The 56,805-nt window shown below is 69.3% G+C and carries 56 protein-coding genes (1 of these 56 only partly in view); 23 read left to right on the top strand and 33 right to left on the bottom strand.

What is annotated here, in order from left to right; genetic code table 11:
• Positions 1–1,967, top strand: the 3' portion of a protein-coding gene (locus tag E1181_RS11845) for a thioredoxin domain-containing protein (RefSeq protein WP_132674024.1). 46 nt of this gene lie to the left of the window's left edge; only the last 1,967 of its 2,013 coding nucleotides appear in the window; its start codon lies beyond the left edge, outside the window; it ends in the stop codon at positions 1,965–1,967.
• On the opposite strand, the gene trhA is transcribed toward E1181_RS11845, so the two are convergent.
• Positions 1,958–2,635, bottom strand: a complete 678-nt coding sequence (gene trhA, locus E1181_RS11840) for a PAQR family membrane homeostasis protein TrhA (protein WP_328590878.1) — start codon at positions 2,633–2,635, stop codon at positions 1,958–1,960. The two genes, E1181_RS11845 and trhA, sit on opposite strands and share 10 nt — an antisense overlap.
• A 186-nt stretch (positions 2,636–2,821) precedes the next feature.
• On the opposite strand from trhA, the gene E1181_RS11835 reads away from it, so the two are divergent.
• Complete coding sequence (locus E1181_RS11835; RefSeq protein ID WP_132674022.1) at positions 2,822–3,598, top strand: isoprenyl transferase; 777 nt, start codon at positions 2,822–2,824, stop codon at positions 3,596–3,598.
• A gap of 62 nt (positions 3,599–3,660) precedes the next feature.
• On the opposite strand, the gene E1181_RS11830 is transcribed toward E1181_RS11835, so the two are convergent.
• Positions 3,661–3,906, bottom strand: coding sequence for a hypothetical protein (locus tag E1181_RS11830; protein ID WP_235876696.1), 246 nt, complete (start codon positions 3,904–3,906; stop codon positions 3,661–3,663).
• A 250-nt stretch (positions 3,907–4,156) separates the two neighbouring features.
• Complete coding sequence (locus E1181_RS11825) at positions 4,157–4,402, bottom strand: hypothetical protein (RefSeq protein ID WP_207922112.1); 246 nt, start codon at positions 4,400–4,402, stop codon at positions 4,157–4,159.
• A 254-nt stretch (positions 4,403–4,656) separates the two neighbouring features.
• On the opposite strand from E1181_RS11825, the gene E1181_RS11820 reads away from it, so the two are divergent.
• Complete coding sequence (locus tag E1181_RS11820; RefSeq protein ID WP_132674020.1) at positions 4,657–5,871, top strand: DUF885 family protein; 1,215 nt, start codon at positions 4,657–4,659, stop codon at positions 5,869–5,871.
• Between the two features lie 452 nt (positions 5,872–6,323).
• Entirely contained in the window at positions 6,324–7,700 is a 1,377-nt protein-coding gene (locus E1181_RS11815) for a PhoH family protein (RefSeq protein ID WP_132674018.1), read from the top strand.
• Between the two features lie 209 nt (positions 7,701–7,909).
• Here E1181_RS11815 and E1181_RS11810 read toward each other — a convergent pair whose 3' ends face one another.
• The 5 genes from E1181_RS11810 to E1181_RS11790 form a co-directional block, all read right to left on the bottom strand.
• Entirely contained in the window at positions 7,910–9,349 is a 1,440-nt protein-coding gene (locus tag E1181_RS11810) for a GuaB1 family IMP dehydrogenase-related protein (protein ID WP_132674016.1), read from the bottom strand.
• Positions 9,350–9,399: 50 nt separating this feature from the next.
• Positions 9,400–9,819: a DUF4288 domain-containing protein gene (locus E1181_RS11805; RefSeq protein WP_132674015.1), complete on the bottom strand. Its 420-nt coding sequence runs from the start codon at positions 9,817–9,819 to the stop codon at positions 9,400–9,402.
• Positions 9,820–9,831: 12 nt separating this feature from the next.
• Positions 9,832–11,346 (bottom strand): ATP-dependent DNA ligase, encoded by a 1,515-nt coding sequence (locus tag E1181_RS11800; protein ID WP_132674014.1) that lies wholly within the window; start codon positions 11,344–11,346, stop codon positions 9,832–9,834.
• A 43-nt stretch (positions 11,347–11,389) separates the two neighbouring features.
• A complete protein-coding gene (locus E1181_RS11795) occupies positions 11,390–12,784 on the bottom strand; it encodes a class II fumarate hydratase (RefSeq protein WP_132674013.1) in 1,395 nt (464 codons plus the stop codon).
• A 154-nt stretch (positions 12,785–12,938) separates the two neighbouring features.
• Positions 12,939–13,712 (bottom strand): S1 family peptidase, encoded by a 774-nt coding sequence (locus E1181_RS11790; RefSeq protein ID WP_132674012.1) that lies wholly within the window; start codon positions 13,710–13,712, stop codon positions 12,939–12,941.
• Between the two features lie 183 nt (positions 13,713–13,895).
• Between E1181_RS11790 and E1181_RS11785 the strand changes: the two genes are divergently transcribed.
• Positions 13,896–14,867 (top strand): NAD(P)/FAD-dependent oxidoreductase, encoded by a 972-nt coding sequence (locus E1181_RS11785; RefSeq protein ID WP_132674011.1) that lies wholly within the window; start codon positions 13,896–13,898, stop codon positions 14,865–14,867.
• 70 nt (positions 14,868–14,937) lie between these two features.
• Here the strand turns inward: E1181_RS11785 and E1181_RS11780 are convergent, their stop codons facing one another.
• Positions 14,938–15,684, bottom strand: coding sequence for a S1 family peptidase (locus tag E1181_RS11780; RefSeq protein WP_132674010.1), 747 nt, complete (start codon positions 15,682–15,684; stop codon positions 14,938–14,940).
• A gap of 195 nt (positions 15,685–15,879) precedes the next feature.
• On the bottom strand, positions 15,880–16,890 hold the full coding sequence (glpX, locus tag E1181_RS11775) for a class II fructose-bisphosphatase (RefSeq protein ID WP_132674009.1): 1,011 nt from the start codon (positions 16,888–16,890) through the stop codon (positions 15,880–15,882).
• Between the two features lie 177 nt (positions 16,891–17,067).
• Between glpX and E1181_RS11770 the strand changes: the two genes are divergently transcribed.
• On the top strand, positions 17,068–17,661 hold the full coding sequence (locus E1181_RS11770; protein ID WP_132674008.1) for a DUF4245 domain-containing protein: 594 nt from the start codon (positions 17,068–17,070) through the stop codon (positions 17,659–17,661).
• Positions 17,662–17,777: 116 nt separating this feature from the next.
• Here E1181_RS11770 and E1181_RS11765 read toward each other — a convergent pair whose 3' ends face one another.
• The 4 genes from E1181_RS11765 to E1181_RS11750 form a co-directional block, all read right to left on the bottom strand.
• Positions 17,778–18,032, bottom strand: a complete 255-nt coding sequence (locus E1181_RS11765; RefSeq protein ID WP_132674007.1) for an exodeoxyribonuclease VII small subunit — start codon at positions 18,030–18,032, stop codon at positions 17,778–17,780.
• Entirely contained in the window at positions 18,029–18,424 is a 396-nt protein-coding gene (locus tag E1181_RS11760) for a hypothetical protein (RefSeq protein ID WP_132674006.1), read from the bottom strand. The genes E1181_RS11765 and E1181_RS11760 overlap by 4 nt, the downstream gene beginning before the upstream one ends.
• A gap of 14 nt (positions 18,425–18,438) precedes the next feature.
• Complete coding sequence (xseA, locus tag E1181_RS11755; protein ID WP_408009669.1) at positions 18,439–19,626, bottom strand: exodeoxyribonuclease VII large subunit; 1,188 nt, start codon at positions 19,624–19,626, stop codon at positions 18,439–18,441.
• 238 nt (positions 19,627–19,864) lie between these two features.
• Positions 19,865–20,323 (bottom strand): lipid droplet-associated protein, encoded by a 459-nt coding sequence (locus E1181_RS11750; RefSeq protein ID WP_132674004.1) that lies wholly within the window; start codon positions 20,321–20,323, stop codon positions 19,865–19,867.
• Between the two features lie 162 nt (positions 20,324–20,485).
• On the opposite strand from E1181_RS11750, the gene E1181_RS11745 reads away from it, so the two are divergent.
• Complete coding sequence (locus E1181_RS11745; protein ID WP_132674003.1) at positions 20,486–21,514, top strand: 4-hydroxy-3-methylbut-2-enyl diphosphate reductase; 1,029 nt, start codon at positions 20,486–20,488, stop codon at positions 21,512–21,514.
• A gap of 66 nt (positions 21,515–21,580) precedes the next feature.
• Here E1181_RS11745 and E1181_RS11740 read toward each other — a convergent pair whose 3' ends face one another.
• Positions 21,581–22,441 (bottom strand): DUF6542 domain-containing protein, encoded by an 861-nt coding sequence (locus E1181_RS11740; protein ID WP_132674002.1) that lies wholly within the window; start codon positions 22,439–22,441, stop codon positions 21,581–21,583.
• 241 nt (positions 22,442–22,682) lie between these two features.
• On the opposite strand from E1181_RS11740, the gene E1181_RS11735 reads away from it, so the two are divergent.
• The 4 genes from E1181_RS11735 to E1181_RS32555 all read left to right on the top strand — a co-directional run bounded on the left by E1181_RS11735 (position 22,683) and on the right by E1181_RS32555 (position 29,117).
• Positions 22,683–24,269 (top strand): sugar ABC transporter ATP-binding protein, encoded by a 1,587-nt coding sequence (locus E1181_RS11735; RefSeq protein WP_132674103.1) that lies wholly within the window; start codon positions 22,683–22,685, stop codon positions 24,267–24,269.
• The gene (locus tag E1181_RS11730; protein WP_408009666.1) at positions 24,266–25,306 is read left to right on the top strand and encodes an ABC transporter permease; all 1,041 of its coding nucleotides are present in this window, start codon (positions 24,266–24,268) and stop codon (positions 25,304–25,306) included. The genes E1181_RS11735 and E1181_RS11730 overlap by 4 nt, the downstream gene beginning before the upstream one ends.
• 24 nt (positions 25,307–25,330) lie before the next feature.
• On the top strand, positions 25,331–26,338 hold the full coding sequence (locus tag E1181_RS11725) for a substrate-binding domain-containing protein (RefSeq protein ID WP_132674001.1): 1,008 nt from the start codon (positions 25,331–25,333) through the stop codon (positions 26,336–26,338).
• Positions 26,339–26,780: 442 nt separating this feature from the next.
• A complete protein-coding gene (locus E1181_RS32555) occupies positions 26,781–29,117 on the top strand; it encodes a glycoside hydrolase family 172 protein (RefSeq protein ID WP_268952455.1) in 2,337 nt (778 codons plus the stop codon).
• Positions 29,118–29,234: 117 nt separating this feature from the next.
• Here E1181_RS32555 and E1181_RS11715 read toward each other — a convergent pair whose 3' ends face one another.
• Entirely contained in the window at positions 29,235–30,227 is a 993-nt protein-coding gene (locus E1181_RS11715) for a LacI family DNA-binding transcriptional regulator (RefSeq protein WP_132674000.1), read from the bottom strand.
• A gap of 193 nt (positions 30,228–30,420) precedes the next feature.
• On the opposite strand from E1181_RS11715, the gene E1181_RS11710 reads away from it, so the two are divergent.
• From E1181_RS11710 to E1181_RS11700, 3 genes are all read left to right on the top strand, one after another.
• Entirely contained in the window at positions 30,421–31,845 is a 1,425-nt protein-coding gene (locus E1181_RS11710) for an L-fucose/L-arabinose isomerase family protein (protein ID WP_132673999.1), read from the top strand.
• Entirely contained in the window at positions 31,842–33,374 is a 1,533-nt protein-coding gene (locus E1181_RS11705) for an FGGY-family carbohydrate kinase (RefSeq protein ID WP_235876695.1), read from the top strand. The genes E1181_RS11710 and E1181_RS11705 overlap by 4 nt, the downstream gene beginning before the upstream one ends.
• A gap of 351 nt (positions 33,375–33,725) precedes the next feature.
• A complete protein-coding gene (locus E1181_RS11700) occupies positions 33,726–34,649 on the top strand; it encodes an alpha/beta hydrolase (RefSeq protein WP_132673998.1) in 924 nt (307 codons plus the stop codon).
• Positions 34,650–34,709: 60 nt separating this feature from the next.
• Here E1181_RS11700 and E1181_RS11695 read toward each other — a convergent pair whose 3' ends face one another.
• On the bottom strand, positions 34,710–35,645 hold the full coding sequence (locus E1181_RS11695; protein WP_132673997.1) for a DNA recombination protein RmuC: 936 nt from the start codon (positions 35,643–35,645) through the stop codon (positions 34,710–34,712).
• A 263-nt stretch (positions 35,646–35,908) separates the two neighbouring features.
• Between E1181_RS11695 and E1181_RS11690 the strand changes: the two genes are divergently transcribed.
• Together E1181_RS11690 and E1181_RS11685 are read left to right on the top strand one after the other, a co-directional pair.
• Positions 35,909–37,093 carry an exonuclease SbcCD subunit D gene (locus tag E1181_RS11690; protein ID WP_132673996.1) on the top strand — a complete coding sequence of 395 codons (1,185 nt, stop codon included), beginning with the start codon at positions 35,909–35,911 and terminating at the stop codon, positions 37,091–37,093.
• Positions 37,090–40,044 carry an AAA family ATPase gene (locus tag E1181_RS11685; protein ID WP_132673995.1) on the top strand — a complete coding sequence of 985 codons (2,955 nt, stop codon included), beginning with the start codon at positions 37,090–37,092 and terminating at the stop codon, positions 40,042–40,044. The genes E1181_RS11690 and E1181_RS11685 overlap by 4 nt, the downstream gene beginning before the upstream one ends.
• Positions 40,045–40,244: 200 nt before the next feature.
• Here the strand turns inward: E1181_RS11685 and E1181_RS11680 are convergent, their stop codons facing one another.
• Complete coding sequence (locus E1181_RS11680) at positions 40,245–40,748, bottom strand: methylated-DNA--[protein]-cysteine S-methyltransferase (RefSeq protein WP_132674097.1); 504 nt, start codon at positions 40,746–40,748, stop codon at positions 40,245–40,247.
• The gene (locus E1181_RS11675) at positions 40,742–42,199 is read right to left on the bottom strand and encodes a DNA-3-methyladenine glycosylase 2 (RefSeq protein WP_235876694.1); all 1,458 of its coding nucleotides are present in this window, start codon (positions 42,197–42,199) and stop codon (positions 40,742–40,744) included. The genes E1181_RS11680 and E1181_RS11675 overlap by 7 nt, the downstream gene beginning before the upstream one ends.
• 139 nt (positions 42,200–42,338) lie before the next feature.
• Here E1181_RS11675 and ychF point away from each other — a divergent pair, with 139 nt between their 5' ends.
• Positions 42,339–43,418: a redox-regulated ATPase YchF gene (gene ychF, locus E1181_RS11670; protein WP_132673993.1), complete on the top strand. Its 1,080-nt coding sequence runs from the start codon at positions 42,339–42,341 to the stop codon at positions 43,416–43,418.
• Between the two features lie 162 nt (positions 43,419–43,580).
• Here ychF and E1181_RS31775 read toward each other — a convergent pair whose 3' ends face one another.
• The 12 genes from E1181_RS31775 to E1181_RS11610 form a co-directional block, all read right to left on the bottom strand.
• The gene (locus E1181_RS31775) at positions 43,581–43,964 is read right to left on the bottom strand and encodes a tyrosine-type recombinase/integrase (RefSeq protein ID WP_268952454.1); all 384 of its coding nucleotides are present in this window, start codon (positions 43,962–43,964) and stop codon (positions 43,581–43,583) included.
• 35 nt (positions 43,965–43,999) lie between these two features.
• Complete coding sequence (locus E1181_RS11660; RefSeq protein WP_132673992.1) at positions 44,000–44,173, bottom strand: helix-turn-helix domain-containing protein; 174 nt, start codon at positions 44,171–44,173, stop codon at positions 44,000–44,002.
• A gap of 2 nt (positions 44,174–44,175) precedes the next feature.
• Complete coding sequence (locus E1181_RS11655; protein WP_132673991.1) at positions 44,176–45,702, bottom strand: replication initiator; 1,527 nt, start codon at positions 45,700–45,702, stop codon at positions 44,176–44,178.
• A gap of 113 nt (positions 45,703–45,815) precedes the next feature.
• Positions 45,816–46,685, bottom strand: coding sequence for a DUF2637 domain-containing protein (locus E1181_RS31770; RefSeq protein WP_207922111.1), 870 nt, complete (start codon positions 46,683–46,685; stop codon positions 45,816–45,818).
• 13 nt (positions 46,686–46,698) lie between these two features.
• On the bottom strand, positions 46,699–46,890 hold the full coding sequence (locus tag E1181_RS11645) for a hypothetical protein (RefSeq protein ID WP_132673990.1): 192 nt from the start codon (positions 46,888–46,890) through the stop codon (positions 46,699–46,701).
• Positions 46,887–47,138, bottom strand: coding sequence for a hypothetical protein (locus tag E1181_RS11640; protein ID WP_132673989.1), 252 nt, complete (start codon positions 47,136–47,138; stop codon positions 46,887–46,889). Before E1181_RS11640 ends, E1181_RS11645 begins: the two co-directional genes overlap by 4 nt.
• Before the next feature lie 16 nt (positions 47,139–47,154).
• Positions 47,155–48,543: an FtsK/SpoIIIE domain-containing protein gene (locus tag E1181_RS11635; RefSeq protein WP_132673988.1), complete on the bottom strand. Its 1,389-nt coding sequence runs from the start codon at positions 48,541–48,543 to the stop codon at positions 47,155–47,157.
• Positions 48,544–48,632: 89 nt separating this feature from the next.
• Entirely contained in the window at positions 48,633–48,821 is a 189-nt protein-coding gene (locus tag E1181_RS11630; RefSeq protein WP_132673987.1) for a hypothetical protein, read from the bottom strand.
• Between the two features lie 2 nt (positions 48,822–48,823).
• Positions 48,824–49,054: a hypothetical protein gene (locus E1181_RS11625; RefSeq protein ID WP_132673986.1), complete on the bottom strand. Its 231-nt coding sequence runs from the start codon at positions 49,052–49,054 to the stop codon at positions 48,824–48,826.
• A gap of 205 nt (positions 49,055–49,259) precedes the next feature.
• Positions 49,260–49,661, bottom strand: a complete 402-nt coding sequence (locus tag E1181_RS11620) for a hypothetical protein (protein ID WP_132673985.1) — start codon at positions 49,659–49,661, stop codon at positions 49,260–49,262.
• 497 nt (positions 49,662–50,158) lie between these two features.
• A complete protein-coding gene (locus E1181_RS11615; protein ID WP_132673984.1) occupies positions 50,159–50,518 on the bottom strand; it encodes a hypothetical protein in 360 nt (119 codons plus the stop codon).
• 134 nt (positions 50,519–50,652) lie between these two features.
• On the bottom strand, positions 50,653–51,429 hold the full coding sequence (locus E1181_RS11610; RefSeq protein ID WP_132673983.1) for a GntR family transcriptional regulator: 777 nt from the start codon (positions 51,427–51,429) through the stop codon (positions 50,653–50,655).
• Between the two features lie 72 nt (positions 51,430–51,501).
• Here E1181_RS11610 and E1181_RS11605 point away from each other — a divergent pair, with 72 nt between their 5' ends.
• Genes E1181_RS11605 through E1181_RS11595 form a run of 3 tightly spaced genes read left to right on the top strand, consistent with a single transcriptional unit; the run spans position 51,502 to position 52,603 of the window.
• A complete protein-coding gene (locus E1181_RS11605; protein ID WP_132673982.1) occupies positions 51,502–51,921 on the top strand; it encodes an NUDIX hydrolase in 420 nt (139 codons plus the stop codon).
• Positions 51,922–51,944: 23 nt separating this feature from the next.
• The gene (locus tag E1181_RS11600) at positions 51,945–52,451 is read left to right on the top strand and encodes an HAD family hydrolase (RefSeq protein WP_132673981.1); all 507 of its coding nucleotides are present in this window, start codon (positions 51,945–51,947) and stop codon (positions 52,449–52,451) included.
• A complete protein-coding gene (locus E1181_RS11595) occupies positions 52,448–52,603 on the top strand; it encodes an HAD family hydrolase (protein ID WP_235876691.1) in 156 nt (51 codons plus the stop codon). Before E1181_RS11600 ends, E1181_RS11595 begins: the two co-directional genes overlap by 4 nt.
• Before the next feature lie 468 nt (positions 52,604–53,071).
• Here the strand turns inward: E1181_RS11595 and E1181_RS11590 are convergent, their stop codons facing one another.
• Complete coding sequence (locus E1181_RS11590; RefSeq protein ID WP_132673979.1) at positions 53,072–53,806, bottom strand: hypothetical protein; 735 nt, start codon at positions 53,804–53,806, stop codon at positions 53,072–53,074.
• A gap of 419 nt (positions 53,807–54,225) precedes the next feature.
• On the opposite strand from E1181_RS11590, the gene E1181_RS11585 reads away from it, so the two are divergent.
• The 3 genes from E1181_RS11585 (at position 54,226) to E1181_RS11575 (ending at position 55,901) form a co-directional block, all read left to right on the top strand.
• A complete protein-coding gene (locus E1181_RS11585) occupies positions 54,226–54,477 on the top strand; it encodes a type II toxin-antitoxin system prevent-host-death family antitoxin (protein ID WP_207922110.1) in 252 nt (83 codons plus the stop codon).
• Positions 54,474–54,893 (top strand): type II toxin-antitoxin system VapC family toxin, encoded by a 420-nt coding sequence (locus tag E1181_RS11580; protein WP_132673978.1) that lies wholly within the window; start codon positions 54,474–54,476, stop codon positions 54,891–54,893. The genes E1181_RS11585 and E1181_RS11580 overlap by 4 nt, the downstream gene beginning before the upstream one ends.
• 183 nt (positions 54,894–55,076) lie before the next feature.
• Positions 55,077–55,901, top strand: coding sequence for a hypothetical protein (locus E1181_RS11575; RefSeq protein ID WP_132673977.1), 825 nt, complete (start codon positions 55,077–55,079; stop codon positions 55,899–55,901).
• A gap of 115 nt (positions 55,902–56,016) precedes the next feature.
• On the opposite strand, the gene E1181_RS11570 is transcribed toward E1181_RS11575, so the two are convergent.
• Positions 56,017–56,637, bottom strand: a complete 621-nt coding sequence (locus tag E1181_RS11570; protein WP_132673976.1) for a TMEM175 family protein — start codon at positions 56,635–56,637, stop codon at positions 56,017–56,019.
• Between the last annotated feature and the right edge of the window lie 168 nt (positions 56,638–56,805).

Below are 56,805 nucleotides of genomic sequence, written 5' to 3'. Positions count from 1 at the left end.
ACGCTGACAACCCGGTCGACTGGTGGCCGTGGTGTCCGGAGGCGTTCGCCGAGGCCCGCCGCCGGGACGTCCCGGTGCTGCTGTCGGTCGGGTACGCGGCCTGCCACTGGTGCCACGTCATGGCGCACGAGTCGTTCGAGGACGACGAGACCGCGCGGCTGATGAACGAGCGCTTCGTCAACGTCAAGGTGGACCGCGAGGAACGCCCCGACATCGACGCCGTCTACATGGAGGCCACCCAGGCCATGACCGGCCAGGGCGGGTGGCCGATGACCTGCTTCCTCACCCCCGACGGCGAACCGTTCCACTGCGGCACCTACTACCCGGCATCGCCGATGCCCGGGATGCCGTCGTTCCCGCAGCTGCTCTCGGCGGTCGCGGAGGCGTGGGAGGGACGCGGCGAGGAGGTCCGCCAGGCCGCGAGCCGCATCGTCGAGCAGCTCAACGCGCAGCGCTCACCGCTGCCGGAGTCGATCTTGGACGAGGAGGTGCTGACCGGCGCCGTCGGCCGGTTGCGCAGCGAATCCGATCGCGAGCACGGCGGCTTCGGCGACGCGCCGAAGTTCCCGCCGTCGATGGTGCTGGAGTTCCTGCTGCGCCACCACGAGCGCACCGGCTCCGAGCAGGCGCTGGAGCTCGCCCGCGACTGCTGCGCGGCGATGGCGCGCGGAGGCATCCACGACCAGCTGGCCGGCGGTTTCGCCCGCTACAGCGTCGACGCGGCCTGGGTGGTGCCGCACTTCGAGAAGATGCTCTACGACAACGCCCTGCTGCTGCGCGCCTACGCCCACCTGGGAAGGCTCGGCGACGCCCTGGCGGCCCGCGTGGCCAGGGAGACCGCCGGGTTCCTGCTGCGCGACCTGCGCACGCCGGAGGGCGGTTTCGCCGCGTCGCTGGACGCCGACACCGAGGGCGTCGAGGGCCTGACCTACGTGTGGACGCCGGAGCAGCTGCGCGAGGTGCTCGGCGAGTCCGACGGTGACTGGGCCGCGTCGCTGTTCCTGGTGACCCCGGAGGGCACCTTCGAGGAGGGGACGTCGACGCTCCAGCTACCGCGCGACCCCGACGACCAGGCCCGCTGGGCGCGTGTCCGGCAGAGCCTGCTGGCAGCGAGGGAGCAGCGCCCTCAGCCGGGCGAGGACGACAAGGTCGTCACCGCTTGGAACGGACTGGCGATCACCGCGCTGGTGGAGGCCGCGACCGCGCTGGAAGAACCGTCCTGGATCGAGGCCGCCGCCGGGGCCGCCGAGCTGCTGCTGTCGACGCACCTGGTCGACGGCAGGTTGCTGCGCACCTCCCGGCACGGCGTCGCGGGCACGGCCGCCGGGGTGCTGGAGGACTACGCCTGCTTCGCAGACGGGCTGCTGTCGCTGCACCAGGCCACCGCCGATCCGCGCTGGCTGACCACCGCGTGCGAGCTCCTCGACGTCGCGCTGGAGCAGTTCGCCGACGCCGACCACCCGGGCACCTTCCACGACACCGCCGCCGATGCGGAGGCGCTGGTGCGCAGGCCCTCGGATCCGACCGACAACGCCAGCCCGTCCGGTGCCGCAGCGCTGACCTCGGCGCTGCTGACGGCATCGGCCCTGGTCGGACCGGAGTCCACCGGTCGCTACCGCACCGCCGCCGAGCAGGCCCTGTCGCGGGCGGGCCTGCTGGCCCAGCGCGCGCCGCGCTTCGCGGGCCACTGGCTGGCGGTCGCCGAGGCGCGCGCCCAGGGCCCGATGCAGGTCGCCGTCGTGGGACCGGACGAGTCCTCGCGGGCTGAACTGCTCGCGACGGCCCACCGCCGGGGTCCGGGCGGCACGGTCGTGGTCGCCTCGACGCCGGAAGCTGCCGGAGTTCCCCTCCTGGCCGACCGGCCCCTGGTCGACGGTGGCGCGGCCGCCTACGTCTGCCACGGCTACGTGTGCGACCGCCCCGTCACGACCTCCGACGAACTGGCGGACAAGCTCGCTCAGGCGTAGAGCGCGAGCCAGATGGCGACGTGGTGGCAGATGGCCGCCGCGGTGACCGTCGAGTGGAAGAACTCGTGGTAGCCGAAGGTCTTCGGCCACGGGTCCGGCCAGCGGGTGGCGTAGAAGACCGCACCGACCGTGTAGAGCGCGCCGCCGACGATGAGCAGCACCAGCACCGCCGCGCCCGCGTTCTCCAGCAGGTCCGGCAGCACGAACACGGCCACCCAGCCCAGCGCGATGTAGACCGGGACGCCGACCCAGCGCGGCGCGTTCGGCCAGGCGAGCTTGAGGATCACGCCGCCGAGCGCGCCCGCCCACACCACGGCGAGCACGATGGCGCCGGTGGTCGGCTGCAGCGCGATCATCGCCAGGGGCGTGTAGGTGCCCGCGATGAACAGGAAGATCATCGAGTGGTCGAGCCGTCGCATCCAGGTGCGGGCGCCGACCGAGTTCCAGGTCTTGCGGTGGTAGAGCGCGCTCACGCCGAACAGGCCGAGCACCGTTGCCGAGTAGATCGAGGTGCCCAGCGCTGCCTCAGCCGACACGGTCGAGGCGGCCAGCGAGATGAGCGTCGCGCCGGCGGCGAAGAACGCCAGCAGCGACCAGAAGTGGATCCAGCCGCGCATGCGCGGCTTGACGATCGCGTGCGGGACTCGGGAAGACACGGCGTTGGTCACGCCACAAAGGTTACGGGACCGTAGGTTTGGTCCGCTGTGACGTCTGTTGCAAACCGGGCTTTCGCGACCCGATCGAGGCCTCAGAACCAGCAGCCGTGCGGGTTCTCAAGTGGTGGGAGGAGAAAGCGGCTGCGCCGCTTGGGCTCGGCGCTGAGGGTCATCCGCATCCGCGTAGTCTCATCTGGCGTGGCGCTCAAGGTTCGGTTGAAAGAACTCATGTACTCGGTCTACGAGCGACGGCTCAGCCGGAAGCTCGATGGCCTGCAGCATCCCAGGCACGTCGGCGTCATCCTGGACGGCAATCGCAGATGGGCCAAGGAAGCCGGTCTGGACGCGGCGCACGGCCACCGGGCGGGCGCGCGCAAGATCGCGGAGATGCTCGGTTGGTGCGAGGAGGCGCAGGTCGAGGTGGCCACCCTGTGGCTGCTGTCCACCGACAACCTCAACCGCAGCGAAGCCGAGCTCAACGCCCTGATGGAGATCATCGCCGGGGTGGTCGACGAGCTCACCGGTCCGGGCAAGTCGTGGCGGGTGCGGATCGTGGGTGCGCTGGACGTGCTGCCCACCGAGACCGCCGCCAGGCTGACCGCCGGTGCGCTGCGGACCGAGGGCCGGACGGGGATGCAGGTCAACGTCGCGGTCGGCTACGGCGGCAGGCGGGAGATCGCCGACGCGGTCCGCAAGCTGCTGCAGCAGCACGCCGAGGCCGGGACCACGATCGAGGAGCTCGCCGAGGTGCTCACGGTCGATCACATCGCCGAGCACCTCTACACCTCCGGCCAGCCGGACCCGGACCTGCTGATCCGCACCTCGGGTGAGCAGCGGTTGTCGGGCTTCATGCTCTGGCAGTCGGCGCACTCGGAGTTCTGGTTCACCGAGGCCTACTGGCCGGAGTTCCGCCGGGTCGACTTCCTGCGAGCGCTACGCGACTACGCGGTGCGCCACCGCCGCTTGGGCCGCTGACCTCGAACAGCGGAAGGGCCAGGTCGGTGACGACCTGGCCCTTCCGAATGCGATCAGCTCGCTCAGTCGGCGGACGGGTGGTCCATGATCGGCGCGTTGACGCACTCGCTGCTCTGCGGCGACAGGATCGGCACGACCGCGCCGAGCACGGCGACGTTGTTGCCGCAGGCCTGAATCGGCAGGACGCTGAGGTTGTTGTCGTTGAGGACGTTCACGCCGTCGTTGTCCGAGCTGTCGGCGTTGGCGACGGGGGCCAGGGCCAGCAGACCGGCGGCCGCACCGGCGACAATCACTGCCTTCTTCAGCACTTGGGTCACTCTCCTTTAGGAATTCCGCGGGATTCGGAGTTCACACCAACGGACTCGGTCCAAATCCCGGTTGGGAGATCGAGTGTGGTGTGTTCCGGTCGCAAACTACAGCGAACATGCCCGTTGCCCAAATTCCGTAACACCATTGTGTGAATTCGGATCCATGAATCGCTGGTAGACGCGGAATGCGCGCGCGGACGAAAAAGGAGCGCCGGTTCGTTCCGGCGCCCCTTCCTCGTCGGCGAAGGCGTCAGCCCGCGCTCGGGTGGTCCAGGATCGGGGCGTTGACGCACTGGGTGTGGTTCGGCGAGGCGATCGGGATGACGGCGCCCACGACGGCAACGTTGTTGCCGCACAGCTGAACCGGCAGAACGCTGACGTTGTTGTCGTTGAGGACGTTCACGCCGTCGTTGTCCGAGCTGTCGGCGTTGGCGACGGGGGCCAGGGCCAGCAGGCCGGCGACGGCACCGGCGACAATCACTGCTTTCTTCAGCACAGCTTTGCTCCTTGATGAGATGAGTTGAGCAAGTGCGTGCTTCTGCCCGGAAAGAGTGAATTCCGGAGCGAGTGAAGCACCTGGCTTGAAACGTAACCAGGGGTTGTGGATCGCGACACTCGAATACCACCATTGTGTGTACTATCGCCGCCAGCACTCAGGTACTCGCGAGTATTCGCCGAAAAGCCCCAGCACTTTGCGGGCCGATGAATTCGGTGAAATCGGGCTCGCGTCCGGCCGCGTACCGTCCAGACGTGGACTCAGCGCAGTTGGTGTCCGACTACGTCCGGCTCGGGCTGCGGTTCGACCGGCTCGAACCCGGCCTGGTCGACTCCTACGCGGGAGACCCGGGTCTGCGGCTCCGGGTGCGCCACGAGCCGCGCCCCGACCCGCTGCGGCTCGTCGCTCGGGCCCGCGAGCTGCGCGACGAGCTGGGCGGTTGCGGGCTGGCCGAACCCCGCCGGCGGTTTCTCGACGCCCAGCTCACCGCGTTGGAGGCGATCGGTCTCCGGATCGCCGGTCGGGAGATGTCGTTCACCGCGGAAGTGCGGGCGTGCTTCCAGGTCAGCCCGGAGCTCGGTGATCCCGACGAGTACCGGGAGGCCCACCGCGAACTCGACGCGCTGCTGCCGGGGACGGGGGCGCTGGCCGACCGGCTCGCCGCCATCCGGCGCCGCGACCGGCTGCCGCCCGAGCGCCTGGAGGTCTGCCTGGAAGCGGTGTCCGGTGCGCTGCGATCGCGGGTGCGGGCTCGCTTCGGACTGCCGGTGCAGGAGCGGGTCCGGTACCGGATCGTCAGCGATAGGCCGTGGAGCGGGTTCAACGAGTACCTCGGCGGATTCCGGTCGCGGGTGTCGGTCAACGCCGACGTCGATCACCGCGCGTCGACCCTGCCGCAGCTGATCGCCCACGAGTCCTACCCGGGCCACCACACCGAGCACTGCCGCAAGGCCGCCGGGATCGCGCGCACCCAGCCGGAGCAGGCGATCTTCCTGGTCAACACCCCGCAGTGCGTGCTCGCCGAAGGTCTCGCCGACCTCGGCCTGCACGCGGCGGTGGGGGAGGGATGGGGCTCGTGGGCGGCGGAGGTCTTCGCCGACCTGGGCATCGCGGTGGACGGCGAGCTCGCCGAGCGGCTGGAGGCGGTGCTGGTGCGGCTGCTGCCGGTGCGCCAGGACGCGATGCTGATGCTGCACTCGCGGGCGAGGTCGGAGCAGGACGCCGTCGATCACCTGCGCCGCTGGCTGCTGATGCCGGAAGGTCGCGCGCGGCACCTGGTGGACTTCATGCGCGATCCGCTGTGGCGGGCCTACACGACGACCTATGTCGAGGGGTTCCGCCTGCTGCGGCGGTGGCTGTCGGACGACCCGGACCGCACATCGAGCGCCGATCGTTACCGACGATTGCTTGACGAGGCGCTTGTACCAGAGGTCCTCCGCGCTGAGATCGCGGCACGCTCGCGGTCCTGAATTTCACCCGAAAAGAGCAGCAGGGCTCACCGGGAGTGTTGAATTGAGTTCGTTCTCGTCGTGCTCCGGCGACGCGTCCTGACCTGCTGACGAATCTTCTGGAAACCTTTTATTTACCTTGTGACCTGCGATAACAGGCTAGTAGCGCGCGGTGAGCGCGGGAATGGTTCGAATCACCTAAGTGGCTGTCTGCCGAAGAGCGATCTCGAAGGTAGCGTTCGCTGGTGACGGGCCGTTCTTCTCTTGCACGTCCGAACGCGGCCCGTCCGGGAGGCCCTGATCGTGGCTGTTGGCTGGAGCGGACGTTCACACGTCCACCTTGGTCGCGGAGGGGGTCGGTGCCCGGCCCTCGCGTGGCGTCGGTGGACCGGACGGTCCAGTCCGAGCACGACGGGGTCAGGCCCGGCCCACCGACGAGCGGGCGTGTTCGGCACGTCCGCGAGGGAGTAGCCGTGACCGCACGACGTTCCCAGCCTCAGGCGCACGAAGCCGTCCGCAGCGACGCGCCCGCGCACACCGCACCTGGCGGTGACTCCGAGGTCCGCACCTACGTCCTGGACACTTCGGTCCTGCTGTCCGACCCGTGGGCGATGGCCCGGTTCGCCGAGCACGACGTGGTGCTCCCGGTGGTGGTCATCTCCGAGCTGGAGGGGAAACGCCACCACCCCGAACTCGGCTGGTTCGCCCGCGAGGCGCTGCGCGTGCTCGACGATCTCCGGATCAAGCACGGCAGACTGGACCACCCGGTGCTGGTCAACCCTGAGGGCGGCAACGTCCACGTGGAGTTGAACCACTCCGACCCGTCGGTGCTCCCGCCGGGATTCCGCACGGACTCCAACGACTCCCGCATCCTGGCCTGCTCGCTCAACCTCGCCGCCGAAGGCCGTGAGGTCGTGCTGGTCACCAAGGACATGCCACTGCGGGTCAAGGCCGCGTCGGTGAACCTGGCCGCCGAGGAGTACCGCGCGCAGGACGTGGTGTCGTCGGGCTGGAGCGGCATGGCGGACATCGACGTCGGCTCGGACTCGGTGGACTCGCTGTTCAAGGACGGTGTCGCCGACCTCGAGGAGGCGCGGGACCTGCCGCCGAACACCGGTGTGCGGATGCTCGCCGGGCAGCAGAGCGCGCTCGGCCGCATCACCGCGGACAAGCAGGTCCGGCTGGTGCGCGGCGACCGGGAGGTCTTCGGGCTGCACGGTCGTTCGGCGGAGCAGCGGATCGCGCTGGAGCTGCTGATGGATCCCGAGGTCGGGATCATCTCGCTCGGCGGCCGGGCCGGTACGGGCAAGTCGGCGCTGGCGCTGTGCGCGGGCCTGGAATCGGTCCTGGAACGCCAGCAGCACCGCAAGGTCGTGGTGTTCCGGCCGGTCTACGCCGTCGGTGGGCAGGAGCTCGGTTACCTGCCGGGCTCCGAGGGCGAGAAGATGGCGCCCTGGGCGCAGGCCGTCTTCGACACGCTCGGCGCTCACGCCAGCGAGAACGTGCTGGAAGAGATCATGGACCGCGGCATGCTCGAAGTGCTGCCGCTGACCCACATCCGCGGCCGTTCGCTGCACGACGCCTTCGTCATCGTCGACGAGGCCCAGTCGTTGGAGCGCAACGTGCTGCTGACGGTCCTGTCGCGGCTCGGCGCGAACTCGCGGGTGGTGCTCACCCACGACGTCGCGCAGCGGGACAACCTTCGGGTGGGCCGCCACGACGGCATCGCGGCGGTCATCGAGAAGCTCAAGGGCCACCCGCTGTTCGCCCACGTGACCCTGACCCGATCGGAGCGGAGCCCGATCGCGGCCCTGGTCACCGAGCTGCTGGAAGGGGACCACACGCCCTGACGCGCGGGGACCGGGGACGGCACCTGCACCGGAGGTGCCGTCCCCGCCTCCTCCGGATTCGAATTTCGCGCGAAATTCGTACACCACCCTCCTGAGGAGGCAAAGGAGACCTCAGCTTCCTCGGGTTGCTGGGCTCTGGCCGCAGGTGGGGGTGAATTTCGCGCAACATTGACTTCAGTCACGACTGAAGTCAATGTTGCGCGAGTTCGTCACCAGCCGGACGGCAGCGGTCGGCCTTCGGCGAAGCCGGCGGCCGACTGGATGCCGACCAGGGCGCGCTCGTGGAACTCCTCCAGGGTGTGCGCGCCCGCGTAGGTGCAGGACGAGCGGACGCCCGAGGTGATCTGGTCCAGGAGGTCCTCCACACCCGGGTTCTGCGGGTCGATGCGCATCCGGGAACTGGAGATGCCCTCCTCGAACAGGCCCTTGCGTGCCTGGTCGTAGGCGCTGTCGGTGCGGGTCCGGGCCGACACGGCGCGCTTGGAGGCCATGCCGAAGGACTCCTTGTACGCCCGGCCGTGCTCGTCGCGCTGCAGGTCACCGGGGGACTCGTAGGTCCCGGCGAACCACGATCCGACCATCACCGACGAGGCCCCGGCGGCCAGCGCCAGCGCCACGTCGCGCGGGTGGCGGACGCCGCCGTCGGCCCACACGTGCTTGCCGAGCCTGCGGGCTTCCGCGGCGCACTCGGCGACGGCGGAGAACTGCGGGCGGCCGACACCGGTCATCATCCGCGTGGTGCACATCGCGCCCGGCCCGACGCCGACCTTGATGACGTCGGCACCGGCCTCGACCAGGTCGCGCACGCCCTCGGCGGTGACGACGTTGCCGGCGACGATCGGGACGGTCGGGCTCGCGGAGCGGACGGCCTCGAGCGCGGCGATCATCTTCTCCTGGTGACCGTGCGCGGTGTCCACGACCAGCGTGTCCACCCCGGCCGCCAGCAGCGCCGACGCCTTGGCGGCGACGTCGCCGTTCACGCCGATCGCGGCGGCCACGCGCAAGCGGCCTTCTGCGTCGAGAGCGGGGGTGTAGATCGCGGCGCGCAGGGCGCCCTTCTTGGTCATGATCCCGGCGAGCCGACCTTCGGCGTCGACCGCGATCGCGACGTTGCGGCCCTGCTTGTGCAGCTGCTCGAAGACCTCGCGCGAGTCCGTCTCCAGCGGCAGCACCACGGGGTGGGCGTCGGCGACCTCGCCGACCCGCGCGAAGCGGTCCACGCCGGTGCAGGCGGCCTCGTCGACGACGCCGAGCGGCTTGTCCTCGTCGTCGACCACCACCAGGGCGCCGTGGGCGCGCTTGGGCAGCAGGTTCAGGGCGTCGGCGACCGCGTCGTCGGTGTGCAACGCCAGCGGCGTGTCCCACAGCGGGTGCCGGGTCTTGACCCAGGACACGATCTCGGAGACGGCGCTCGGGTCGACGTCCTGCGGGAGGATCACCAGGCCACCGCGTCGCGCGACGGTCTCGGCCATGCGCCTGCCGGCCACGGCGGTCATGTTCGCGACCACGATCGGCAACGTCGCGCCGGTGCCGTCACAGGTCGCCAGGTCGACGTCGAAGCGCGACTCGACTCCGGAGCGCCGGGGCGCCAGGAAGACGTCGTCGTAGGTCAGGTCGGTGGAGGGCTGTTGCCCGTTCAAGAACTGCACGTCTCACCACGATACGTGCCCCGAGCAGCCGCCGGGCGGTGCGGCGGTCCTCAGGCGTCCTCTTCGGTGAGGGGTTCGACGGACCTGTAGGCGTCGTAGTTGCGGAAGAAGCGGCTGTAGAGCTCGGAGCCGTCGTCGAAGGTGGCGTCTTCGAGGGGCTTGACCTCGACGATCTGCTTGAGCTTCCAGGTGACCGTTTCGTGGTTCTCGTTCTGGTAGCTGGTCTCCTGCTGCTTGCCGATCTCCTTGGCCTTCTCGGCGGCCTCGTCCTCGGACTCGGCGGTGAGCAGGACGAACGACTCCTCGTAGAGGGGCTCGTGGTCGGTCGCCTCGCTGGTGGCCTCCAGCAGGAGCACGGCGACGTAGTGGTCGAGCTCGACCGATGACGCGCGCTGCTGGAAGTCGCGCGGGTCGATGGTTCCCGGTCCGATGTCGATCGAACCGACGGCGTCGAAGTCCTCGCTGCTCATGCCACCAGGATCTCACCCGCCGCGGAGCATCCCGCGAACCGCCTCGATGGTGTCCGCCTCGGCCGCGTCCTTGTCCGGCCGGTAGCGCAGCACGCGGGCGAAGCGCAGCGCGACTCCACCGGGGTACCGGCTGCTGGTCTGCACCCCGTCGAGCTCGATCTCCACCACCAGCTCCGGGACGACGCGCACCACCCAGTCGTCGCCCCCGGTGGCCCGCCGCTGGAACTCGGCGGTCTGCCAGTCCAGCAGCTCGTCGGTGAGGCCCTTGAAGGTCTTGCCGACCATGATCGGCGGGCCGCCGTCGGGGTCGCGGGCACCCAGGTGCAGGTTGGACAGGTAGCCGCGGCGGCGGCCGTGGCCCCACTCCGCGGCCAGCACGACCAGGTCGAGGGTGTGCTCGGGCTTGACCTTGCGCCACGCCTTGCCGCGCCGGCCCGCCGCGTACGGCGAGTCGAGGTCCTTGACCACCACGCCCTCGTGGCCGTGCGCCAGCGCGTCGTCGAACAGCGCGGCGGCGTCCTCCGGGGTGGGGGACAGCACGCCCGGGATCCGGTGGTCGCCTGCGACCTGCTCCAACGCCTTCAGCCGGTCGGCCAGCGGCCGGTCGACCAGGTCGGTCCCGTCCAGGTGCAGGCAGTCGAAGAAGTACGGGTGCAGCAGCTCGTCCCGCTGCTCCTGGGCGCCGAAGCGGGCCATCGTCTCCTGGAACGGGCGGGGACGTCCGGCGTCGTCGAGGGCCAGCGTCTCGCCGTCGAGCACCACCGAGCGGCAGTCCAGGCCCCGCACCAGCTCCACCAGCTCGGCGACGTTGCGGGTGATCTCGCGCAGCGTGCGGGTGTAGACGTGCACCTCGTCGCCGTCGCGGTGCACCTGGATGCGGGCGCCGTCGAGCTTGTGCTCGACGCTGCACCCGCCGAGCTCGGCCAGCGCCGCGTCGAGGGTTTCCGCTGGTGAGGCCAGCATCGGGCGGATCGGCCGACCCAGCTCCAGGTGGAACTCGGCGAGCGCGGGCTCGCCGCCGCTCAACGCCGCCTCGGCGGTCGCGGGGAGCCTGCCGGAGAGCATGAACGCGCGCCGCACCGTCTCGGTGCGCACCTCGGCCGCCGCGGCGATGGCCTCGACCATCACGCCTTCCAGCGCGCCCTGCCGGAGCTCGCCGCCCAGCAGGCGCAGCAGGAACGACTGCTCCGCCTCGGTGGCCCGCCCGAGCAGCGCGCTCAGCGCGTCGGTCCGTCGTTGCCCGGACCCCGATCCGCTGATCGTGCGCACCTCACCGACCGCTGCTTCGACCTCGCCGATGGTCAGCCGGGGCTCGGTCGCGGGCGCGACCCGCAACGCGGACAGCGTCGACCAGCCGACCCCGGCCCGTCCGCCGGGGAGTTCGCCTGCCAGCAGCGCCGTGGCCGCGGTGACCTCCGCGGGCTCCAACCGCCGCAGCAGCGCGGCGATCGCCGACGTCTTCGCCTTGCGGGAGGACGTCGCCGCGACCTCGGCGGAGGCCGCGACGACGTCCGAGAGCAGCACCATGGCTCCATGGTGCGCAGACCCCCGACAATTCGCGGGAGTTCGGTCAGCCGCCGTTGGCCATGCGCAGGACGTCCAGGGCTTCGTCGAGCTGCTCGATCGTGAGCTTGCCGGACTCGACGTGACCCCGTTCCAGGACGACCTCGCGGATGGGCTTGCGCTCCTTGAGCGCCTGCTTGGCGACCGCGGCGGCCTCCTCGTAGCCGATGTAGCGGTTGAGGGGGGTGACGATCGACGGCGAGCCCTCGGCGTAGGCGCGGGCCTGCTCGGTGTTGACCTGCACGTCGGCGAAGACCTTGTCGGCCAGCTGACGCGACACCGCCGCCAGCAGCCGCGACGACTCCAGCACGTTGCGGGCGATGACCGGCAGCATCACGTTGAGCTGGAAGTTGCCCTGCGACCCGGCGAAGGCCACGGCCGCGTCGTTGCCGATGACCTGGGCGACGACCTGCAGCGTCGCCTCCGGGATCACCGGGTTGACCTTGCCCGGCATGATCGACGAACCCGGCTGCAGGTCCGGCAGGGCCAGCTCGCCGAGGCCGGTGCGCGGGCCGGAACCCAGCCAGCGCAGGTCGTTGGCGATCTTGGTGAGGCTGACCGCCACGGTGCGCAGGTGACCGGAGGTCTCCACCACGGAGTCCTGCGCGGCCTGCGCCTCGAAGTGGTCGCGGGCCTCGGTCAGCGGCAGACCGGTCACCCGGGCCAGCTCCTCGGCGACGGCCTGGCCGAAGCCCTCCGGCGCGTTGAGCCCGGAGCCCACGGCGGTGCCGCCGATGGGCAGCTCGCCCAGCCGGGGCAGACCGGTCCGCAGCCGCTCGACGCCGTAGCGGGCCTGCGACGCCCACGCGCCCGCCTCCTGGGCGAGGGTGATCGGCACGGCGTCCATCAGGTGCGTGCGGCCGGACTTGACGACCTCGGTCCAGCCCTTCGCCCGGTCCTCGATGGTGGTCGCGAGGTGCTCCAGGGCCGGGATGACGTCGGTGATCACGGCCTCGGTGGCGGCCACGTGGATCGTCGTCGGGAACGTGTCGTTGGACGACTGCGAGGCGTTGACGTGGTCGTTCGGGTGCACGTCGCGGCCGAGAGCGCGGGTGGCCAGGGTCGCGATGACCTCGTTGGCGTTCATGTTCGACGACGTGCCGGAGCCGGTCTGGAAGACGTCGATCGGGAAGTGCTCGTCGTGCGCGCCCTCGGCGACCTCGTCGGCGGCGCGGGCGATGGCCTCGGCGACGTCGGCGTCGAGCACCCCCAACCGGCCGTTGACCCGGGCGGTGGCGGCTTTGAGCAGGCCGAGCGCGCGGATCTGCGCGCGCTCCAGGCCGCGGCCGGAGATCGGGAAGTTCTCCACGGCCCGCTGCGTCTGCGCCCGGTAGAGGGCGTCGGCGGGCACCCGAACCTCGCCCATCGTGTCGTGTTCGATGCGGTACTGGGATTCAGCCATGTTCGAAGTGTCCCGCCGCTCAACCGGCCGGGTCAGCGTGGCGCGCCCCACCGGCCGGGCGTTCACCCAGGAAACGACCGTTCTGGAACGATCTAGGTGGCTGATCTGACAAAGCCCGCTCCCGGAGAGCGGGAGCGGGCTTCGCCGAGAAGGATCAGCCGATGGTGGAGGAGATCCAGTCCTTGTAGGCGGTGGCGTCGGTGTAGACCGAAGGAGCCGTGCCGCAGACCGGGACCGGGCTGCCGAGGCGGCTGGTCACGCCGGTGAGCTTCCAGTCGCCCGGGGTGCCCTCCAGCTGCGGGCCGCCGGAGTCGCCGAAGCAGGCGTTGGCCAGCAGCTCCTTGCTGGAGGTGCAGATCTCGGTGGGGCCGTCGATGGAGCTCAGCGTGCACCCCGCGTCAGGGGCGACCTGGGTCTCCAGCTCCTGCAGCTGCTCCGGCGGTTCGCCGCAGCCGCGCACCGGGCAGGTCACGCCCCAGCCGATGATCCGCGACGGCGTGCCGTCGGCGCCGGAGGCGTCGGCGATGTCGATCGGCGTCTCGGAGACCGCCTGGTCGAGCTTGAGCAGCGCGATGTCGCCGTTGGGGGTGTTGGTCTCGTAGTCCGGGTGCACGACGACCTCGGAAACACCGGCTTCGGTGCCGCCGCTGCTCCAGGTCGGGCTGCCGATGCGCAGGCCGAGGTCGGCCGGTGCCGCGTCGACGACGCAGTGCGCCGCGGTGAGCACCCACTGCTCGTCGATCAGCGAGGCGCCGCAGCTGTGCGCCCCCGATCGTTGCAGCGAGGCCATCCATTCGTAGGACTCGGTGGCGTCGTGGCCGCCGACGATCAGCGGACCCGGGTTGTCGATGGCCTGCGCCGCCGGCGCGAAGCCGGCGCTGAGCGCGAGCGCTGCGATGCCGCTGAGCAGCGCGGATGATTTATTCACAGAGATTCCCCTCCCCGACGTGATCCCCTTCCCCCGGAAGTTAGGGGTGGGGCGCGGGACCAGGTACCGCTGCACGCCGCAGCGAACTGCGCTGATCGGCCCAGCGTCGGAGAAGGGCGGACACAGCGGCCGGAGCCGACTAGCCTGAGATCCGTATCACAGGGCCTGCGACGGGATGCCGAGATGGCGCACGAGGTCGATCTGCTTGTGGTGGGAGCCGGTCCGACGGGGCTGTTCGCCGCTTATTACGCCGGGTTTCGCGGGATGTCGGTGGCGCTGGTGGACGCGCTGCCGGAGCCCGGTGGCCAGGTGACCGCGATGTACCCGGAGAAGATGATCTTCGATGTGGCGGGTTTCCCGGAGATCCGGGGACGCGACCTGATCGCCGCGCTGGTCGAGCAGGCCGAGCAGTACGGCCCGCGCTACCTGCTCGGGCGCCCTGCCGTCTCGCTGTCCGATGTGGACGGCGGCTTGCTGGTCGACGTCGGCGAGGGCGAGCAGGTCCGGGCCGGGGCGGTGCTGGTCACCGCCGGAATCGGCGAGTTCACCCCGAGACCGCTTCCCGCAGGTGGGGAGTGGGTCGGCAAGGGCGTCGTGCACTTCATCCCCGAGCTGTCCGCGCACGCCGGCCACGACGTGGTCGTCGTCGGCGGCGGCGACTCGGCGTTCGACTGGGCGCTGGCGCTGCAACCGGTGGCCCGCAGTGTGACCCTGGTGCACCGGCGCACCCGCTTCCGCGCGCACGAAGGCCTGGTCACCAAGGTCGAGCAGCTCGGCATCCCGCTGATCGTCCCGGCCGAGGTCGCCGAAATCCGCGGCGACTCGGGCGGACTCATCGAGGTGGCCATCGACGTCGACGGGCAACGACGCGTCCTGCCCGCCCAAACGGTCGTCGCCGCACTGGGTTTCACCGCCGATCTCGGCCCGATCGAATCCTGGGGCCTGGACCTGGAGAAGCGCTCGATCCTGGTCGACACGACGATGCGCACCAGCCGCGCCCGCGTCTACGCCGCAGGTGACGTCGCCTCCTACCCGGGGAAGGTCAAGCTCATCGCCACCGGCTTCGGCGAAGCCGCCACGGCCGTCAACAACATCGCCGTCGAGCTCAACCCGGAAGCCCACCTGTTCCCGGGCCACTCCTCGAACCTGTCCTGAAAGCCCCCCGAACGTGGAAACGGCACCCGGGAACGACGTCCCGGGTGCCGCGTCAGGGGTGCTGAACGGGTCAGCTGCCGGTGTTCTGGTTGATCCAGTCGGCGAAGGCGGTCACGTCGGTGTAGATCGACGGGCCGGTGGCGCAGGTGGAGTCGCCGTTGCCGGAGCGGCTCGTGGCGCCGATCAGCTCCCAACTGCCCTGGGCGCCCTTGATCTGCGGGCCGCCCGAGTCGCCGTAGCAGGCACCGGAGTTGCCGCCCGGGTTGTCGGTGCAGATCTCGCCCGCCGCGTCGATGCCGGTGCAGCCGGCGTCGTCGACGATGCTCGTGTCCAGCTCCTGCAGGTTCGTCGGAACCTCGCCGCAGCCGGTCTCCGGGCAGGTCTGGCCCCAGCCGATGATGCGGCTCGGGGTTCCGGCCTCACCGGACTCGGCGGCGATCGAGATCGGCGCGGCGGACAGCTGCTTGTCCAGCTGCAGCACCGCGAGGTCGGCGCTGTCGTGCACCTGGGTCTTGGTCACGGCGGCTTCCTCGCCACCCGTGGTGTTGTCGTTGCTGCCCACGCGGACCGTGAAGTCACCGCCGCTCTGAACGCAGTGCGCGGCGGTCACCACCCAGTCCGGCTTGATCAGTGCGCCGCCGCAGATGTGGCTGCCCTGCTGCTGCAGCGAAACCATGAACGAGTAGGTCTCGGTCGCGTCGTGACCACCGATGATCATCGGGTCGACGTCGTCACCGGCGGCGACGGCGGGCATGCTCAGCGCGCCCACTGCGCTGACCGCGGCGACCGCGGAGATGAGAACCGAACGAATGCGCATGTGTGTCGAATCCTCCGGGTACCCCGGCTCCGAAGGCCGGCTGGCCGCTGACGCTAACGGCGCCCCCGACCACGGCGTACCGACGAAGGTCGTAGGAGGCGAACCGGAAAGGCGGTGGCCCGCGGACAACCCGCAGGCCACCACCTTGATCAAGATCGGTCGAGCCGGTTTTTCCCGGTTTCCCGATAAGGGCGACTACTCGCCGCTCTCGCCCAGGTCCACGTCGGCGTACTCGCGCAGCTTGGTGAGCTTGTGCGAGGCGTCGACCACGCGCGTCGTCCCGGACTTCGACCGCATCACGATCGACTGCGTGGTGCACCGGTCGGCGCGGTAGTGGACACCGCGCAGCAGCGCGCCGTCGGTGATGCCGGTCGCCACGAAGAACATGTTGTCGCCGCGCACCAGGTCCGAAGTGGTCAGCACCTGGTTCGGGTCGTGCCCGGCCTCGCGCAGCTTCGCCCGCTCCTCGTCGTCGCGCGGCCACAACCGGCCCTGGATCTCACCGTCGAGGCACTTCAGCGCGCACGCGGTGATGATGCCCTCCGGGGTGCCGCCGATGCCCAGCAGCATGTCGACGCCGCTGTTCGGGCGGGCTGCCGCGATCGCGCCAGCCACGTCGCCGTCGGAGATGAACTGCACGCGGGCACCGGCCTCGCGGACCTCCTTGACCAGCTGCTCGTGCCGCGGCCGGTCCAGCACGCACACCGTCACGTCGGAGACGTCGACGTGCTTGGCCTTGGCGACCCGGCGGACGTTCTCCGCGATCGGGGCGCTGATGTCGATGACACCCGCTGCCTCCGGACCGACCGCCATCTTCTCCATGTAGAACACCGCGGACGGGTCGAACATGGTGCCGCGCTCGGACACCGCCAGCACCGCCAGCGCGTTCGGCATGCCCTTGCTGAGCAGCGTCGTGCCGTCGATGGGGTCCACGGCGACGTCGACCTCCGGGCCCTCCCCGTTGCCGACCTCCTCGCCGTTGTAGAGCATCGGCGCTTCGTCCTTCTCGCCCTCGCCGATGACCACCGTGCCGCGCATCGACACGGTGCCGATGAGCTTGCGCATGGCGTCCACGGCGGCTCCGTCACCCGCGTTCTTGTCGCCGCGGCCGACCCAGCGACCACCGGCCATCGCGGCGGCTTCGGTCACGCGGACGAGTTCCATCGCCAAGTTGCGATCGGGTGCTTCCGGGTGTCGTTGCGTCATCGCGCCCTCCGGAGTTGTGAGGCATCGTCGGTACCGCCCGAGTCCGGCGGGAAATGCCCCGCGCTCAGGCTTGTTGGCTGCGATCTTCCCAGATCATCGGGGTTCGGGGATCATTCGCGTGGGGCAGCCCACTCCCCCTGCCCCTGCCCGCTGAGCTGCGGTGCTGCCGGTGAGAGCATGGGTGTCGTGGCTGAACCCCGCAACCAGCGACCGGCTCCGTCCCGCCCGCCGCGGACCATGTCGGCGATGCTCTTCGCCATCCTGCCGTTGGTGCTGGTCTCGTTCGGCATCGCAGGCCTGTTCACGCAGTGCTCGTTCACTCCCACCGGCCCCACGGTCGACAACGGATCGGTGCCCACGGTGAACGTTCAGGCCGAGCTGCACGACGCCGCCGCCGGAGTGGACTTCCCGGTGGTCGATCCGAAGCTGCCCGCCAGCTGGCGGGCCAACTCCAGCACCAGCACCACGCTGCCCTCGCACACCGAGGTCGTCCGGGTCGGCTGGCTGACCGGCGAGGCGCAGTACCTGCGGCTGGCCCAGTCCAACGCCGCCGAGGAGGAACTGGTCGCCGGCGAGACGCGGCAGGCCCCGCAGGCGCTCGGCACCGTCGAGGCCGGTGGCCGCCAGTGGGTCCGCTACCAGGGCGTTCGCGATGAGCAGGCGTGGGTGTCCGAGCGCGACGGCGTCCGCCTGCTGATCACCGGCAACGCCGGCGAAGCGGAGTTCCGCACCCTCGCCGAAGCCGCCCTCACGGCCCCGCCGGTCGGCTGAACCCGCCGTCGCGAGTCACACCGCCGGGTGAGGAATTCGAATTTCGCGCGAAATTCGAGCCCGAACTTCGCGACTCGAATTTCGCGCGAAATTCGACGAGGGCTGGTGACGGTGGCTCAGGAGTCCTCTTCGACCGCGGCGAGAGCGCGTTCGACTCGCTCGCGGGCACCGGCCAGGTGGCGTTCGCAGACCGTCGCCAGCGCTTCGCCCTTCTCCCAGAGGGCCAGCGAGTCCTCCAGGGACAACCCGCCGGCCTCCAGCTGCTTGACGACCTCGGCCAGCTGATCGCGGGCGTCCTCGTAGCCGAGCTCGGCGACCTCCGGGTGCTCGGCGACCGGGTCGAAGTGCTCGTCCTGCTGGTTCTCGGTCACGGGGTGGGGCTCTCCACATTCGCTCGCACGGACACCACCGCGGTGGCGATCGCCTGGTCGTAGCCGACGAAGGCCTCGGCGAACTCAGCGCCGTCGCCTTCGCGCACCGCGTCGTTGATGCGCAGCTGGGCCTCCGCGACCCTACGTCGGTGGGCCGACGCCGCCCACCAGGTGGGTCCCACATACCCCGAGGTCGCGTCGATCAAGGCCCGCAGCCTGCCGGGCAGGTCCTTGCGCTCGGCCGAATCGCACCCGCCCAGGAGCGCGGCCCACGTCCCCTCCGCCGTGACCTCGGCGGCCTCGGCGCAGCGCCGGACCTCGCCCGCCCGCTCCGCGGTGCGCGCCGCGCCCACGGTGAGGGGGAGGAACGAGGGCTCCTGCTTCGGGTGCACGTTGACGTCCTTGATCAGTCCGGTACGACGGCGTGGACCGCGCCGTCGGCGACCCGCACCCGCAGCCGAGTGCCCGGAGGCGCGTCATCGACGGTGCGCAGCACCCCGTCGACCTCGTCGGTCTCCTCGATGCGCTGCACGATCGCGTATCCACGAGCCAGAGTGGCCGCAGGGCCGAGGGTCGTCAAGCGTGATCGAGTAGCGCTCAACGCGTGACCCTCCGTGGTGAGCACCGTGCTCATCGCCCGCCTGGAGCGTTCGCGCAGCATCGCGACCTGCTCGGAGCGCTGCTGCAGCGGGCGGTGCGGATCGGCCAGCGCGGGCCGGCTGCGCAGCTGGTCGAGCAGCCTGCGCTCACGATCCACCCATCCGTGCAGAGCCCGCCGAGCCCGGTCGCGCAACTGCCGGATGCGCTGGCCCTCCTCGGCCACGTCGGGCACCACGCGCTTGCCCGCACCCGTCGGTGTGGAACAGCGCACATCGGCCACGTGGTCGAGCAGCGGCGAGTCCGGTTCGTGCCCGATCGCGCTGATCACCGGGGTCTTGCAGGCCGACACCGCCCGGCACAGCGCCTCGTCGGAGAACGGGAGCAGGTCCTCGACGCTGCCGCCGCCGCGCGCCAGCACGATCACGTCGACCTCGGGCATCCGGTCGAGCGCCTCCAGCGCGGGCAGGATCTGCGGCACCGCGCTCGTGCCCTGCACGGCGACGTTGCGGATCTCGAACTGCACGGCCGGCCAGCGCAGCTGCGCGTTGGTCAGCACGTCGTGCTCGGCGGCCGAGGCGCGGCCGGTGATCAGGCCGACCCGGTTGGGCAGGAACGGCAACGGCCGCTTGCGCGCCGGGTCGAACAGACCTTCGGCCTTGAGCAGCTGGCGGAGCCGTTCGATGCGGGCCAGCAGCTCACCGATGCCGACGGCCCGGATCTCGTCGACCCGCAGGCTCAGCGTGCCGCGACCGACGAAGAACGTCGGCTTGCCGTGCACCACGACCCGGCTGCCATCGGTCAGCGGCGGGTCCATCTTGCGCAGCAGCGACGACGAGCAGGTCAGGGTCAGCGACACGTCCGCGGAGGGATCGCGGAGCGTCAGGAACGCCGTCTGCGCGCCGGACCGCATCGAGATCTGGGTGATCTGACCTTCGACCCAGATCTGCCCGAGCCGGTTGATCCAGTCGGCGATCTTGCGGGCCACCGTCCGCACCGGCCACGGTTCCTCAGCACTAGTAGGCGAACTCAGCGTTCCTCCTCTTTGATCGTTTCAAGGCTCATTCTGCTCGGCGGTGCAAGTAGCGGAACCTCAGCGGCCCTCTGGCTCCGGGATCCGCGACTTGAGTATGTCAATACGCGGCGCTGCGGCTGTCCTCCCCAGAGAACCGCTGAGAACCCGCGGCGGTGCGAGTTGCGAGGGTGGTGAAAGGAGAAAGCGACTTCGTCGCTTGCTACTGCTCTCTCAGGCGGGTGAGGCGATTGCGGAGCATTCGGAGGTAGTCCGGGCGCTGCTCGTTGCGCTCCTCGTGGGCGAGCAGTTCGGCGAGGTCGTCCTCGGTGTACGAGCGCAGGCGACCGCGCAGCTGGGGGAGGCTCAGCGCGTCGTAGTCGGCGAGCAGCGAGTTCTCCCCGGCCTCGGGCTCGGGGATCACCGCCGGTTCCGGGGCGATGTCCTCGTCGAAGGTCGCCCACGACGGTTCTTCCTCGGGCGTGCGCAGGACCGACAGCGCCTCGTCGCCCTTGATCGCGAGTTCGGTGATGTGCTGCTGCACCCGCATCGACGCCTGCAACGCCTGGCTGGCGACGGTCACGGGCATGCCGAGGAGGGTGGCCGGGAGCGCGCGGGCCTGCTCGACGGCGGTCGCCGCGAGCCCGGCCGCCACCCGCACCGGGAGGGGGAACTCTGACATGCGCCCAGCCTGCCGCAGATGTGGCCGCCAGACCATCGGTTCAACGCCGGAATGTGACCGAGGACCGACGTCCGGCGGAACCGCGATGGACCCCACGATGGAGTGACGGTGAGCACCGACCGGCGGCGGAGCGGGCAGGCGCGGATCCGTACCCTTGATGGCATGACGACCACGCCTGAGGCCCGCGACCTCGAACCCGACCCCGTTGACGACGCCGGCCGGACCAAGCGGGTCCTGCTGGCCAAGCCCCGCGGGTACTGCGCAGGTGTCGACCGCGCAGTCATCACCGTCGAGAAGGCGCTGGAGACCTACGGCCCACCGGTCTACGTCCGCAAGGAGATCGTGCACAACCGGCACGTCGTGGACACCCTGACCGAGCGCGGCGTGATCTTCGTGGACGAGACCGACGAGGTGCCCGAGGGCGCGCTCGTGGTCTTCTCCGCGCACGGCGTGTCCCCGGCCGTCCACCAGGAGGCCGAGGAGCGCAAGCTCCGCACGATCGACGCCACCTGCCCGCTGGTGACGAAGGTGCACAAGGAGGTCAACCGCTTCGCGCGCGACGACTACGACATCCTCCTGATCGGCCACGAGGGCCACGAGGAGGTCGAGGGCACCGCCGGTGAGGCGCCCGAGCGCGTGCAGCTGGTGGACAAGCCCGAGGACGTCGACAAGGTGCAGGTCCGCGACCCGAGCAAGGTCGTCTGGCTGTCGCAGACCACCCTCAGCGTCGACGAGACCATGGAGCGGGTGGACCAGCTCACCGAGAAGTTCCCGACGCTGCAGGCCCCGCCCAGCGACGACATCTGCTACGCCACCTCCAACCGCCAGCAGGCGGTCAAGGTGATGGCCCCGCAGTGCGACCTGGTGATCGTGGTGGGCTCGCAGAACTCCTCGAACTCCAAGCGGCTCGTCGAGGTCGCGCTGCAGGCCGGGGCGTCGGACTCGCACCTGATCGACTACGCCTCGCAGATCGAGGACGCCTGGCTGGACGGGGTGACCACGGTCGGCGTCACCAGCGGCGCGTCCGTCCCGGACGTCCTGGTGCTGCAGGTCCTGGACCACCTCGCCGAGCGCGGCTGGGGCGACGTCGAAGAGGTCACGACCGCCAACGAGAAGGTCACCTTCGCGCTGCCCCGGGAGCTCCGCAAGGACCTCGACGAGAACAAGGACAACCCCAAGAGCGTCCGCTGAGCTGACTTCCGACGAAAAAAGCCGCCCGGCTCCGATTTCCTGGAGCCGGGCGGCTTTTTCGCGTCTCTACGGGCCGGGACGCCGGGGGCGGCCCCCCGGTGGCGGTTCCGGCGGGCGCGGCCGTCCTGGGCCGCCCTGGCGGGGCGGACGGGGTCCTCCTGCGCGCGGGTCGTTGGGGCGAGGGCGTCCGGGCACGTCACCGCGGCGCGGGGAGTCGCCCTTCGGGCGTCCCTGGGTCTCGCGCGGCCCGGTGCCCCGCGGCTGCCGGGGCTCGGCGCGCCGGTCGCCACCGCGGCCGTCCTCGCGCGGCTTGCGCTGCTCGCCGCGGGGTTTGCGGTCCCGATCCGAGGCCGGGCGCTTGCGCGGTGCCTCGTCCCGCGCGGCCTTCTTGCGCGGCGGCGGTACGGGTCTGGCCTTCTTGGTCTTGGCGTCGGGGTCGACGCCGAGGTCGAAGTCGTCGTCGGTCTCGACCTTCTGCGTGACGAACATCCGGAGCAGCCCGATGCCGAGCGCGACCGCGGTGGCCCCGGCCATGATCGGGAAGCTGGTGATCAGCGGGCGCGCGACCGACAGCGCCTTGCCCATGACGCCCGCGCCCGACGTGCTCCCGGCCCCGGTGATCAGCACCAGCACGGGCATCACGATGCCGAGAACGAGCGGTGGCTGCACCATCGGACCGAACACGCTTCGCCGCTGCACCAGCAGCACCGCAGCCAGACAACCGAGGAAGAAGCAGGTCTTGAAGATGAATCCGGGCTGTTTCCAGATCAAGGTGTCCAGCACGGTGCCGATCGCGGTCGGGACGGCAGCCAGCAACACGGCGCCCCACAGCGGCACCCCGTTGGTGCTGAACGCGGAGCGCGCACCCCATTCGGGCGCGCCATTACCGGAAGTTGAAGCGCTCTGGCTCTCGCGGATCGCGGTCACAATCCCCAACGGTAACGGTCCAGTACCCCACCGCGAGAGCCCTCTCGGGGAACGGGCGCATTACCCCACGTCGGGTGATGGTTTCGACACGACGGGGCGTGATCGTCGCGTGATCTTCGTGCAGCCAAATGGATGCCGTATCGCTCGGTCGAGCGTGTGAGCCTTGACACAGGGAGTGCGGCCATCTTAGCGTCCGAGCAATCGTTTTCTCGCCTGCGTGAGCGACGAGACGGGGGTCGAAATGAACACGGCGCCACCGCTGGTCGAGATGACCGGCATCACCAAGCGTTACGGCGGTGTGCTCGCCTGCGACGCGGTTGACCTCACGGTTCGCGGCGGCGAGGTGCACGCTCTGCTCGGCGAGAACGGGGCAGGCAAGAGCACCTTGATGAAGGTCCTCTCCGGCGACATCACCGACCACACCGGTGGGATCACCATCGAGGGTCACTCGGTCCAGTTCGGAAAACCCGCGGACGCCCAACACGCCGGGGTCGCGATGATCCACCAGGAACTCGACCTCGTCCCGGCCCTGAGCGTCGCCGAGAACCTCCACCTGGGACGCGAACCGCGCACCCGGCTGGGCACCGTGGAGCGGCGCGCGATGTCCGAGCGCACCCGGGAGTTGCTGCGGCGCACCGGGATCGACCTCGACCCGAACCGCCCGGTCGGCGAGCTGCGGGTCGGTGAGCAGCAGCTGGTCACCATCGCCCGCGCGCTGTCGCTGGACGCCAAGGTGCTGATCATGGACGAGCCGACCTCGGCACTGTCCACAACGGAGGTCGACCGGCTCTTCGGCGTCATCGGCGAGCTGCGCCGCACCGGCACCGGCATCGTCTACATCTCGCACCGGATGGATGAAATCGGCCAGGTCGCCGACCGCGCCACCGTGCTGCGCAACGGCCGCAAGGTCGCCGAGTTCGACGCGCAGGCGATGACCGCCGAGGAAGCCGCCGAAGCGATGGTGGGGCGCTCGGTGCAGACCCGCTTCCGCTCGCAGACGGTCGACATCGGCGAAGAACTGCTCAGCGTCAAGGGCTTCGCCGTGCACCCCCGCCGCGCGCGGGTCGGCCGGAGGGAACCCGACGGCATCGACCTGACCGTCCGCAGCGGCGAGATCGTCGGCCTGTGCGGACTGCTCGGAGCCGGGCGGACCGAACTGCTCGAATCGCTCTACGGGGCTGGCTCGTCCGGGACCTGGGAGGGGGAGGTCTCGCTCGACGGCAAACCGGTGCGCCCGGCAGGGCCGAGGCAGGCGCTGCGCTCGGGGATCGCCTTCGTGCCGGAGGATCGGCGCAGCTCCGGGCTGGTGCTCGGGCACTCGGTCACCGCCAACACCGTGCTGTCGGTGCTCCACCGACTGGGTGTCGCCGGAATGGTTCGCCGCAGCTCCGAACTCGGCGCGACCCGGCGCAGCGTCGACCAGCTCAAGGTCAAGCTCGACCGCATCTCCGACGCGGTCGGCACCCTCTCCGGCGGCAACCAGCAGAAGGTCGTCTTCGGGCGCATGCTGCTCACCGAGCCCCGACTGCTGCTGCTCGACGACCCGACGCGGGGCGTGGACATCGGCGCGAAGGCGGAGATCTACCAGTTGCTCTCGGACATCGCCGGTCGCGGCATCGGCGTGCTGCTGGCCTCCTCGGAACTCCCCGAGCTGGTGGGGGTGTGCCACCGGGTGGTCGTGCTGCGCGCCGGGCGCAGCGTCGCCGAGTTCGACACCGCTCATGCCGGGGAGGCCGATCTGCTGGCAGCGGCGATGGGCGATCGGAACGGGAATCCACCGGGGCCGGCGGTCGGCACCGGGCAGAGCACCGGGGGAGGTGCGAATTGAGCAATCAGACGGAGCAGCGGCCCGTGCCCGGAGATCTGCCCGCGCAGCGTTCCAAGCGGACCGACACCGTCGAGACCCTGTTCAAGTTCCAGAGTTTCTTCGGTCTGGTCGCGGTGTTCATCGCTGCGGTGATCTTCTCACCCCGCAACGACGGCCAGATCCTGTTCCTGAGCAGCGACAACCTGTTCAACATCGTGCGCGCGGTCTCCGAGATCGGGATCATCGCGATCGGGCTGACCTTCGTGATCCTCATCGGCGGCATCGACCTGTCGGTCGGGTCGGTGCTGGGGCTGGCGGCGGTCGGTTCCGCCGTGCTCATGGTCAACAGCGGCTACGGCGTGTTGGCCACGGTCGTCGTGGTGCTGCTGGCCGGAATCGTCTTCGGGTTCATGCAGGGGGCCGCGGTGGCGCTGCTGGGGGTGCAGGCGTTCATCGTCACCCTGGCCGGATTGCAGATCGCGCGCGGGCTGGCGCGCATGTGGTCCGGCGGCGAGACCGTGCAGATCTCCTACGGCGACGGCCCGGGGCAGGCCCCGATGCTGTTCTCGCTGCTGGGGGAGCGGACCTTCGGCGGCGTGGTGCCGATCCCGGCGCTGATCTTCGCCGCGGTGGCCGTGATCGCGATCCTGTTCCTGCGCTCCAGCGCCTACTCCCGGCACCTGTACGCGATCGGTGGGAACGAGAAGGCGGCTCGTCTCTCGGGCGTGCCGGTGAACCGGGTCAAGATCATCGCCTTCGTCATCGCGGGGTTCTGCGCCGCGCTGGCCGGCATCGTGCACGCCGGTCAGCTCAACGCGGGCAGCCCCAACGACGGAACCGCCTACGAGCTCGACGGAATCGCCGCGGTGGTTGTCGGCGGCACCAGCCTGGCCGGTGGCCGGGGCTCGGTGATCGGCACCATCGCCGGTGCTCTGCTGCTCGGCATCCTCAACAACATCCTGAGCCTGAACAGCGTCAACACCGATCTGCAACTGCTGATCAAGGGTCTGGTGATCGTCGCGGCGGCGGCGCTGCAGCGCCTGCGCCCCACGGCCTGAGGCAGATCTACCGAAGGGAGCACGATGCGCAAGACAACGAAGTCCTTGGTCGCAATCACGTGCGCCGCGGTCGCGCTCGCCGCCGCCGGTTGCGGGACGACCAGCGAGAACACCGGGCAGGTCCAGGCCCAGGACCCGACGAAGGACTGCCAGGGCGCCAACGGCAAGTACACGATCGGGATGAGCCAGGCGAACCTCGCCGAGCCGTACCGGGTGCGGATGGACGACGACATCCGCAAGGCCGCGCAGAAGGTCCCGCAGTTCGAGGAGGTGCAGTTCTCGGACGCCGCGAAGGACAACTCCAAGCAGGTCACCGACGTCGAGAACTTCATGACCAAGCAGGTGGACCTGCTGATGATCTCCCCGAACGAGGCGGCGCCGCTGACCGACGTGGTGCGCAAGGCCTACAACCAGGGCATCCCGGTCGTGGTGCTGGACCGCAAGGTCGACGGCGAGGCGTACACGACCTACATCGGCGCGGACAACGTCGCCATCGGCAAGCAGGCGGGCGAGTTCTTCAAGAACACGCTGCTACCGCAGGGCGGCAAGATCGTGCAGATCAAGGGCCTGTCCGGCTCGACCCCGGCCGCTGAGCGGGAAGAGGGCTTCAAGCAGGGAATCGCGGGATCCAAGATCGAGGTCGTGGCCACCGCCGACGGCGAGTGGGAGCGCTCGGTCGGGCAGCAGAAGATGGACGCGCTGCTCAAGGCCCACCCGGACATCCAGGCCGTGTACTCGCAGAACGATCCGATGGCCGAGGGCGCCTGGCTGGCCGCGCAGGCCGCCAACCGACCGGACCTGAAGTTCGTGGGCATCGACGGATTGCCGATCCCCTCCGGCGGCATCAAGGCGGTGGAGGAAGGCCGGCTGCAGGCCACGAACCTCTACCCGACGGGTGGCGCGGAGGCCGTCGAGGCGGCCAAGAAGATCCTGGTCGACTGCCAGCAGGTGCCCAAGACCCAGACCCTGGGGACCGAACTGATCACGAAGGACAACGCGGCCGAGGTGTACGGCCGACTCAATCAGGGTTAGAAGCCGAAGTGGACGGGAACCTTTCCGGGTTGCAGGAGTAGGCGCGGAAAGGGCCGCGCCGCCCCGGACCGAAAACAGGCCGCAGCGCTCGTTTCGAGTGCTGCGGTCTTTTCGCGCGCGAAAGGTCGGCGACACTGGCTCGATACACCGAATTCCGCTGCCCGGCAACCAGAAACACCTGGTTGGCGGCTGTCGTAAGTACGACACACCAGAGACCATCTTATTGAGTGAATTCGCGTATCGATGACTATTCCGTGCCTGTTGTTTGGTTGCCGTCCGGGAGGCCATTTCTTACGCTGCGCTAGATCGCGCTTTGAGATCTTGCCGGGTCCGAGTCGGTTGGAAACCACTGAGTTAGAGCGCATCACGATTCACCGGAACCGGAATCAGCGGCAGAACTGTCTGCGGTGGACAGCGCTGTCCGCAGGGGAGGGCGAGCACGATGACAGAACGCTCCGCACCGTCGCGAAGCGACGCCCGCCGGCGGTCACGCCGGCTCGCCGCCTACCTGGGTGTCTTCTCGCTCGCCGCAGCCGCGGTGATCGTCGACGCCGGGTTCGCGAGCGTCCGAGCCCACGCCCAGCAACCTGCGCCGCCGAGCAAGGGCCAGGTCGGCTGGGACTCGTACCGAGACCTCGACGGGATGCCGCGGCTGCGCGGCGCCGAGCAGTCCTTGCAGTTCTCCAGCTACGACCGGTCCGGAGGTAACAACGACGGATTCGAGGGCACCTACTCCTGCCTGCGCGAATCGGCGCAGGGATGCGTGATCGCCGAGCACACCGGGCCAGGTGAGATCTCCGGTCTGTGGAGCACCCGCGAGCCGTGGGGCGATGTCACCGCGACCGGCAACATCGTCGTCGAGCTCGACGGCCGCACGGTGCTCGACGCACCGTTCATCGACGTGGTCAGCGGCAAGATCGGAGCGCCGTTCGTGTGGCCCCTGGTGGGCAACGCCGACGACGCCGCAGGCGGTGTGGTCAGCAAGGTGCCGATGCCGTTCCGCGAATCGATGCGCGTGACCGTGCGCAACAACCCGGACTTCTACCACGTGAACTACCGGGCCTTCCCCGACGCGGAAGGCGTGGAGACCTTCGACCCCTCGGACCCGGCCACCGACGTGCTGACGAAGATGCAGGGCTTCGGCGTGTCCGATCCGAAGAACGCCACCGGCGGAACACCGGTGCGCAGCGACTTCGGCCTGGCGCCCGGCGGCGCGCACACCGTCGCCGAGGTGAGCGGACCTGCGCGGATCAACCAGCTGCGGGTGCGCTTGCCGCAGGTGGTGGCGGCGCCGCAGGTCGTCGACGACGGCATGGCGTTCGGGCAGGGCGGTGGCAGCCGGTTCCGGATGCGCGTGGACCCGAACAACGAGGGCGTCCGCGTGATCCGGCGGTTCGACCCGCAGGTCGCCGACCAGGTCGCGAGCATGGCCGTCAACGGCCAGGTGGTGGGCGAGTGGCGCAGCGGCGCGGCCGCTCCCGGCCAGTGGGGCGTGCAGTCGATCGACGTGCCCGCGGACGTCACCGCCGGGGAGTCCTCGATCGAGGTCGACAACCGGTTCGTCTCGTCCTCCTTGGACGTCAACGAGTTCCGCTACGACGTGCAGAGCCTGGTCAACGGCGAGTGGGTGCGCACCGACGTGCTCGACCTCGGTCCCGGGCACCCGGGCGAGGAGAGCGCGCACGGCTACCAGATCGACAACCCGGTCTTCGAGCGCTCTCAGCTGTTCGGGCGGTACACGATCCCGCCGGAGCAGGTCGCGGCCTCCGACGAGGTGCTGTCCTCGGCGCGGCTGCGCATCACCTTCGACGGCGAGACCACTGTGGACGCGCCGATCGGCGAGTTCTTCGGCACCGGGCTCGGCGAGTACGACGTGCGCACCATGATGAGCTCGGTCGATCCCGGGCAGGACGGCTGGTACACGTCGTGGTGGCCGATGCCGTTCAACGAGAGCGCCAAGGTGGAGATCGTCAACGCCAGCGGCATCCCGATCGAGGGGGCCACGGCGGAGGTCGTCACCGGGCCCGGCGGCGTCGACGAGGGCAGCGGTCACTTCCACGCCACGCACAAGCGCGGCACCACGGTCCCCGGGCAGGACTGGAACTTCCTCGACCCCGGTGGGGCGGGCACGTTCTACGGGGTCACCCACACCATGCGCGGCCTGATCCCGCTCAACGAGACCAAGGCCAGCGTGCTGCCGCACTCCACGCGGCAGACGGCGTCCAACCCGCGCAACTACCTGGAGGGCGACGAGCGGTTCTACGTCGACGGAGCCCAGGAACCCGCGTGGCACGGGACCGGGAGCGAGGACTTCTACGAGTCGGGCTGGTACTTCCGGTTCGGCACGACGTTCTCGATGCCGCAGGCCGGCAACCCCGGCCACGAGGTGAACCAGGACGGCTGCCAGTTCGACTGCACCGGTGCCTACCGGCTGATGGTGGGCGACGCGGTGTCCTTCCGGAACGGTCTGGTCGCGGGCATCGAGCACGGCCCGGTCAACGACGAACCGGGCGACTACAGCTCCACGGCCTACTGGTACGGAGCTCCGGCCGGGCGCAGTCTTCCGGTGGGCCCGCCGCCACCGGAGGTCCCACCGGCCCTCCCGCCGGCGCCACGGACCCCGACCCAGCCCCCGTCACAACCGGCTCCGACCGCTCCGCAGGACCCGGGCCAGCCGACCTCCACCGGCTCGACGCCCACCGACTCGGCGCCACCGGAGCCGGGCACGAGTGAGACATCGACCAGCGAGGACAACGGCGTCGTGCGCAGCTCGAACTGAGCGCTCGCGAAAAATCGGTACCCGGATCTCACAGGAGACCCGGGTACCGATTCGCGTTGCGACGCCTCCGCGGGTGGCCGGCCGCGGCACCGGGATGCCCCTGGAGCAGGACTGCCCTCAGCGGGAGGAGCTGCCGCGCGCGACCAGGTGGGCGGACAGCGTCGTGGTGGAGGTTTCCTCGCGGTCGCCCGAGATGCGCTCGAGCAGGAGGCGGGCCGCCAGCGCGCCCATGTCGTAGGCGGGCTGGGCTACGACCGACAGCGGCGGGTCGAGCAGCGTGGTCCAGGGGGCGTCGTCGAAGGCGACGACTCCGACGTCGCGGCCGGGCTTGAGCTTCAGCGCCGCTAACGCTTCCAACACGCCGACGGCCATCGCGCTGTTGCCGACCAGCAGCGCGTCCGGCGGATCGTTCTGCCTGAGCAGCGCGTGCGCGGCCTGCTGCGCGCCGTCGGCCTTGAACTTCGACCGCCGCACCAGCGAGGTGGAGCTGGGCAGCTTCGCCGCGCGCAGCCCGTCGCGGTAGCCGGCCAGCCGGTCGTCGGCCGTGGGCACGCCGCTCGGACCGGTCAGGCAGCCGATGCGGCTGTAGCCCTGCCCGGCCAGGTGCAGCGTCGCGTGCTTGGCCGCCAGCCGGTTGTCGACCAGCACCGTGTCGCTCGCGCGATCCGGGAGCGGCCGGTCGACCGCCACTACCGGCGTGCTGTGCCGGGCCAGCAGCTCGGCCGTGCCCGGGCTGCCGGTGGGCGAGAGCAGCACCCCGGCGACGCGCTCCTGCAGCGCGACGTCGACGTACTCGCGCTCCTTGTCCGGGGCGTCGTCGGAGTTGCACAGCACCAGCGAGTAGCCGGCCTCGTGCGCGACGTCCTCGACGCCTCGCGCGATCGCCGTGAAGAACGGGTTCTCCACGTCGGAGATGATCAACGCGAGCACCGCGGTTTCCTGTTTCCGCAGGTTGCGGGCGGGTCCGTTGGGCCGGTACCCGAGTTCTTCGGCTGCGGCGAGCACCCTCCCGGCGAGCTCCGGATCGACCGTCGCCTTGCCGTTAAGAGCTCGGGAGACGGTGGCCGTGGACACTCCCGCGCGGGTCGCCACGTCGTTGATGGTCGCCACGACTTCCTCCCTCACCGCTGGGCGAGTGACGGTGGGTCACCCGCCTTGACAGCTCGTATTACGCCAGAATAGCGTCCGAGAAAACGATTGCTCGCGCTGGTTCGCAAGGTCTTCCAGGCGATTCGGCCGAGCATCTGCGCACCGCCGGTTCAGCAGCAGTCAACGCCGTCTGTGAAGCGAACTTGGAGGAACTGTGGCTCGCATCGGTGTCGTCAGCATCTCGGACGGGCGTGGTCACGTGCACGCCCGCAACGCCGAGTTCATCCAGTCCAAACAGGACGCTCTGGTCGCCTCGCTGCGCGCGGCGGGCCACGAGGTCGTCGTCGGCGCCGATCTGGTCGCCACCAACTCCCTGGCCGTCTCCGTCGCCCGCGAGGTCGCGGCGGCCGACGTGGACGTCACCGTCTTCTACTACGCGGTCTGGTCGTTCCCGCACTTCACGATGCTGGCCGCGGATGCCACCCGCAGCCCGCTGGTGCTGGTGGCCAGCACCGACCCCACCGAGCCCGGCCTGGTCGGGATGCTCGCCGCAGGCGGCGCGCTGGACCAGATCGGCCGCAAGCACACCCGCGCCTGGGGAGCACCCGACGACGCCGACCTGGCCGCCAAGATCGGCGTGCACGCGCAGGCCTCGGCCGCGGTGAGCTCGCTGCACGGCTCCACCTTCGGCCGCTTCGGCGGACGCCCGATGGGCATGAACACCGCCGTGGCCAACACCGACCAGTGGATGCGCAAGTTCGGCGTCGACGTCGAGGAGATCGACCAGTACGAACTGGTGCTGCGCGCCGAGCAGGCCGACGGGGCCGAGGCGAAGAAGGCCCGCGAGTGGATCGAGCAGCACGCGGCCGGCGTGCACTACGACGGCGACAAGCTCACGCCCGAGCTGCTGGAACGCCAGATCCGCTCCTACCTGGCGATTCGCGACATCATCGAGGAGCGCAACCTGGACTTCTCCGGGATCAAGGCGCAGCCCGAGCTGACCGAGAACTTCGCGACGATGGACGTCACCGAGGCGTTCCTCAACGACCCCTACGACTGGAACGGCCCCAAGCAGCCGCACGTGTGCGCCACCGAGGCCGACATGGACGGCGCGCTGACGATGCAGCTGTTCAAGGCCATCTCCGGCACGCCGGTGCTGTTCGCCGACGTCCGGCACTACCACGCCGACCGCGACATCTGGGACCTCTGCAACTCCGGCCAGCACGCCACCTGGTACGCCGCGCGCAGCGACGACCCGGCGGAGAACCTGTCGAAGGTCAACTTCTACCCGGAGGTGTTCTTCTTCCCCGCGGGCGGCGCCTCGGTGCAGCACATCGCGGCCCCGGGAGAGATGACGCTCGGCCGTCTGACCAGGGAGAACGGCGAGTACCGGCTGCAGCTGATGCTCGGCGAGTTCGAGAACTACGACGAGGCGACGAACAAGACCCTCGTCGACCAGTCCACACCGGAGTGGCCGCACGCGTTCGCGCGGCTGGACGCGCCGGGCGAGGTGTTCCTGTCGAAGTTCGGGGCGAACCACATCCACGCCGTGCCCGGTGATCACCGAGCCGCGCTGCGCGCCGTGGCCGAACAGCTGGACATCCGCCTGGACGAGTGGAGCCGGGGGTCGGGGTCGTGAGTGCTGAAGCCGGTGCCGACCGGCTTCAGCACTCACAGGCGGCCCTGCTCGGCATCGACATCGGCACCTCCAGCTCGAAGGGGGTGCTGGTCGACGCCACCGGCAAGATCGTCGCGCGTGCGAGCCGACCGCACCAGACCTCGCACCCGCACCCGGGTTGGGTGGAGCACGACGCGGAATCGGTGTGGTGGGCGGATTTCCTGGAGCTGACCAGGGAACTGCTGCCCGCCGCCGAGGGCTACGAGCTCGCCGGGCTGGGCGTCAGCGGCATCGGACCGGTGCTGCTGCCCGCCGACGGCAGCGGAAAACCGCTGCGCCCGGCGATCCTCTACGGCGTCGACACCCGCGCGACCGACGAGATCGACGAGCTCACCGCTGAACTCGGCGCCGAGGAGATCCTGAGTCGCGGCGGTTCGGCGCTGTCCAGCCAGGCGGTGGGGCCGAAGATCCGGTGGCTGGCCAAGCACGAGCCGGAGGTCTACCGGCGCACCGAGATGCTGCTGATGTGCAGCTCTTATCTGGTGCACCGGCTGACCGGCAGGTACGTGCTCGATCACCACTCGGCCAGCCAGTGCGACCCGATCTACGACCTGCGGGCGCGGGACTGGTCAGCGGACTGGGCCGCTCGCGTGGCGCCCGACCTGCCGCTTCCGGAACTGGCGTGGCCGACCGAGGTCGTCGGCCGCGTCGGGGCGGAGGCGGCGGCCGAAACCGGCCTGCCGGAGGGGCTTCCGGTCACGGCGGGCACGGTCGACGCGTGGGCCGAGGCGACCAGCGTCGGCGTGCGCGCTCCGGGTGACGTGATGCTGATGTACGGGACCACGATGTTCTTCGTCGAGGTCCTCGACGAGGTCACGCCGCACCCGGCGCTGTGGGGCACCTGCGGCGCCTTCCCCGACACCTACACGCTGGCCGCCGGCATGGCGACCTCCGGAGCGGTCACCGACTGGCTGCGCGGGCTCGTCGACGGCGACTTCGCGCAGCTCGTCTCCGAAGCCGCGACGGTCCCGGCGGGCTCGCGAGGGCTGTTGCTGCTGCCGTACTTCGCCGGGGAGCGCACGCCGATCTTCGACCCCTCGGCGCGCGGCGTGCTCGCCGGGCTGACCTTGGAGCACGGGCGTGCCGAGCTGTACCGGGCGGCGCTGGAGGGGATCTCCTTCGGCGTCCGGCACAACCTGGAGGCGATGGGGCAGGCGGGTGGTTCCGGGCGTCGGCTGGTCGCGGTCGGTGGTGGCACGCAGGGCGGGCTGTGGACGCAGATCGTCTCCGACATCACGGGCAAGGAGCAGCAGATCCCCGCCGAGACGGTCGGCGCCGCCTACGGCAACGCCCTGCTGGCCGGCGTCGGCACCGGCGCCGCGGTGGACCCGGACGCCTGGAACCCGGTCGTGGACACCGTCCGGCCCAACCCGGGCAACACCGAGCGTTACGAGAACTACTACCGCCACTACCGAGACCTCTACGAGTCAACGGCCCGGATCGCCCACTTCCTGGCCGCAGAACAACACGAAGCCGACCAAACCCCCTGACCCACCCGGTCTCGTCCGGGGCTCGGCCCCGGCCCGGTCCCTGCTCGGGTCCCGGAACACCCCAGTAATCAGGACCCGGATTACCGCCGTAATCGGGTACCCGAATACGGCGGTAATCCGGGTCGTGCCCTGAACACCGCCGCAATCGGGCACCTGACAACGGCCGCAACCCGGGTCGTGCCCGGAATACTGCCGTATTCAGGTTCCCGAATACGGCCGTAATCAGGTTCCCGAATACGGCCGTGATCGGCGACCTGGATGCGGCGGTTCTCGAGGTTGGGGGTGCGGGGCCTGCGATCTTGTTAAGCTAACTCGTCCGGGTGACGAGGTGCGAGATCGTGGGAGGTCGCGGTGGCACGGCGTGTTCTCGCGGCCGGGTTGGCGCTGGTCGCGCTGGTGGCTGCCGGTTGCTCGCGGTCCGAGGCCGGTGTTGCGCCCGTCGAGCCGGTTCGGGATCTGGGTGCGCACCAGGTGTTCCGGCACCAGGTCTACGCCCAGCGCGACACCGGGGCGCTGCGCCTGGACCTGTACCTGCCGCCGCGCGCGGCCGTCGCGACACCGCTGGTCGTCTACGTGCACGGCGGCGGTTGGGACGCGGGTGCCCGCACCCTCGACGCCGATCCGTACGCGCCGGAATCCCTGGCGGCACAACGACTTCTGGAGCGCGGCTACGCCGTGGCCACGGTGGACTACCGGTTGACCGGGGTCGCGCAGTCACCCGCGCAGTTCGTCGACGTCGCCGATGCGGTGCGCTGGTTGCAGGAGAACTCCTCGCGGTGGGGGCTCGACCGGAACCGGGTCGGCCTGTGGGGAGCCTCGGCCGGGGGTCACCTGGTCTCGCAGCTCGGAGCGGTCGCCGGGGATCCGGCCAAGCCGGGCGGTGGCCTCACCGGAATCCGGGCGGTCGTCGACTGGTTCGGCCCCAGCGACCTCAGCGCCGAGGCGCAGCACGAGCACCCGCAGCTGCAGGACTACGCGCGCCGCGCGATCACCGGGTTGCTCGGCTGCCTGCCGGTCGACTGCCCCGACGTCGCCGACGCGGCCAGCCCGGGCCGCAACATCTCCGGCGACGAGCCGCCGTTCCTGATCCAGCAGGGCACCGCCGACTCGCTGGTCCCGCTGGACCAGAGCCTCGACTTCGCCGCGGCGCTGCGCAGCCGGGGTGTCATCGTCGAGATGCACCCCTACCAGGGACTCGACCACGGCTTCGGCACAGGACCGCAGACCACGCTCATCGTCGACACCCTCGACGCGTTCGTGCGCACGCACGTGTGACCAACGGGCAGTTCTAACAAGAACTGCCCCATATTCGGAAGGGCGCAGCGCGCGAGGGGCTCAGTTCTGAGTGACGTCGGCTCCGTTGAGGGACGCGTCGTCCTCCCGGCGGATCTCCGCGATGTCGCCCGAGCCCGCGGTCTCGGCGAGCGGCTGGACCGAGTTGCGGAACGTCTCCAGGGCGTCGAGCTCCCGCCTCCGGGCTGAGACGAAGCGCTGCAGGTGGGTGCTGGAGAGGTTGACCGCGTCCACCGCGTTGGAGGCCGCGCGCTGCGAGCGGACCGCCTGGCTGCGGACCTGCTCGATGTCCTCGGCGAGGGTGCGTTCGGTCGAGGCGAACATCGCCGCTGAGGCCAGCACCGCGAAACCCGTGGGGCCGCACAGGAAGACCCGCTTGCCCAGCAGCCACGACAGCAGCTGCGGGTCGGTGTCCAGCGCCGCGACGACGGCCGCGTCGGAGGGCACGAACATGATCGAGCCGTAGATCGCGTCCGCCCAGCGCTGGTAGCCCTTGCTCGCGAGCTCGGTCGCGCGGGAGCGGATGTTGCGCACGTGCACCCGCAGGGCGTCGGCGCGCTCCTCGGCGTTGTCGGTCTCCATCGCCTCGGCCCACACCGCGAGGCTGGCCTTGGAGTCCACCGGCACCTGCCGGCCGCCGCCGACTTCGAGCACCATGTCCGGGCGTGCCGCGCCGCCGCCCGCCAGGTCGGTCTGCAGCGTGAAGTGGATGCCCTCCCGCAGTCCCAGCGACCGCGCGGTCTCCACCAGCACCTGCTCGCCCAGCTCACCGCGACCCGTGATGGAGGCGAACGCGACCTCGTAGCGGCGCAGCGCCGCCTGCTGCGCGGTGCTGCGGGCCCGCTCGGCCTCGACCATCCGCATCGCCTCGTCGGCGCGCCGCGCGCTGTCGCTGTAGAGCCGCCAGATCAGCAACAACGCCGCCGCGACCAGCAGGATCAGCACGACGACGAACCCGACCAGAACCCCAGTCCCCACACGACCTCCATCCGCGAGACGTACCCCGCATCATCCAAGACGCCTCCGACAAGATCACCCGAGGCGCGCAGGCCATTCGAACTTCGCGCGAAATTCGAGCCCGAACTTTGGCCGTCGAATTTCGCGCGAAATTCGACATTGCTCACCCCGGCGGGTGGGATTTGATCGCGTCTGGTGAACATCGGATCACGCTGTGGTGCGACACGCCGACGTGGCCTGGGGGGTCGAGCGGCGTTGATCGGGGCGCCGCTAGCTTGGGTGCCATGCGGGTACTGCACACCTCGGACTGGCACGTGGGCCGGACGTTCCACGGCCGTGACCTGCTCGGAGATCAAGAAGTCGTGCTCGGCGGACTGGCCGAGCTGGTGACCGAGGAGCAGGTCGACGTCGTGGTGGTCGCCGGTGATCTCTACGACCGAGCGGTGCCCTCCGGCGAGGCGGTGCAGACCTGCGTGCGCGTGCTCTCGCGCCTCCGCGAGACCGGCGCGCAGCTGGTGATCACCTCCGGCAACCACGACTCCGCGCCCCGGGTCGGCGCTTTCGCCGAGTTCGCCGCCGCGGGCGGCCTGCACCTGCGCACCCGCATCGACCGGCTGCACGAGCCGGTGCTGATCGACGACGAGCACGGCCCGGTCGCCTTCTACGGCATCCCGTACCTCGAACCCGACCCCGCCAAGCACGCGCTCAAGGCCAGCGCCGACGCGCCGGGAGCGAGCGACGAGATCGAAAGCCGCGGCCACACCGCGGTTCTCACCGAGGCGATGAACCGCATCCGCGCCGACCTCGCCGACCGTCCACAAGGGACTCGATCGGTGGTGCTGGCGCACGCCTTCGTCACCGGTGGCGAGGGCAGCGAGTCTGAGCGCACCATCGCCGTCGGCGGCGTCGAGCAGGTGCCGGGCTCGGTGTTCGACGGCGTCGACTACGTCGCGCTCGGCCACCTGCACGGTCCGCAGACCCTCGACGAGCACGTGCGCTACTCCGGCAGCCCGCTGGCCTACTCGTTCTCCGAGGCCAGGCACCACAAGTCGGTGTGGCTGGTCGACCTCGGCGCCGACGGGCTCACCGAGGTGCGGCGCCGCGAGCTGCCGGTCCCGCGCCGGTTGGCCACCATCGAGGGCGAGCTCGACGACCTGCTGGCCGATCCCGAGCACGCCGAGGTCGAGGACTGCTACGTCTCGGCGACGCTGACCGACGAGGTCCGCCCGCTGGAGGCCATGCGCCGCCTGCAGGAACGCTTCCCGCACGCGGTGCACCTGGAGTGGCGACCGGCGGCCGGCAAGGCCACCGCGCCGCTGCGCTACGCCGAGATCGTCCGGGGCCGCGACGACAACTCGCTGGCCGCCCGGTTCGTCGAGGACTGCCGGGGAGCCGAACCCAACGATTCCGAGCGCGCGCTGCTCGACCAGGCGCTGCACGCGGTCACCACCGCCGAGGGGGCCGAATGAGGCTGCACAGCCTGGAAGTCACCGCCTTCGGCCCGTACCGCGACCACCAGGTCGTGGACTTCGACCAGCTCGGCGCCGACGGGTTGTTCCTGCTGCACGGCGACACCGGCGCCGGCAAGACCACGCTGCTCGACGCCATCGCCTTCGCGCTCTACGGCGCCGTGCCGGGCGCGCGCAACGACGCCAAGCGGCTGCGCTGCGACACCGCCGCCGACGAGGTCAACACCAGCGTCGTGCTGGAGCTGACGATCCAGGGCCAGCGGTTGCGGCTGGAGCGCAGCCCGGAGTACCAGCGCCCGAAGAAGCGCGGCGAGGGCTACACCACCCAACAGGCGAAGGCGTCGCTGATCTGGATCGGCGGGACGCCGGACGCGCAGCCGCCGGAGGGCCTGACCCGCATCGACGAGGTCGGCCGCACGGTGCAGCGCCTGCTGGGCATGAGCGTCGAGCAGTTCTTCCAGGTCGTGATGCTGCCGCAGGGCGAGTTCGCGAAGTTCCTGCGCGCCGACACCGGTGAGCGCGAGAAGCTGCTCGAGCGCCTGTTCGGCACCGAGCGGTTCGGCCAGGTCGAGAACTGGTTCATCGACCGCCGCCGCGAGCGCCGCCGGGAGGTCGAAGCGCAGTCGCAGCAGGTCCGCGAGCTCAACGCCCGCATCTCGCAGGTGTCCGGCGCTCCGCAGACCTCCGAGGTGGGCGACGAGAACTGGCTGGAGGACATCGAGAAGCAGGCCCTGCGCGACTTGGAGAGCACCGGCGCCGAGCACACCCGGCTGCGCCGCGAGCGCGACCAGGCCGAAGCGGCGCTGGCCGAGCGCCGCGAGCTCGCGGAGAAGGTCCGCCGCGTCCGCCAGGCCAACGCCACGCTGGCCGAGATCGACGCCAAGCAGGCCGAGCACGACGCCTGGCGGGCCGAGCGCGCCGCCGCCGGCCGCGCCGTCCCGGTGATCTCCGCGCGCCGTGCCGCCGACCGCGCCGAGCAGGAGCGCGACCGCGCGCACGCCGAGGTCGCCACCTGGGCCGCCCGCTGCGAGGTCGACGCCGCGACGCCGCTCGACGAGCTGCGCAGCCGCGCGGGCGCCGAGCGCGAGCGGGCCGGTGCCCTGGCTCAGCTGATTCCCGAAGCGCAGCAACAGGAATCCGACCAGCGCACGCTCGCAGACCTGGCCACCGCGATCACGGCGGACGAGAAGCGCGAGGCCGAACTCGTCGCCCAGCGCGACGGCCTGCCGGACCGCATCACCGAGGCCCGCAAGCGCGTCGACGAGGCCAAGCACGCCGAAGTGCGCCTGGAAACCGTGCGCACCCGGGGCACCGAGGTCGCCGCCCTGCTGACCACCGCGCGCGAAATCCCCGCTGCGCAGCGGGAATTGGAATCGGCGAAGACCCGCGCGCAGCAGGCGGTCGACGCCCACCAGCACGCCCGCGACCGGTTGCAGGACCTGCGTTCCCGGCGCCTGGCGGGCATGGCCGCCGAACTCGCCACCCGGCTCGCCGACGGCGAACCGTGCCCGGTCTGCGGCTCGGCCGAGCACCCCGATCCGAAGCTCCCGGTCGACGACCAGGTGCGCGCCGAGGACGAAGAGGCCGCCCAGGCCGCCGAGCAGCGAGCCCAGACCGAGCGGGAGCGCGCCACGACCGCCGCCCAGCAGGCCGAACAGCAGGTCGCCCACCTGCGCGAACGCCTCGGTGAGCACACCGAGTCCGAGCTGGCCGACGAGCTGGAGCAGCTGCGCGCCGAGAAGAACGAGCTGAGCGAGACCGCTGCCGACCTCGCCCGGCGCGAGACCGAGCTGGCGAAGCTCGAGTCGGCGACCGACGAGCTCGGCGAGCAGATCTCCGCGCTGCGCACCAGGATCGCCGCCTCGCGCAGCGAGAACACCACGCTCGCCAAGGCGATCGAGGAGCGCGAGGCGCGGTTGCGGGACGGGCGGGGCGATTTCGACAGCATCGCCGAGCGCCGCACGCACCTGCTCGACGTCGCCGACAGGCTGGAACGGCTCATCGCCTCCCGCACCGCCCGCGACGACGCCGAGCAGCGGCTCGCCGAAGCGCGCACCGCGCTCGCCGAAGCCGCCACCGCAGCGGATTTCGCGAACGTCGACGAAGCCCTGGCCGCCGAGCGGGACGACCAGCGCCTCGCCGAGCTGGACGAGTCGCTGGCGGAGGTCGACCGCCGCGCCGCGGGCGCGCGGGACGCGCTGGCCAGCGCCGAGCTGTTCGGCGTGGACCCGGACACCGAGGTCGGCCTGGAGCGGGCGTCGGAGGCGGCGACCGTGGCCCGCGAGGCCGCCGAGCGCGCGGCGGCGCTGGCCCACCGCTCCGAGCAGCGGCACGCCGAGCTCGCCGACCTCGGCGGCCGGCTCCGCTCGGCGTGGGCGCAGCTGGGTCCGGCGATGGCCGAGCACGCCGAGCTGGAAGCCCTGGCCGACGTGGTCAACGGGCGCGGCCAGAACGCGCGCAAGATGTCGCTGCGCGCCTACGTCCTGGCGGCCCGGTTGGAGGAGGTCGCGGTCGCCGCGACCCGCCGCCTGCAGCGGATGAGCGACGGCCGCTACTCGTTCGTGCACTCCGACGCGGCCGGTGCTCGCGGCACGCGCGGCGGCCTGGGCCTGGACGTCCTCGACGACTACTCGGGCAAGGTCCGCCCGGCCAAGACCCTCTCCGGCGGCGAATCGTTCCTGGCGTCGCTGTCACTGGCGCTGGGCCTGGCCGATGTCGTCGCGGCCGAGACCGGTGGCGCGCTGCTGGACACGCTGTTCATCGACGAGGGCTTCGGCACGCTCGACGCGGACACGTTGGACCTGGTCATGGACACCCTCGACGAACTCCGCGCAGGCGGCAGGGTCGTCGGCCTGGTCTCCCACGTCGAGGAGATGCGCCAGCGCATCGCCGTCCGCCTCAGGGTCCGAAAGTCCCGCCAAGGATCAACCCTGGAGCTGTCGACGTCCTAGGTCTGCGTCGAAGTGGCGGAGCCACTTCCTCCTTCACCACCTGAGCAGTTCGCACCGCCGGGGGTTCTTCAGCGGCTTCGTGGCGAGCACGCCGCGACGCCGCGTATCGACATACTCAAGGAGTGACGCGCGGAGTCCGCGGAGCCGCTCAGGTTCCCCCGCCCGCACCGCCAAGCAAGGTGACCCCGACAAAGAGGCCCCTAGGAGTTGCGGCGTTCGTGTTCCAGGAGCCACTTCTTGCGGTCGGAGCCCCAGCGGAACTCGCCCACCGATCCGTCGCTGCGGACGATGCGGTGGCAGGGCACGAACAGCGCCGCGGCGTTGCGCGAGCACGCCGTCGCCGCGGCCCGGACCGCGCGGGGTTTCCCGGTGAGACCGGCGAATTCGGAGTAGCTGAACAGCTTTCCGGGGGCGACGGTGCGCAGCACCTTCCACGCGTGCTGCAGGTAGGGCCCGGAGTGCTGGCTGACCGGGATGTCGTCGATGGCCTCCAGATCACCCTCGTGATAGGCGGTGATCGCCTTGGTCACGGGGCCGAGGTCGTCGACCTGCACCAGCTCCTCGAACATCAGCGACGGCGCGACCTGCGGCAGCAGGTCATCGGTCCAGGCCGTCCAGCCGGAGGCGAGCACGACGCCGTCGGTGTCGACCACCGCGCAGAACGGTCCCGCCGGAGTTTCCACAGTGGACCACTTGATCACGATTTCTCCTGGAGTTCGAAGGGTTCCTGCCGTGTTGCGGGGCCGCTGCTCGCGGCCTCCCACAGCAGCACACCGGCGTAGGAGCGCCACGGGCTCCAACGCCTGGCGTGCGCGGACAGTTCGGCGGGTTCTCCGGGGATTCCTAGCAGCCCCGCGCCCCGCCTCAAGGCGAGATCACCGGAAAGGAGCACATCGGGGGCCCCGAGCACCCGCATCACCACGTAGCTCGACGTCCACGGGCCCACTCCCCGGATGCGCTCCAGGTCGTCGCGCAGCTCCGCCTCGTCTCGCCCGGGGTGCAGCGCGAGCCGCCCCTCGGCGACGGCTGCCGCCACGTCCCGCACGGTTTCCGCACGTCGCCGGGGTCCCGGCAGCGCTCCCGCCGCGTGCTCGGCGAGCACCTCGGCGGTGGGGAACAGCCTGGTCACCCCACCTTCGGGGTGCGGCAGTTCGTCGCCGAGCTCGGTGACGAGCCGTTCGGTGGTCGAGCGCGCGGCGGCGACCGAGATCTGCTGGCCGATCACCGCCCGCACCACGATCTCCAGCCCGTCCACCGCCCCGGGCACGCGGACCCCGGGGGAGCGCTCGACGGAGTTCCGCAGCAGCGGGTCGGAGCCGAGCACCTCGCCGATCGCGACGGGATCGGCGTCGAGGTCCAGCAGCCGGCGCAGCCTGGCCACCGCGCTGCCCAGGTCCCGCAGGTCGGACAGCCGCAGCGCGCAGGCGACGTGCTTCTCGGCGGCGCGCAGCTCCGCGATGCCGGTGCCGTGGGGGAGTCGCAGGGACCGCGTGTAGCAGCCGTCACCGGACTCCTCCATCCCGGTCAGCGCCCGGCGGGCCAGGAACCGCAGCACACCGGCGATGTCGCACGGCGTGCGGAACGGCAGCCGCAGCCGCACGGTCCCCGCCCCGCTGGAGGGCGCGCCGCGCTTCTGCCCGCGCAGTTCGGTGGGCGTGCGGCCGAAGATCTCCCGCATCGTGTCGTTGAACTGCCGCAGGCTCGCGAAGCCGGCCGCGAACGCGACGTCGCTGAACGAGATGTCGGTCGTCTCGATCAGCACCCGCGCCGAGTGAGCCCGGTTCGCCCGCGCCAGCCCCAGCGGGCCCGCGCCGAGCTCCGAGGTGAGCACCCTGGTCAGGTGCCGCTCGGAGTAGCCGAGCTTGTCGGCCAGCCCCTGCACCCCGCAGCGGTCGACGACTCCGTCGCTGATCAGCCGCATCGCGCGTCCGGCGAGGTCGGCTCGCAGATCCCACTCGGGGGATCCGGGGACCGCGTCGGGCAGGCAGCGGCGGCACGCCCGGTAACCGGCGGCCTGCGCGGCGGCAGCGGTCGGGTAGAACTCGCTGTTGCTGCGCTTGGGCGTGCGAGCCGGGCAGGACGGCCGGCAGTAGATCCCGGTCGACCGCACGGCGTGGATGAAGCTGCCGTCGAACCGCGCGTCACGCGCGGCCACGGCCCTGAACGCATCCTCTGTTCCCACCAGCACGACCTCGATGTTCCCAGCGAGGGGGAGCGGTTACTAGCGGGAATCGGACACGACGGGGACGACCGGGCCCGATGGTCCGGGAGCGGAACGCCTAAACTCCCAAGGCGTGAGTCTCACCCTCGGAATCGTCGGTCTGCCCAACGTCGGCAAGTCCACCATGTTCAACGCGCTGACCAGCAACGACGCGCTCGCGGCGAACTACCCGTTCGCCACCATCGAGCCCAACGTCGGCGTGGTGCCGTTGCCGGACGCCCGGCTGGACAAGCTGGCCGAGGTGTTCGGCTCCGCCAAGACGGTGCCCGCCACCGTGTCGTTCGTCGACATCGCGGGCCTGGTCAAGGGCGCCTCCGAGGGGCAGGGCCTGGGCAACAAGTTCCTCGCCAACATCCGCGAGGCCGACGCGATCTGCCAGGTCATCCGCGTCTTCGACGACCCCGACGTGGTGCACGTCGACGGCCGCGTCGACCCGTCCAGCGACATCGAGACGATCAACACCGAGCTGATCATCGCCGACATGCAGACGCTGGAGAAGGCGCTGCCGCGGATGGAGAAGGAAGCGCGGACGAACAAGGACAAGCGTCCCGCGCTGGAGGCCGTCAAGAAGGCGCAGACGATCCTGGAGGACGGCAAGACGCTGTTCGCCGCGGGCATCGGCAAGGACGACCCCGAGCTGCGCGAACTCAACCTGCTGACCACCAAGCCGTTCCTGTACGTGTTCAACGCGGACGAGGGCGTGCTGGCCGACGAGGCCAAGCAGAAGGAGCTGCGCGAGCTGGTCGCCCCGGCCGACGCGGTGTTCCTGGACGCCAAGGTCGAGGCCGAGCTCATGGAGCTCGACGAGGAATCGCAGCGGGAGCTGCTGGAGTCCATCGGCCAGGACGAGCCCGGCCTCAACGCGCTGGCCCGCGCCGGCTTCCACACGCTCGGCCTGCAGACCTACCTCACGGCAGGCCCCAAGGAGGCCCGCGCCTGGACGATCCCGCAGGGCGCGACCGCCCCGCAGGCCGCAGGCGTCATCCACACCGACTTCGAGCGCGGCTTCATCAAGGCCGAGGTCGTCTCCTACGACGACCTCATCGCCGCGGGCTCCATGGCCGACGCCAAGTCCGCCGGCAAGGTCCGCATGGAGGGCAAGGACTACATCATGGTCGACGGAGACGTCGTGGAGTTCCGCTTCAACGTCTAGTTCGCGCCGTTTTTGCAAGTGAGGGCCATTTCGGGCAGTGGCGTTCGTCAGTCATTCGTCAGCCGTCGATGCACACGGTCAGCCCGTCCATGCCAATGACGAAGGCCCGGGCCCGCACTCCTGGCGTGGAGGTCGGACCCGGGCCGTCTTGTGAGCCGTGGCTCAAGCGGGCGCTGGCACCCCGTCAGGGGGTTCGTCGTCATCCCGTTCAACCTGCACCGGCTCGTTCCTCAAGACCTCGCCGATCAATCCAGCCGCCGCGTTTCGCGTTCGGTCTTCGGCGCTCGGCCACAGGTGGGCATAGGTGTTCAGCGTGATGGTGGCACTGGAATGGCCAAGAGCCCGCTGAACTGTCACGACATCGCAGCCAGCGGCGATCAGGCCGGAAGCGTAGAAGTGACGTAGGTCATGAAGCCGCACGTCATCGCACTTCGCTGCCCTGCGCGCCTTCCGCCACCAGTAGCCAACTGCTGCGCATCGACCTTCCGGCGGGTAGTCTTCGTGATCTGTCTCCCGCCGGGGACAGGCCGAAATTGTGCCTGCCACTTGCCGTTTGGCATCTTGCGGATGCTGGCCATCGTTCAGGCCTCCAGTCCGGCGAACCAGGTTTCGACGTCGTCCGGCCGATACCTGAGGTGCCTGCCGACTCGACGGGCGGACGGGCCATAGCCCTTGTGACGCCATTGGTAAACGGTGGCGACTGGGACGTTCAGGTACTTCGCAACGTCCTCGGGGCCCCATAGGTTGCGGATCATGGTCAGTCCTCCCTTTCGATCTCATAGCGGTGTTTGCGTGCCTCGCGTTGGCGTTCGGCTATTGCCGCTGCGAGCTCGCGTTCTTCGGGGGTGCTGTGGCCGACGCTGACCAGGGACCAGTCGTTGATGACGGTGATCGAGTCGTCGGAGACCCCGAGCTCAGCAAGCACTTCCTCGTGGCGGAAACGGCGGCGGTCGTCGCGGATCTGCCGGAACGGCACCGAGTAGTACTGCGACTTGGTGAGGAAGTGCCCCCGGAAGGCGAGCATGTGCGCCCAGTGCCGGGGCTTGAGCGCGTCCAGCGGGTCGGGCTTGTCGGCCTGCTCCGGGTGGAGTCGATGCCACAGGACGGTGCGGCTGACTTCGCCGCCGTTATTGCAGGTCGCGCAGTACTGAGCGTGCTCGCATCCACATCCCTCGGGGGTGTGGAAGCCGTTGGGGTGGCAGTCCGGGCAGGGGAGTGGGGCGGCGAGGTCCCAGGCGGTTTGGATGATCCGCCGGTGGTGCTCGGTGACCTTGAGCCGGTCGATGTCGGCTTGGGTGCGGATGCGGCGGTCGACGGCTTCGCTCTTGCCGGTGCCCTTGGTGGCGTACTTGGCCACGTACGACGCGAGCCGGTCGTCGGTGATCACGCCCTGGTCGTCTTCGACCTGTCCGGCCTCGGCGGGGCGGATGGGGCGGATGTCGATCTGCTCCCCGAACGCCAGCTCCCACGTCTGCCCGTCGACCTCGGGCGAGGTCAGGACCGTGTTGGTGTGGGCGAGGCGGATGGCGTCGGTGAGCACATCGGAGGTGGCCCACCTCGGGGTCGGGTCTCCCGCCCCATCAGGCCCGTCCAGGCGTAGGACGGCGTGGAAGTGGATCACGCCGCGTCGCTGGAATTCGGCGACCTTGGCGAACGACAGTCGGGCGTGGTCGGCGAACAGGCGCTGCGGGAGTCCGGCTGCGTGGGCGAGGTAGCGCTTGAGGTAGGTGGTGAAGCGGTGCCAGAGGTCCCCGGCGTGGGCCTGCCAGAGGACGTGGCCGGTGTAGTCGTAGGCCTCGGGGTCGAGGGGCTGTCCGATGCGGGGGTCGTCGGGGTGGTGGTAGTCGCCGCAGCGGCAGGGGATGGCCTTGCCGTGCGGGGCGCGGCGGTTGTGGACCGGCCCGAAGCTCGGGGCGGTCAGGGTCAGGAACAGGCGGGGCTTGTCCGCGACCGAGGCGGGAATGCCCTTGGTGTCGCCGGTCAGCCCGGCTCGCAGGAGGTGGAAGGCGTCGGCGGCGTAGCGGTCGGAGCAGGCCACGCAGACCGATTCGCGGCGGTTGCCGCAGGGGACGGTCACGTGTCCGGACCGGGAAGCCAGAGCCGTTCCGGTGGTGGTGTCCTGGATGGCCCAGTGTCCGGACAGGCGGATCGGGTGGGTGCAGCCGCCGGTCATGGCGGCCTCGGTGCGCCACTGCTGGAAGCCTGCGGCGCGGGCGCGGCGTTGGAAGCCGTCAGCGACCAGCGCGCGGTAGTCCTGTTCGGTCATGAACACGGTCGGTGACAAGGGGTCCACCTCCTGACGAAGGTCAGAGGCGGGACACCACCTGCGGCCGATCTGCCCGGTGGTGTCCCGCCGAGCGATCGATGATGGTGCTGTTCAGTTGTGGGGCAACGGGTTTACGCGAGGGCGTGTCCGTTGGTGGTGCTGTAGCTGGCTGCGATCTGTTCCGCCTTGTCGGCCGGGACCTTGATCACGGCGTGGACGTCGTCGGCGGTGAACTCGCGCCCCTCATCGCGGGCGCGGGTGTAGGCCGCCTGAACGGCCTTGACCATCGGGGGCGGAAGCTTCGGCCCCTTGCTGACCGCCTTCGGGATCTCAGTGGTCGGCTTGTCGGTCACTGGCGGCGTCGGTGGTGCCGGTGACGCGGCCGGAGTGGCCAGACGCAGGTCGGGAGCTGGAGCCGGTGTCGGCGTCGGTTCCGGTGCTGGGATCTCCGCTGGGGTGGCCTGTCCGATGAGCTGGTGGACAGGCATGGCGGTGATCTGGGCTCGGAACGCCGTGGTGGTGCCGGTGCGGTCGACCAGCCAGCGCAGGACCAGCAGTCCGGGACGGAGCCGGAACTTGGTGCGGCCGTGGCGGGCTTCGTAGTCGGCCCGCATTTCCAGCAGGACGATGTCGAAGACCGCGACGGCGGCGACGGGCAGCCCTGCGGCGACCAGCCGGGTTTCGAGGGTGGGTTGGTGGATCCAGTTGATCCACGAGCTCACCGCTGTGAATGCCCACATCAGCAGCCGGGCGCGGAGGGCGGAGCGGCCGTGGATGGAGGCCCGGTAGGTCATCAGGGTGCAGGCGAACGCGGCTCCGTCGAAGGTGGCCGGCACGAGCCACGCGGTCCAGTAGGTGAATCCGGTCATGGAGGTCATGCCGTATTCGTGTAGCCCCACGAAGCTCGCGGCCCAGCCCATCACCGCCGCCAGCGCCACGATCCCGAGCGCGACCGGTGAGAGCCACAAGTGCGCTTTGCTCTGGGGCGTGTCCTGGTCCATCGCGTCTCACCCCTTACTCGGTGCTGGGGGTGAACAGGGCGTACAGGCCCCGCACGACCAGGATCACGCCGATGCCTCCGGCGATGGCGTAGGAGGGGCTGATCAGCAGCCACACCAGCGCGAGGATCGCGGAGATGAAGGCCAGTAACACCAGGACGGTCTTGATGGCCTTGCCGGTCAGTTCCACGTGGACAACAGGCTTCATGACTTCGTTCCTTCCTCATCGGTGAACAGCTCGTACTGGTTCGGGTCGGTGCGGGTTTCGGTGTGGATTGCGGTGAGGTCGTTGAGGACCTCCCAGAACGCGGCGAGGCTGACCACGCGAAGCGGTTCGGGTCTCGTGGCGCTGCCGGGCCAGGTGATGGCCACTTCGAAGCCCTCCGTGTGCGGGCGGGCGATGACGATCGGCCGGGAATCACCCGGCGTGGGGTCGAAAAGCTGTGTGCGGTGCACGGTTTTCCTTCCTGGGTCAGGCCGCGTCTTCGTCTTCGTCGCGGCGGAACTCGACAACGTTGGAGGTGTCTTCGGTCGGTGCCGGGCAGGTCCGGACGAGTTCCTCGATGTCGTCGTCGGTGACGTTTCCGGCGCGCACTCGGATGGGGCGGCGGGTGTACTGGTCGACGCGGAAGCCGATCCCGGCGTGGTCCTCGTCGGCGGGGATCTCGTCAGCCAGGGCACCCTTGACACGCATGCCATCGCCCAGGGTCATGTCGGCGTGGTTTTCGGCGGTGGTGCGCAGGCAGATCCGGCGGGTGAACAGGTCGCGGACCGGCAGGATGTCCTTGGTCGGTTCCTGCAGGTAGGCGCAGACGGCGAAGCCGGAGGCGCGTCCTTGGGTCATGATCTCGGCCAGCAGCTTCACGGCGGCGCGCGTGACGCTGGAGCTGCCGAGGGCGGTCATCATGGCCAGCTCGTCGATCATCAGTACCCGCATGGGTGTCTCGGTGCTGACGCGGACCTTGCGCAACTTCTCGTCCTTGAGGAAGCGCTGCGTGGTCTTCATGTCGTCGCGGAAGGCCTCGATGACCTGCAAGGCCTCGTCCGGGTCGTCGGCGTACTTGTTGAACAGCGGGCGGGCGTTGCCCGCCTCCATGCCGCCCTTGAGGTCGCACATGTCGACCCGCACCAGGCCGTCGCGGATCGCCGGGCCCATCGCTCGAAGCGGGTTCCACATCAGCGAGCTCTTGCCCGCCCCAGCAGCGCCGACACCGAGGAGGTGGTTGCCGAGGATGGGCTCGGTCCAGTCGTTGCCGTACTCGTCTTCCCCGAAGTACAGCGCCGAGAGGTCCACGTCCGAGGAATCCGCAGGGATCTCAGCCGGGTCGATGAACTGCTCGAACGGGTTGCCCCGCACCACGGTCAGCGCGATCAAGCCGGGCTTGACCTTCACGATCCCGAGCGCGTCGGCTCGCAGTGCCATCGAGAGCTCGTCGGCGGCGTCCTGGAACTTCTTCAGCGACTGCCCCCGCAGCACCTTCACGTACAGGGTGTCGATCGAGGGCGAGGCGGAGCGCACGCGCACGAGGCGGGGAACCTCGATGTGGCCGGTCCGCCGGTTCTCCCGCCCGAACTCGCAATCGATCATCAGCCCACGCCACCGACGGCCCACGTAGCGCAGCCATCTACGGCGAAACGACCGCAGTGCCGGACCGGCGTAGCGGTCGAAGGTCTCGGGGTGTCCGCGATACCAGGACACCCCAGCCGCACCCACTCCGGCCAGGACGGTCCCGGTGGTGACCGGTCCGAGCTCGACCACGCTCGCGGCCAGTGCGGCAGGTGTGCCGGTCATGCCGGGGTGCCGTGCCATCCAGGAAGCCGCGCGCCATTCCATGCCCTTACGTCGGTTCACCAAAGCCATTGCGGATCAACTCCTTTGAGAGCAAGAAAGGGGCTCGGCCACCAGCGCGAAGCCAGTAGCCGAGCCCCTCGGGGACTTGCGTGTTCGGGTTACTTCGAGTTGTTGAACTGGGCGTCTTCGAGGTCGACCTTGTAGTTCGCCACGGCCCGTGCCAGCTCGTCGTGGTCCTTCTTGAACCCCGCCGTGCGCACCTGCAAGCCCTTCATCGCTTCCCGGAGCTTGCTCATGGCCTTGTCGATGTCCTCGATCACGGCCGTGACCTGGTAGCTGTTGCTCATGCTCAGACCCTCCACCCCTTCGACACGAGTTCCTTTTCCCACTTCACCGTCGCCGCGTGAAACGACGTCAACTCCACAGCCGCCTTAGCGTGTGCGCCGTCGACCTCATCCCGGCCGGGGACCCGCCAATCGGTCTCTCCGGGCTCTTGAATCTTCTTGTGGAGCTTTTTGGCCTCATCCAGCGCCGTGCGAACCAAAGCAACAGCGGCCATCAGGTCGCGGTACTTGTTCATGGCGTGACGATTCGCAGCCTGAACCTGCACGATCTCTCACACTCCCTCTCTGTTTGGGTCTTGCTCCTCTTGATTGCCATCCGCTGACCTGACAGCGAATGGTGGTGCTCGTTCGGAAATCACTTGACCTTCCACGAATGCGGGCAGTCCTGGCACTGCGCGGTGCCGTCCGGGCTGACGAAGTAGAACCAGTGCGCACATCCACTCACGCCACCCGCCCCCTTTCTCTCTCGTCGCTGTTGTTCCAGGGATTGGCCAGTGCCTCCCATCGGTAGGCGGCCTGCTTCGATCTGCGCGGCACGAGCACTGATCGCGCCGGTCCCTGGTAGCGGCCGTAGCGCACGTGGTGCGTGCCGCCGATCTCCAACCAGCGAGCCTCGATCAGCTGGTGCACGGCCGCGTCGATGTGGTCCGGGACCTTCTCGACCTCGTCGTTGCTCAGGCGCTTGTAGACGTCCTCGCGGATGCCGACCAGCACGAACCCGATGCGCGAGGCCGACCGGAGCACCTTCTCGATCAGATCCATGTCGTTGATCGGCGGCCGGGGCTCCTCCCGCTTGGGCAGCGGGGCAACCGGGTTGCCGAACAGGTCCGTTTCACCGTCCATGCCCGCTCACCCCTTGTCGGAGCCCAGGCAGCCGGAGCCGTGGAAATCAAACCCACCCATGCCCCTCACCTCCACTCGTCTCGTTGTGGCAGAACTGGTCGCCGGAGTGCCGGTACCGCATCGGGTCGATGTGGCAAGCCGGGCAGTAGCACAAAGACACTTGAAACCACTTCCTTCTCGGTTGGTTGATCACTTCGTGGCGCACGACGTGCACATCACCTGCGAGCCCCACACGGGCATCCCGCAGCCATTTGCGCACGACGCCGTGCTGCTCTCCTGATAAGGAGGCATCTCAATTCACCCCCTCTCTCGCTGAGCCTTGCGAGAGTCCATAAAGACCCCGGGAACTGCTGCACCCGGGGCCAATAAGGCCTCTCCGGCGCACAATTTCGCGCCGAAAAGGCATAGCTCGGCCCACTCTTGAATTCTCAAACAACAAGCAGCCTGAATAAGGCTTAGAAAACGTCAGATCGGAATGTTCAGAATTGCGGGGCCGGTCAGGCTGCGGCCGGGATCTGCGCGTTCGCCGGGACCATGCCGTTGGCCCTGAACGACAGGCCCGAGCCGTTGTCGTTCTCCCAGTGGCTGACCGTCGCGTCGATCAGCTGGACGTAGACGCCCTCCTCGAAGCCCTCGCCGGGGTCGGCGGTCAGGGTCACCTTGATTTCCGCGCCCTTGCCCGCGTACTCGCCCGGCTGCACCCGGCGCTTCGCGAACAGCGACACCACGAACTGCTGCACGCCCTCGTGGTTCTTCACGAACTCCTGCACGCCGTCCTTCTCGCGGGTCTTCTCCTGCGGCGCCTCGGTGATCATCAGCTTGTAGCCCTGCAGGTTGACCGGGATGTTCCTCAGCATGTCTGCCTCCGTATTAGGCGGTTGAGCTCCTCTAGACAACTACAAGTCTGCTAGACGACTAGAGGAGTGTCAACCGCTCTAGACGAGTCCATACGAGTGAACGTGTGACTACGTATTAGGCGGCTGAGGGGAGGTCAGCGTGCAGGGAAGTCGTATTCGAGCACGTACGAAGGTGCGGCCTTGATCGTGTCGCACACCTCGACAGCCATCCCGGCGGTGTCAAAGGCCGTGCGGACAACGCGCATGATCGGGACCGATGCGCCAAGCTGAAGAGCGTCGCGCTCTTCATTGCTGGGCATGCGCGCCGTGACCTCCTCGACGAAGTGGTCGAGCGTGTGTCCGGCCTCTTCCAGGCGTGCATAGATGCCGCCAGGTCCTGTATCACGTTCGCTGATCGCGGTTCCACGAGCGATCTCCGCCGGGATGTATGAAACCGCAGTCTCTACCGGGATCCCGTCCGCTAGGTACCTGCGAGACCGGACGACTACAAGCTCGCCCGCGTCAATCCGAAGGCGTTCCCGAATCTCGGCGCTCGGCTCGCGCTCCTCAACGCGGATCCGGTCAACCGACGCCTGAGCACCTGCCTTTTCTGCCTCCGCCAAAAACGCTGCCTTGCCCTGTTCGCGGTGGCGACGTGCGAACCGATCGGACGCGAGGCGACGCACGGGTGCCTTGCGCTGAACGAAGACGCCCTTGCCGTGTTCGGCGAATACCAGGCCCTCGCCGCGCAGCTCCTGGAGTGCCTGGCGCACCGTCATGCGTGCGACGCCGTAGTGCTCAATCAGGGCAGCTTCGGACGGGATCCGCTCACCCGGCGGCAACGATCCGGACGTGATCAGCAACCGCAGATCATCAGCGATCTGCTTCGAGGGGGACCGGTCGCTAGACCGATCTACGGACCCCAGCTGCATAAGACCTCCAGACGTCCAGACGAGTGATAGCGTACCTCATGAGTACTTCTATTGACAGAAGGGAACGGTTAAATGACCAAGCATTCAGTTAGCGTCGCTGGCGTAGTTGTCGATGGTCAGCATCGGGTTCTAATGATCCAGCGGCGAGATAACGGCAAGTGGGAGCCTCCGGGTGGCATCCTTGAAATCGATGAGACTTTCGAAGAAGGCGTGCGCCGCGAAGTCATGGAAGAGACCGGCGTCCTGATCGAAGTCACCCAGTTGAGTGGCGTTTATAAGAATATGGAGCGGGGGATCGTTGCGCTCGTATTCAGATGCGAGCCGACAGGCGGCACTGTCCAAACGACCGACGAGAGTACCGCAGTCGAGTGGATGGAACTGGACGAGGCGTTGTCCAAGATGGATGAAGCCTATGCAGTGCGCGTCTCCGACGCCTACCAAGGCGTCCCCGCAGTTCGTGCGCACGACGGCGTGCACGTTCTCGCCCGCTGACCTCGTGCGCCGACCAAGTGCGGATGACCATCGCGGCGCAGATCATCGCCCAGAAGCCAGCGGTCTTGCTCGACTTCGACGGCCCGGTCTGTTCAGTCTTCGGCACGCTTCCTGACTACCGGGTTGCGGACGAACTCAAAGCTCGCATCGGGCAAAGGCTTCCGCGTGAAGTCGCCACGAGCCGCGACCCGTTCACAGTGCTGAGTTATTCCGTCGGCCTTGGCCCAATCGCCGCCGACGTCGAGTCACGGCTTCGTGAGCTCGAACTCGAAGCTGTCGCATGCGCTCCCGGCACACCCGGAGCCGGTGACTTCCTGGCCTATCTGTCCCAGGCGGGGATTTCCACCGTCATTGTCTCGAACAACTCGCACGCGGCCGTGGAGGCATACCTGCACCGAGCCGGGCTGAATCGGCACGTGCTCGCGATCAGTGCGCGCCGTGACGCCGATCCGAGCCGGATGAAGCCGAACCCCCGTTGCTTCGCGAAGCGATCGCGACCCTCCACCGGCCCGCCGACGACTGCGTCATGATCGGCGATTCCCTGAGCGACATCCAGGCAGCAAAGACCGCCATAGCCATGTCGATCGGCTACGCGAACAAGCCCCACAAGCACGACCGCATGTTGGCGCTGAACCCCGATGCCATCGTCGACCGGATCGAGGACCTCATCCCCAGGTCTTGATGCGCTGCGCGCGTGTTCAGAGTTTCTTTTCTTCATCAAGGGCGGGCCCTGCGGGCCCGCCTGCCTGCGGTTTCCTCGGTCGGCGCAGCGGGGCCCCGCCGGGGGCCCGCCTCCGGCACCCCGGCACCCCGCGCGCCGACCAGATCGGAAGGCAGGCGGGCCCGGCTCCGCCAGAAGAAGCCTCCACGCTCAGGCGCAAAGAGGTGTCCTCGCCGGACGGGCAGGCCAACAGGGTGAGGGGGACAGGCGCATCGGCTGCGGTTCGGTCGTGGCTGCTCTGTCCTCACCCCATCGACCTCCACAAGGGCTATCAGCCCGCGTCAAGGGGGCAAGCTTTATGCCGGCATGTCCCGTCGTGCTCGGCGCTTGCCCCCTTGACACGGCCTGATGAGGGCTTCGCCAGGTCGACGGGGTGAGGACAGAGGCCCTCCCTTGTGCGTGGGTACTACAGAGGCCGCCAGACCTTAGTCAGCCCGATACGATTCGCGGACTGCTAAGCCGGACTGTTTCTAGGTGGCCGTCGAGGTGCCGTCGCCACCGATTCCCTTCGCTGTCGCGGAAATCGAGCACGCCGGTTTTCATCAAGTACCGCAGTTCTTCCTCCATGCTAGCCTGAAGGGCTGCCCATGCCTTATTGTGCTGGTTCCGTTGCTCGCTAGTAAGTCCCCCGCCTAGCAGCGGATCCTTCGCCACTTTCTCATGAATTTCGACAGGCATCTCATCATGAAGTTGCTTTGCAAGCTCGACGCTTCGCGGGAAGACTTTTCGCGCGTCAAGAGGAAGGCACTGAGGCTCCTCAGTTGGCATCAACCGCTCGTACACGGTGACGCACTTGTACCGAATCCAGCGTGCGCTTTCTTGGTTATCAACCAGAAGGTGCACTTGGTAGACGGGTAAGTCGCTCGCGTTTATGTACCAGAGTCCGTGGTCAACGAAGTGATTGACGGTAGTGGTGCCGATTCTTGACGTCCCACAACCATCGTCTTCGGCAATCCAGGCGGCGATTTTACTGGACTGCCAGCGAAGATCATGCTTTTGTGCGAGGTTTAGCTGTCCTGATTGTTTGCGGTAGGCGCGAAATGCAAAGAAGGCGGCGGCTGTTGATACGACGAGAGAGCAAACTGCAGCAGCCGCACTTACAGCAGGGGGATCATAATCTTTAATGAGTTCTAAAAATTGCTTAACGAAGCTGGGTAAATACACGCGGTGATCATACAGTGACTCCCGGTGGATATCGGGTGCGACGTAACCGGCACTGGCGACGGCCCGTGCGCCCGTTCTGTACTCCTTCCGCGCAAAGCAAGGTCAGAAGCCACAAATGACGCGGTTCCGCCGAGCCGAGGCGGGTCCTACCCGGTGAGATCACGTTCGTCAGTCGTTCGTCAGTGGGCCAAAAACGAGCGAAAAACGACGAGAAGCTGGGAGCAAGGTCTTGCGAGGTCAGACAGGGTTTCGAGCTTGACGCTGCAGGTGGCGAATGCCCTGGTAGTCGTTCCGCTTCAACGTCTGATCATCGGATTCTCTCGCAGGCCCGGACCGGACGGTTCGGGCCTGCGTGCTTTTGACCAGCGGAATTGACTGCTCTGGCGCTGCTGCGTATAAAGTAGGTACGTACCTACAAGGTGGTGGTCTCGATGTCGACCATGAGCGCGCGTGAGTTCAACCAGGATGTCAGCGCGGCCAAGCGGGCTGCGGCGGAAGACGGTCCTCTGTTCATCACCGATCGCGGTGAATCCGCGTTCGTCCTGCTCACCGTTCATGATTACGAGCGGTTGGCGGAGCAGCGCAGCGTTGCCGATTGGCTGCAGCTGGACGAGGAGATCGAGTTCGAGCCGCCACGCCTCGAATCGTTCCCCCGGGCGGCCGACCTGTGAGTTTCCTTCTCGACACCAATGTGATCAGCGAACTTCGCAAGAAACCCGGTGTGGTCGACTCGCGGGTCCTCGAGTGGGCGACGGCTCTCTCCTCGGGGGATGCGTGCATCAGCGTCATCACGGTGATGGAGATCGAACTCGGCATCGCGCGCGTGGAGGGCCGTGACGCCGCGCAAGGGGCTGTTCTGCGCAACTGGCTGGAGAAGCAGGTCTTGGTCGGGTTCTCGGGGCGCGTGCTGCCCGTTGACGTCCCCGTCGCGCGCAGGGCGGCGTTGCTGCACGTACCGGACCCGCGGCCCGAGCGTGATGCCTTCATCGCCGCGACTGCTGCCGTGCACGGATTGACGGTGGCCACTCGCAACGTCGCCGACTTCCAGCCCACTGGGGTCGCGGCCGTCAACCCGTGGGAAGCCTGAGCAAGGTCAGCAGTTCGTCGAGCGAGACGGGCTTGCTCACGCCGGATCGGTCCGGGCTTGCGTCGTTGGGCGGCCGAGTGGCTGATCTTGGGGGAAACGCCTGTTTTCGCCCGTGAGTTGCTCTAGCCTCCTGCCGAGAACGGCGGTGTGCCATCGGTTTTGGCTGGGCGGGGGTGCGGGGCGTTGCCGGAGGGCGATGACGGCGAGCGGTCGGGGTCGAAAGGGTCGGACACGCCCAGATGGGTCGCGACCATCGGTGCCGTCGGCTCGGTGGTCGCCCTGCTCGGCTTCCTGGGGTTCTCCAACATCGGACAGCTGGGCAACGCGCTCGACAACGCTCTGGGCGGTAGCGCCTCCTCGTCCGCCGAGCCGCCGAGAGCCTCGGTGACCAGCGAGGACGACGATCCGAGCGCCACCTACAGGCCGACGCGCACCTACACGACCAAGCCGACGAAGACCGCATCGCCGGACGAGGAGGCGACCGACGAAACCCCGTTCACGGCCGCCGCGCTGCTGCCCGACGACTTCGAGGACGATCGCGGCGTCGGCTACACCCGCGTCGCGTCGGGGGTGCACGGCTGCACCGACGCCTCCCACATGTCCGACAACGTCCAGCGAGTGCTGAGCGGCTACGACTGCGACCTGACCGTCACCGGGAACTACCTGAAATCAGGCGACGTCTCGGAGGACGCCGACGTGCTCGTGTCGGTCCAGGTCATCCGCTTCGACGACACCTCGACGGCGAAGGCGGTCAAGGAGCGCATCGTCGCCGGTGGCTCGTGGGACTTCGGCATCTGGTGCCCGAACGAGGGGCGCGGAAGCGACGCCTGCGACGGCTACGAGCGGGCGCGGACCGAGAGCTACGTCAGCTACGACCACCGGTACGTGGTCCACGCCGTCGCCCTGTACGTGAACCTGAGCTCGTCCCCCGACGCGGAGACCGCCACCGACGCGGCGGCCGACGCAGCCGTCACCGAGATCGGCCCGGAGAACTACACCGGCGACTGAGGGCATCCGCCGTCCAGGTGAAAGCAGCCATGTACGAGTGAAACTGCCCTTCATTCAGAACAACGCTGGCGATTGAGATGCAACCCGACTTTTTCGAAGTAGGGCAGGCCCCTGACTAGGGTTCCTGGGGATGTCGGGCTCTGCGTTTCTCGATGTGGTCGATGGTCGCGTGGGCGGGGATCAGCAGGAGCCAACAGGCGGGCGCCCACGTGGGAGACACCAGCGCTACCGGCATGGACGCGACGAAACCGACGATCGTCACCGCCGAGGGTGCGTAGGCCGACAGGGCCTGCGTCTCGGGGTGGAAGCTTCCGGTGTGACGGGCGATGGCGACGATGACCAGCTGCAGCGCTGCGATCGCTGCGACGGTGGCGGCGTAGCTGATCACCGCCACTGGTTCGTCGCCGTAGTTGGCCAGCAGTGACGAGGGAAAGGGCAGCAGCGCGACGAAGCCCAGCAGCACCACGTTCACCGCTGCGACCGAGGGCCCGATTCGCCGGATGTCGCTGAACAGTGCGCGGTGTCCCAGCCACAGCACGCCGATGACCAGGAACGCGATCACATAACCGGACATGTCGGGGGCGAGTCCGCGCAGCGCGTCGTGCAAGCCGCTGGTGTTCAGCCCTTCGGGCACGCGGATGTCGAGGGCGAGCAGGGTAGCCGCAATCGCGAAAACGCCGTCGGAGAGGGCGAGCACCCGCCCGTCCTGCCCCGAGTCGTCGTCCTCGACTGCCACACCCCGAGACTGACCGAAACCGCGCCGTCGAGCATGACGACCTAGGAGCTGTTTAGGAACCGATCTTGGTGAGGCTGCGGAGCCAGATGTCGATGGTGGCGACGTGCACGGTGGCTTCGTAGCGGAGGGCGAGTTTGTCGTACCGGCAGGCCACGGCACGGTGGTGTT

It is taken from the genome of Saccharopolyspora terrae (assembly GCF_004348435.1).
Lineage (GTDB): Bacteria > Actinomycetota > Actinomycetes > Mycobacteriales > Pseudonocardiaceae > Saccharopolyspora > Saccharopolyspora endophytica.
This window is presented reverse-complemented; position numbering and strand designations above follow the sequence as displayed.

Excerpts from the sequence above, each read along its gene's own strand:
- E1181_RS11785 (WP_132674011.1), top strand. The coding sequence starts at position 13,896 with ATGGCGCACGAGGTCGATCTGCTTGTGGTGGGAGCCGGTCCGACGGGG.
- glpX (WP_132674009.1), bottom strand. The coding sequence starts at position 16,890 with ATGACGCAACGACACCCGGAAGCACCCGATCGCAACTTGGCGATGGAA.
- E1181_RS11610 (WP_132673983.1), bottom strand. The coding sequence starts at position 51,429 with ATGCAGCTGGGGTCCGTAGATCGGTCTAGCGACCGGTCCCCCTCGAAG.
- E1181_RS11625 (WP_132673986.1), bottom strand. The coding sequence starts at position 49,054 with ATGAACAAGTACCGCGACCTGATGGCCGCTGTTGCTTTGGTTCGCACG.
- E1181_RS11805 (WP_132674015.1), bottom strand. The coding sequence starts at position 9,819 with ATGAGCAGCGAGGACTTCGACGCCGTCGGTTCGATCGACATCGGACCG.
- E1181_RS11660 (WP_132673992.1), bottom strand. The coding sequence starts at position 44,173 with ATGATCCGCAACCTATGGGGCCCCGAGGACGTTGCGAAGTACCTGAAC.
- E1181_RS11620 (WP_132673985.1), bottom strand. The coding sequence starts at position 49,661 with ATGGACGGTGAAACGGACCTGTTCGGCAACCCGGTTGCCCCGCTGCCC.
- E1181_RS11685 (WP_132673995.1), top strand. The coding sequence starts at position 37,090 with ATGAGGCTGCACAGCCTGGAAGTCACCGCCTTCGGCCCGTACCGCGAC.
- E1181_RS11645 (WP_132673990.1), bottom strand. The coding sequence starts at position 46,890 with ATGAAGCCTGTTGTCCACGTGGAACTGACCGGCAAGGCCATCAAGACC.
- E1181_RS11745 (WP_132674003.1), top strand. The coding sequence starts at position 20,486 with ATGACGACCACGCCTGAGGCCCGCGACCTCGAACCCGACCCCGTTGAC.
- E1181_RS11630 (WP_132673987.1), bottom strand. The coding sequence starts at position 48,821 with ATGAGCAACAGCTACCAGGTCACGGCCGTGATCGAGGACATCGACAAG.
- E1181_RS32555 (WP_268952455.1), top strand. The coding sequence starts at position 26,781 with ATGACAGAACGCTCCGCACCGTCGCGAAGCGACGCCCGCCGGCGGTCA.
- E1181_RS11615 (WP_132673984.1), bottom strand. The coding sequence starts at position 50,518 with ATGCTGAGGAACATCCCGGTCAACCTGCAGGGCTACAAGCTGATGATC.
- E1181_RS11605 (WP_132673982.1), top strand. The coding sequence starts at position 51,502 with ATGACCAAGCATTCAGTTAGCGTCGCTGGCGTAGTTGTCGATGGTCAG.
- E1181_RS11690 (WP_132673996.1), top strand. The coding sequence starts at position 35,909 with ATGCGGGTACTGCACACCTCGGACTGGCACGTGGGCCGGACGTTCCAC.
- E1181_RS11725 (WP_132674001.1), top strand. The coding sequence starts at position 25,331 with ATGCGCAAGACAACGAAGTCCTTGGTCGCAATCACGTGCGCCGCGGTC.
- E1181_RS11800 (WP_132674014.1), bottom strand. The coding sequence starts at position 11,346 with ATGGTGCTGCTCTCGGACGTCGTCGCGGCCTCCGCCGAGGTCGCGGCG.
- E1181_RS11795 (WP_132674013.1), bottom strand. The coding sequence starts at position 12,784 with ATGGCTGAATCCCAGTACCGCATCGAACACGACACGATGGGCGAGGTT.
- E1181_RS11595 (WP_235876691.1), top strand. The coding sequence starts at position 52,448 with ATGATCGGCGATTCCCTGAGCGACATCCAGGCAGCAAAGACCGCCATA.
- E1181_RS11600 (WP_132673981.1), top strand. The coding sequence starts at position 51,945 with ATGACCATCGCGGCGCAGATCATCGCCCAGAAGCCAGCGGTCTTGCTC.
- E1181_RS11635 (WP_132673988.1), bottom strand. The coding sequence starts at position 48,543 with ATGGCTTTGGTGAACCGACGTAAGGGCATGGAATGGCGCGCGGCTTCC.
- E1181_RS11770 (WP_132674008.1), top strand. The coding sequence starts at position 17,068 with ATGGGTGTCGTGGCTGAACCCCGCAACCAGCGACCGGCTCCGTCCCGC.
- E1181_RS11735 (WP_132674103.1), top strand. The coding sequence starts at position 22,683 with ATGAACACGGCGCCACCGCTGGTCGAGATGACCGGCATCACCAAGCGT.
- E1181_RS11750 (WP_132674004.1), bottom strand. The coding sequence starts at position 20,323 with ATGTCAGAGTTCCCCCTCCCGGTGCGGGTGGCGGCCGGGCTCGCGGCG.
- E1181_RS31770 (WP_207922111.1), bottom strand. The coding sequence starts at position 46,685 with ATGGACCAGGACACGCCCCAGAGCAAAGCGCACTTGTGGCTCTCACCG.
- E1181_RS11780 (WP_132674010.1), bottom strand. The coding sequence starts at position 15,684 with ATGCGCATTCGTTCGGTTCTCATCTCCGCGGTCGCCGCGGTCAGCGCA.